At 42.2% G+C, this 49,640-nt stretch carries 40 protein-coding genes, 2 pseudogenes and 1 riboswitch; of the genes and pseudogenes, 15 read left to right on the forward strand and 27 right to left on the reverse strand.

Annotation, left to right across the window (positions count from 1 at the left end; all coding sequences use genetic code 11):
- The first annotated feature begins 49 nt into the window (after window positions 1-49).
- Window positions 50-973 carry an SGNH/GDSL hydrolase family protein gene (locus A3775_RS03180; RefSeq protein WP_066423854.1) on the forward strand — a complete coding sequence of 308 codons (924 nt, stop codon included), beginning with the start codon at window positions 50-52 and terminating at the stop codon, window positions 971-973.
- On the opposite strand, the gene A3775_RS03185 is transcribed toward A3775_RS03180, so the two are convergent.
- The gene (locus tag A3775_RS03185) at window positions 940-1,590 is read right to left on the reverse strand and encodes a hypothetical protein (RefSeq protein ID WP_066381682.1); all 651 of its coding nucleotides are present in this window, start codon (window positions 1,588-1,590) and stop codon (window positions 940-942) included. The two genes, A3775_RS03180 and A3775_RS03185, sit on opposite strands and share 34 nt — an antisense overlap.
- A 760-nt stretch (window positions 1,591-2,350) precedes the next feature.
- On the opposite strand from A3775_RS03185, the gene A3775_RS03190 reads away from it, so the two are divergent.
- Entirely contained in the window at window positions 2,351-2,899 is a 549-nt protein-coding gene (locus tag A3775_RS03190; protein ID WP_066381683.1) for a pentapeptide repeat-containing protein, read from the forward strand.
- Window positions 2,900-3,047: 148 nt separating this feature from the next.
- Here A3775_RS03190 and A3775_RS03195 read toward each other — a convergent pair whose 3' ends face one another.
- From A3775_RS03195 to cobG, 5 genes and pseudogenes are all read right to left on the reverse strand, one after another.
- Window positions 3,048-3,398 carry a hypothetical protein gene (locus A3775_RS03195; protein WP_066381685.1) on the reverse strand — a complete coding sequence of 117 codons (351 nt, stop codon included), beginning with the start codon at window positions 3,396-3,398 and terminating at the stop codon, window positions 3,048-3,050.
- 1,023 nt (window positions 3,399-4,421) lie between these two features.
- Entirely contained in the window at window positions 4,422-6,143 is a 1,722-nt protein-coding gene (cobJ, locus tag A3775_RS03200) for a precorrin-3B C(17)-methyltransferase (protein WP_066381687.1), read from the reverse strand.
- Window positions 6,144-6,288: 145 nt separating this feature from the next.
- On the reverse strand, window positions 6,289-6,993 hold the full coding sequence (locus tag A3775_RS03205) for a precorrin-2 C(20)-methyltransferase (protein ID WP_066423802.1): 705 nt from the start codon (window positions 6,991-6,993) through the stop codon (window positions 6,289-6,291).
- 2 nt (window positions 6,994-6,995) lie between these two features.
- A complete protein-coding gene (locus A3775_RS24885) occupies window positions 6,996-7,622 on the reverse strand; it encodes a precorrin-8X methylmutase (protein WP_231866932.1) in 627 nt (208 codons plus the stop codon).
- 87 nt (window positions 7,623-7,709) lie between these two features.
- Window positions 7,710-9,119 (reverse strand): annotated as a pseudogene (gene cobG / locus A3775_RS24890) (precorrin-3B synthase); the annotation flags it as partial.
- A gap of 33 nt (window positions 9,120-9,152) precedes the next feature.
- Window positions 9,153-9,292, reverse strand: a riboswitch (cobalamin riboswitch).
- Between the two features lie 63 nt (window positions 9,293-9,355).
- Here cobG and A3775_RS03215 point away from each other — a divergent pair.
- The 3 genes from A3775_RS03215 (at window position 9,356) to A3775_RS03225 (ending at window position 11,527) form a co-directional block, all read left to right on the forward strand.
- Window positions 9,356-10,567, forward strand: coding sequence for a bifunctional cobalt-precorrin-7 (C(5))-methyltransferase/cobalt-precorrin-6B (C(15))-methyltransferase (locus A3775_RS03215; protein WP_066423806.1), 1,212 nt, complete (start codon window positions 9,356-9,358; stop codon window positions 10,565-10,567).
- Between the two features lie 34 nt (window positions 10,568-10,601).
- On the forward strand, window positions 10,602-11,171 hold the full coding sequence (locus A3775_RS03220) for a Uma2 family endonuclease (RefSeq protein WP_066423810.1): 570 nt from the start codon (window positions 10,602-10,604) through the stop codon (window positions 11,169-11,171).
- A gap of 164 nt (window positions 11,172-11,335) precedes the next feature.
- Window positions 11,336-11,527, forward strand: a complete 192-nt coding sequence (locus A3775_RS03225) for a DUF2795 domain-containing protein (protein WP_066381696.1) — start codon at window positions 11,336-11,338, stop codon at window positions 11,525-11,527.
- 168 nt (window positions 11,528-11,695) lie between these two features.
- Here the strand turns inward: A3775_RS03225 and A3775_RS03230 are convergent, their stop codons facing one another.
- The 8 genes from A3775_RS03230 to ppsA all read right to left on the reverse strand — a co-directional run bounded on the left by A3775_RS03230 (window position 11,696) and on the right by ppsA (window position 20,447).
- Window positions 11,696-12,448 (reverse strand): cobalt-precorrin-6A reductase, encoded by a 753-nt coding sequence (locus A3775_RS03230; RefSeq protein ID WP_066423812.1) that lies wholly within the window; start codon window positions 12,446-12,448, stop codon window positions 11,696-11,698.
- A 118-nt stretch (window positions 12,449-12,566) separates the two neighbouring features.
- Window positions 12,567-12,980: a DUF1636 domain-containing protein gene (locus tag A3775_RS03235; protein WP_066381700.1), complete on the reverse strand. Its 414-nt coding sequence runs from the start codon at window positions 12,978-12,980 to the stop codon at window positions 12,567-12,569.
- A gap of 273 nt (window positions 12,981-13,253) precedes the next feature.
- Entirely contained in the window at window positions 13,254-13,520 is a 267-nt protein-coding gene (locus A3775_RS03240) for a hypothetical protein (RefSeq protein WP_066381701.1), read from the reverse strand.
- 224 nt (window positions 13,521-13,744) lie between these two features.
- Window positions 13,745-14,752, reverse strand: coding sequence for a porphobilinogen synthase (gene hemB, locus A3775_RS03245; protein WP_066423814.1), 1,008 nt, complete (start codon window positions 14,750-14,752; stop codon window positions 13,745-13,747).
- Between the two features lie 86 nt (window positions 14,753-14,838).
- On the reverse strand, window positions 14,839-15,333 hold the full coding sequence (locus A3775_RS03250; protein ID WP_066381709.1) for a hypothetical protein: 495 nt from the start codon (window positions 15,331-15,333) through the stop codon (window positions 14,839-14,841).
- A 463-nt stretch (window positions 15,334-15,796) separates the two neighbouring features.
- A complete protein-coding gene (locus A3775_RS03255) occupies window positions 15,797-17,311 on the reverse strand; it encodes a pyruvate kinase (RefSeq protein ID WP_066381710.1) in 1,515 nt (504 codons plus the stop codon).
- Window positions 17,312-17,339: 28 nt separating this feature from the next.
- Window positions 17,340-17,864: a universal stress protein gene (locus A3775_RS03260; RefSeq protein ID WP_066381711.1), complete on the reverse strand. Its 525-nt coding sequence runs from the start codon at window positions 17,862-17,864 to the stop codon at window positions 17,340-17,342.
- 129 nt (window positions 17,865-17,993) lie between these two features.
- Complete coding sequence (gene ppsA, locus A3775_RS03265; RefSeq protein ID WP_066423816.1) at window positions 17,994-20,447, reverse strand: phosphoenolpyruvate synthase; 2,454 nt, start codon at window positions 20,445-20,447, stop codon at window positions 17,994-17,996.
- A 409-nt stretch (window positions 20,448-20,856) separates the two neighbouring features.
- Here ppsA and A3775_RS03270 point away from each other — a divergent pair, with 409 nt between their 5' ends.
- Entirely contained in the window at window positions 20,857-21,087 is a 231-nt protein-coding gene (locus tag A3775_RS03270; protein WP_066381713.1) for a hypothetical protein, read from the forward strand.
- A 175-nt stretch (window positions 21,088-21,262) separates the two neighbouring features.
- On the opposite strand, the gene A3775_RS03275 is transcribed toward A3775_RS03270, so the two are convergent.
- From A3775_RS03275 to A3775_RS03295, 5 genes are all read right to left on the reverse strand, one after another.
- Window positions 21,263-21,484, reverse strand: coding sequence for a DUF4327 family protein (locus A3775_RS03275; RefSeq protein WP_066381715.1), 222 nt, complete (start codon window positions 21,482-21,484; stop codon window positions 21,263-21,265).
- 443 nt (window positions 21,485-21,927) lie between these two features.
- Window positions 21,928-22,797: a polyphosphate kinase 2 family protein gene (locus tag A3775_RS03280; RefSeq protein ID WP_066381717.1), complete on the reverse strand. Its 870-nt coding sequence runs from the start codon at window positions 22,795-22,797 to the stop codon at window positions 21,928-21,930.
- Between the two features lie 40 nt (window positions 22,798-22,837).
- Window positions 22,838-23,332 (reverse strand): hypothetical protein, encoded by a 495-nt coding sequence (locus A3775_RS03285; protein ID WP_066423818.1) that lies wholly within the window; start codon window positions 23,330-23,332, stop codon window positions 22,838-22,840.
- Window positions 23,333-23,504: 172 nt separating this feature from the next.
- The gene (locus A3775_RS03290) at window positions 23,505-24,668 is read right to left on the reverse strand and encodes a helix-turn-helix domain-containing protein (RefSeq protein WP_066381720.1); all 1,164 of its coding nucleotides are present in this window, start codon (window positions 24,666-24,668) and stop codon (window positions 23,505-23,507) included.
- A 1,077-nt stretch (window positions 24,669-25,745) separates the two neighbouring features.
- Entirely contained in the window at window positions 25,746-26,075 is a 330-nt protein-coding gene (locus tag A3775_RS03295) for a putative quinol monooxygenase (protein WP_066381721.1), read from the reverse strand.
- Window positions 26,076-26,985: 910 nt separating this feature from the next.
- On the opposite strand from A3775_RS03295, the gene A3775_RS03300 reads away from it, so the two are divergent.
- Window positions 26,986-30,300: a PAS domain S-box protein gene (locus tag A3775_RS03300; protein ID WP_231866930.1), complete on the forward strand. Its 3,315-nt coding sequence runs from the start codon at window positions 26,986-26,988 to the stop codon at window positions 30,298-30,300.
- A 93-nt stretch (window positions 30,301-30,393) separates the two neighbouring features.
- Window positions 30,394-30,624 carry an AbrB/MazE/SpoVT family DNA-binding domain-containing protein gene (locus A3775_RS03305; RefSeq protein WP_066381724.1) on the forward strand — a complete coding sequence of 77 codons (231 nt, stop codon included), beginning with the start codon at window positions 30,394-30,396 and terminating at the stop codon, window positions 30,622-30,624.
- Here the strand turns inward: A3775_RS03305 and A3775_RS03310 are convergent.
- The 3 genes from A3775_RS03310 to nifJ all read right to left on the reverse strand — a co-directional run bounded on the left by A3775_RS03310 (window position 30,621) and on the right by nifJ (window position 36,575).
- Window positions 30,621-31,721, reverse strand: coding sequence for an ATP-dependent 6-phosphofructokinase (locus tag A3775_RS03310; RefSeq protein ID WP_066381726.1), 1,101 nt, complete (start codon window positions 31,719-31,721; stop codon window positions 30,621-30,623). The genes A3775_RS03305 and A3775_RS03310 overlap by 4 nt on opposite strands.
- Window positions 31,722-31,831: 110 nt before the next feature.
- Window positions 31,832-32,863 (reverse strand): dihydroorotate dehydrogenase-like protein, encoded by a 1,032-nt coding sequence (locus tag A3775_RS03315; protein WP_066381773.1) that lies wholly within the window; start codon window positions 32,861-32,863, stop codon window positions 31,832-31,834.
- 94 nt (window positions 32,864-32,957) lie between these two features.
- On the reverse strand, window positions 32,958-36,575 hold the full coding sequence (nifJ, locus tag A3775_RS03320; RefSeq protein WP_066423855.1) for a pyruvate:ferredoxin (flavodoxin) oxidoreductase: 3,618 nt from the start codon (window positions 36,573-36,575) through the stop codon (window positions 32,958-32,960).
- Window positions 36,576-37,265: 690 nt separating this feature from the next.
- Between nifJ and A3775_RS03325 the strand changes: the two genes are divergently transcribed.
- From A3775_RS03325 to A3775_RS03335, 3 genes are all read left to right on the forward strand, one after another.
- Window positions 37,266-37,517, forward strand: a complete 252-nt coding sequence (locus A3775_RS03325; protein ID WP_066423822.1) for a hypothetical protein — start codon at window positions 37,266-37,268, stop codon at window positions 37,515-37,517.
- A 25-nt stretch (window positions 37,518-37,542) separates the two neighbouring features.
- Window positions 37,543-37,719 carry a hypothetical protein gene (locus tag A3775_RS24555; RefSeq protein ID WP_197480084.1) on the forward strand — a complete coding sequence of 59 codons (177 nt, stop codon included), beginning with the start codon at window positions 37,543-37,545 and terminating at the stop codon, window positions 37,717-37,719.
- 182 nt (window positions 37,720-37,901) lie between these two features.
- On the forward strand, window positions 37,902-38,285 hold the full coding sequence (locus A3775_RS03335; protein ID WP_066381732.1) for a beta-lactamase hydrolase domain-containing protein: 384 nt from the start codon (window positions 37,902-37,904) through the stop codon (window positions 38,283-38,285).
- Window positions 38,286-38,344: 59 nt separating this feature from the next.
- Here the strand turns inward: A3775_RS03335 and coaE are convergent, their stop codons facing one another.
- Window positions 38,345-38,929, reverse strand: coding sequence for a dephospho-CoA kinase (gene coaE, locus A3775_RS03340; RefSeq protein ID WP_066381734.1), 585 nt, complete (start codon window positions 38,927-38,929; stop codon window positions 38,345-38,347).
- On the reverse strand, window positions 38,929-41,493 hold the full coding sequence (locus tag A3775_RS03345; protein WP_066381736.1) for a PAS domain S-box protein: 2,565 nt from the start codon (window positions 41,491-41,493) through the stop codon (window positions 38,929-38,931). The genes coaE and A3775_RS03345 overlap by 1 nt, the downstream gene beginning before the upstream one ends.
- A gap of 305 nt (window positions 41,494-41,798) precedes the next feature.
- Here A3775_RS03345 and A3775_RS03350 point away from each other — a divergent pair, with 305 nt between their 5' ends.
- Both A3775_RS03350 and A3775_RS03355 read left to right on the forward strand, forming a co-directional pair.
- The gene (locus tag A3775_RS03350) at window positions 41,799-42,398 is read left to right on the forward strand and encodes a Coq4 family protein (protein ID WP_066423826.1); all 600 of its coding nucleotides are present in this window, start codon (window positions 41,799-41,801) and stop codon (window positions 42,396-42,398) included.
- A gap of 78 nt (window positions 42,399-42,476) precedes the next feature.
- Window positions 42,477-43,859 carry a cytochrome P450 gene (locus A3775_RS03355; protein WP_066423828.1) on the forward strand — a complete coding sequence of 461 codons (1,383 nt, stop codon included), beginning with the start codon at window positions 42,477-42,479 and terminating at the stop codon, window positions 43,857-43,859.
- Window positions 43,860-43,991: 132 nt separating this feature from the next.
- Here the strand turns inward: A3775_RS03355 and A3775_RS03360 are convergent, their stop codons facing one another.
- The gene (locus A3775_RS03360; protein WP_231866931.1) at window positions 43,992-44,594 is read right to left on the reverse strand and encodes a hypothetical protein; all 603 of its coding nucleotides are present in this window, start codon (window positions 44,592-44,594) and stop codon (window positions 43,992-43,994) included.
- A 312-nt stretch (window positions 44,595-44,906) separates the two neighbouring features.
- Here A3775_RS03360 and A3775_RS03365 point away from each other — a divergent pair, with 312 nt between their 5' ends.
- Window positions 44,907-46,085 (forward strand): phosphoserine transaminase, encoded by a 1,179-nt coding sequence (locus A3775_RS03365; RefSeq protein WP_066423831.1) that lies wholly within the window; start codon window positions 44,907-44,909, stop codon window positions 46,083-46,085.
- Window positions 46,086-46,192: 107 nt separating this feature from the next.
- Here A3775_RS03365 and A3775_RS03370 read toward each other — a convergent pair whose 3' ends face one another.
- Window positions 46,193-47,581 carry a rhodanese-like domain-containing protein gene (locus A3775_RS03370; protein WP_066423836.1) on the reverse strand — a complete coding sequence of 463 codons (1,389 nt, stop codon included), beginning with the start codon at window positions 47,579-47,581 and terminating at the stop codon, window positions 46,193-46,195.
- 431 nt (window positions 47,582-48,012) lie between these two features.
- Entirely contained in the window at window positions 48,013-49,272 is a 1,260-nt protein-coding gene (locus A3775_RS03375; RefSeq protein WP_066423837.1) for an FAD-dependent hydroxylase, read from the reverse strand.
- A gap of 110 nt (window positions 49,273-49,382) precedes the next feature.
- Here A3775_RS03375 and A3775_RS23375 point away from each other — a divergent pair.
- Window positions 49,383-49,595, forward strand: a pseudogene (locus A3775_RS23375) (DUF2887 domain-containing protein); the annotation flags it as partial.
- Between the last annotated feature and the right edge of the window lie 45 nt (window positions 49,596-49,640).

Here is a 49,640-nt window from a genome sequence, read left to right on the forward strand (position 1 = left end):
GGGAGAGAATGACTAATGACTAATGACTAATCACGGAGGTTGTTTACAAGTGAAGTTAGTATTGGTGATCAATTTGGTGCTGGTGGTGGTGTTGGTGGCATTGGAGATAGGATTGCGATCGCTGTTTGGTTTTGGTAATCCTCTGACTTATGTTGCTGATTCCCAAGTCGGTTATTTGTTAGCACCTAATCAACGCACTCGTCGTTTTGGTAAGCGCATTGAGATTAATCAATATTCTATGCGGAGTGCTTCTATATCTCCGACTGTTGCACCCTCGACACGGCGCATTCTACTATTGGGCGACTCAATTGTGAATGGTGGTTGGTGGACTGATCAGACTAATACTATTTCTAGCTTGATGATGGCTAGCTTGTCTCAACATCAGCCTACCGAGGTGCTAAATGCTTCTGCTAATTCTTGGGGGCCAAGAAATGAATTGGCTTATCTCCAGAAATTTGGCACGTTTCAGGCTGAGGTTGTGGTATTGGTGATTAATACCGATGATTTATTTGCTACTGCACCTACTTCTTTACCAGTGGGACGCGATCGCAATTACCCAGATAAAAAACCACCCCTAGCTTTAGTGGAAGTATGGCAGCGTTACGGCAAAAAACAGCCACCGATTCCTGAATTAAAAGCAGTACAGAAAGAATCAGGCGATCGCGTGGGTGTTAACCTAGAGGCAATTGCTCAAATTCAAGCGTTAACTCGGCAAAATAATTGTAAATTCTTGTTGGTGATGACTCCCTTATTGCGAGAAATCGGTGAACCTGGTTCTCGTGATTATGAGATTAAAGCCCGTCAACGTCTCAAGGATTTTACCCAAGCGCAGCAAATTACTTATATCGATTTTCTGCCGATATTTAACGCTAATCCTCAACCACCAGCCTTATACCAAGACCATATTCACCTGAATTTACAAGGTAACAAGTTAGTCAGTCAAGAAATTGAGCGGGCGATCGCTTCACTCTGATTCAGTCTATCATCGTCACGTATCCATAACGCCAAACCTCCCCCACGTCCACGGGCGGCAATCATGTCTTCTGTAATTAAGAAGAAGGCGAAAAAGGGTAATTTACCGATAGATTGGCTGTAAAAATCTTCAGCTTCCACCTTACCCGCCCGAATAGGTTTGTTGTAAATAGTGCGTTCAAATACACTCAGGCACATTTGGTTAAAGTCAAAAGCCAGTATATTTTTCTTCCCTAAATATTTGGTTGGCCCTGTCAGCTTTAATAATATTGCTCCCAATTGTACCTGATTAGCAATTCCCCCTCTATTAAAATCTGCCTCTGGAGTTACACTAAATGAAATATGAATTGTTACCAGTTGCGGCACATACCAACCATTACCTAAAATAATCCCTCCGCGTTGTCTGGCTTTTTTAGTACCCGTGGCAAAACATAACCGCCATTTACCCACCAAAGACTCAAAATTATAAGTTAATCGTTGCTGTTTGGCGGTTTTTTCTGCTGCTAATAAGGCGTTTACTACTTCCTTGGCTGTGGGATTTGTCGCATTTTTTCCGCGATATGCAGCAGCCGCTTGGCATAAAGTGCTAAGAAAATTCTCAGTATTGGTAGCTGTCATGATAATTTAATCTTTTCTTTATTGTTAAATCTTGAAAATAGCAATTATTTGGTAATATTATATGATAATTTGACACTGAGTTGACACCGATGAAATGGTGTCATCGCCTGAGTTTACAGGTGGAAATAAAAAGCGATCGCTTAGATGGTGACTGAGGCGATCGCTTGCAGCTTGATAGAGGAAAATATCAAGTTGACATATTTATCATCAAACCATTTTTTGCTACCGAAAGTTATAAAAAATTTACTAAATATTAAAAGACTTGAAAATTCATGCAATATTATTAACTGACTCGTTTCAAGGATTTTATACAGTATTTTCATATAAATTGTTTTAATAAAACATATTTTGAATGCAAAACATTCAATTAAATAGGTGATTTTTCTTATATCTAAAGAGATAGAGCAACAGATTCATGACTTAGGGACTTCCAGATAAAAAATATCCCAAGTTTAGGGTGCGTCAGAACGCGAAACCCTAGCTATACCAAGAAAATATTCAGACTGACGCACCCTACTAACAGTCGATTTGGATAATTTATTTTTTGCTGTTCCCTTATGCTCTCTAGCTTTTAGCTGTAAAATTAAGTATATTTCTATGAAGTAATTGCGCCGAAGACGAAAAAATTTAGCACAATATAGTTACCATTTTTCACTAAAAATCAAGTCTGGGAAGACTTAACAAATAGTCTTGGGTGTGGTTTGGGTAGTGTGAATTCACAACTAAACACAGATATTTGTCAAAATTGGGAGGTGAAAACATGGATGCTCACAAGCTCCTAGATTCATATACAGCAGGAGAACGAAAATTTGAGCGCGCAAATTTGCATCAAGTCAATCTTTCCGGCACTAATTTAAGTGGTGCCAACTTTGTTGAGGCTGACTTAAGTGGTGCTAACCTGAGTCAAGCTAATTTAGATGGATGTGATTTCAGTCGAGCCAATTTAACTGATGCTGACTTAACTGGCGCGAGCTTAATTGGTGCAAATTTACATGAGGTAAACTTAATTGGAGCCTATTTATGTAGAGCCAACCTTCAAGAAAGTAACCTCAGCCGGGCTGATTTGCGTAGTGCTAACCTAACGATGTCTAACCTACTGGGTGCAAATCTCAGTGAAGCAGAAATGAGTGGTGCTGACTTGAGTAATGCTAATCTCAAGCAAACCACTTTGATTGGTAGTAATATGATTGAGGCAGAACTGAGAGGTGCAGATATCGCCGAGGCAATGGTGACAGAAAAAGAAATGACTGGCACATCTGTACGCATCAGCGTATCCCATAAATGGATAACTTGGGCTGGTTGTCGCTAAATCAATCTCAAACCGGAATATACCAGTAACTATGACTCTAAAAATGCTGAGGCAGTCGCCATAACAGAGTTAACCTTGATTATGGCGACTGCCTTTGATAGTTTTGGCTATCGATGTTGTGAGCCGTGAAGCGATCGCCCATGGAATACTAATACACCAAAGGTGTCACACCTCGCATTTTACGCAAAGAATTGATACAAGCAGGACAATCACAGCCAAATAAATCAACTGCCATATTGCTTTCTTCTACGTTGAAAGCTAACATCGGAGCATCATCACGAGAAAACTCTACTTCTTGTTGATATTGAGGCACTTGAGCTAATACAGAAGACCTAGTACATACTAAACCCACTTTATGTTTATTTCTAATACAAGATAGTTTATCTGTGGTTCTCGCTTGTGCCTCCACAGCTTGCGCTTGATTTACCATAACAGTCATAGACAGTACAGATGCAATCAAGACAGGGCTAGAGAGTAAGCTAAGTATAAATTTGTTCATGGGTGTTTTGGAAAAGTAATCCTGACTCTTCAGAATAATCCGATTAAATTTTACAAAGCATTTTAATGTCTATCAGGAATATTAACAGAAGCAGGTGAGAAATGGGAAATGGAGCCTCAATTTTTCTCCCTTGTCTCAGGGAAGCACTGAGATGATAATCATCTTCATCATCATCAAACTATGGTTTGGATAGAAAAACTGTATTATTTGTGATTGAGGGCTATTTAGCAAGTAAATATTAAGTAGTGGACTGACACGACTAAAATGATGCACAAAGATAATTCAAGATTTCTTGTGGTGCAGGCAAGATGACCATCCCACAAGAGTTTCCTAATGTACTAAATTAGCTGTGTCAGTCCACTACAATCTCAGGTTTACTTTATAAATAATTTCTGAGCGATCGCCATCTTTCATACATCATTTAAGAACTATTTAGTAATCAATCACGTCATCACCTATATCGTCACCGCTATCAACTACTTCGGTTTACACTTTTCAGCAATAAAAAATGTCTGCCTAAGCAGACATTTATGAGGTTTTCTGTCACTTTGATTGGCTACAATCATGTGTTACACATGATATTTTTATTTTTGAACAATTCCAGTAATAAGACAATATATAAAACTGACACAATTAGACATAAACTATGGAATTATATCTGGATTATTTGGTAATTCTATTATAGAAATATACCGAAAATATGTAATTTTTCAGTGTGATTATAGCTAGGGTAAGGAGTTTATTGAAAATTATCTCAACTATAGTTTGAAAACCGTGAATAATTTCGGACAAAAAACACATTTTTACGTCTGAAGTAAATGATAAACTCCTATCAATTTTGATTTATAAAAGTAGAGGTGGTCAGGTTATCAACCCCAGAAACTCCCAGTTCTGGGGTTTTACTTTATTTACTTAAAAACGTCAAATAAAATTGATATTTATCCGCGATGGATTACCATTTTGTGCATTTTACCTTTCATAACTTGTTGAAAAAAATTTCTTTTGCTAGCATGATAATTGGTCTTAATGATATCGACGGGGCGTATAAACAGAGATACTGCCATCACTGCGTTTAATAGTTTGAGTTTGAGACGAACCAACAAGAATTACAGTCCGCATATCGGCGGTATCTGGTGCTAATTCCTCAAGTGTAATTACCCTCACCCTTTGCCCTGGTCTGCCAACATTCCGCGCCAACACCACGGGCGTAGAAGGTTGTCTGTACTGCAATAAAATATTTTTCGCTGCTGCTAATTGCCAAGTGCGCTCTTTTGATATAGGATTATAAAAAGCCATAATAAAATCTGCTTGGGCTGCTGCGGCAATTCGTTGCTCGATAATTGGCCAAGGCTTTAAGATATCAGACAGAGAGATAGCACAAAAATCATGTCCTAAAGGCGCGCCAACGGTAGCGGCGGCGGCTTGCATGGCGGAAATTCCTGGCGCAACGTGAATGTCTATGCTATCCCATTCGGGTTTATGGTGGTGGTGCAGAACTTCAAACACCGCCGCCGCCATTGCATAAATACCAGGATCACCGGAAGAAACCACCGCTACATAGCGTCCGGTAGCTGCTAAATCGAGTGCCATTGTTGCCCGTGCGATTTCTTCGCGGTTGTCTGACTCATGGCGTTGTTTTCCCACCGCCAGAGAACCGACTAAATCTAGATAAGTTTTGTAACCGACTAAATCAGTTGCCGATTTGAGGATGTCTTTAACTTCTGGTGACATCCATTGTAAACCACCGGGGCCAGTACCAATAATTGCTAATCTTCCCTGTGGTTGACCGATGGTGTTCGAGTCGATGGGTTGGGGAGAAATAGCGATCGCCATCTGAGAAGATGAAGCAGTAAGCAGTTTACCAGATGAATTAGTGGCGGCGAGTGCGACAGCTGCGGCGAGGTGATAACCTTGAGATAACAAACTTTCTAGTTGACTGGTGGTGAAAAAGCGAGTCGGTACACCAAAAGCATCAGCTATCTGGTGAATTGCTGGCTGTGCGGCGATGGTGAGGGGTGCAAATATCCCAGCTATAGATGCAGGTGCAAGTTGAGCCTCGGTGAGTAACTGTTGGATAGAGTCTAGAGTAACAGAATTGTCAGAGATGGCGATCGCCAGATTTTTGGGATGATAAACTAAACAGTTAGCTGTCGTAGTCACACAGCGTTCTGTGACAGTAATAGTTAAATTACCATGAGAGTCAAAAGGTAACTGACTATGACTTAACCAAGGTGCAATTCCTTCTAGTTTTACCTGTTCCCCTGCTAACAAGTCAGAAATAAATTTTTTCGCATCATCTGGGTTAGCTAAATGATATTCAGGCGGAGGAGATAACAAAGCAGTACGAAACCGAATATCACCTGTAGTAGTAATAGCTGCTTGAGTATCCAACACCTCAGCAATACGCCGTGCTAAATCATTTACCCCATTTAGTCCCCCCAACAGAGGCACAACCGCGCTACCATCTTCAGCCACAGCTAACAGAGGCGGTTCTTGACGTTTATCAGAAATCAGAGGTGCTAAAGTTCTGATGAGAATACCCGCCGCACAAATACCAATTAACGGCGTACCCTCCGCGAACAATTCCCGCAGTGTGTCACCGAAATTAGTAAAGCTAACATCAACCTGTGAGGTGCGCCCTGCTAACCCGTATAGCGTCGCCCCTGGTAAGACGGTGATAATTTTCCGGGCTAGTGCTACACTATTTTGACTTAATACAACAACGGCAGGTGCAACCTTCTTCATGGGAGTTCTTGAACTTTAGAATAGATATCTTAATACAAAACCAAAACTCCGCGTACCTCTGCGCTTACCTCTGCGTGACTCTGCGTTTAAAATACAGGAAAATAATTGAACGCAGATAAACGCAGATAAACGCGGATGAAAAATTTTACAGTCGATTTTTAGTAGGTATGACAATCATCGCAAAATAAGGGACTTCCGCCGGGTTAACCTCATCTAAGGGTATAATTCTCTGCTGTCCCATTGTTGCCCGTTCAATATATAATGCCCGTGAAGCTAACCCTAATTGATGCAGGATATCTCGCACTTTGGTAAAATGACGGCCGAGTTTCATAATGGCGGCGGCATCGGTGGTTAGTAGTTGTGAAATTAGTTCTTCGGCTGGCAGTGGCGCAGGTAACACAGTCAGGATATCATTGTAATAGGTGAACGGTACACCCAAAGCCACTGGACAAGCCATTAATGATGATACTCCGGGAACTACTTCTGTTTGGTACTGTTCTGATAAACGTGTGAATACATACATGAATGAACCGTAAAAAAACGGGTCGCCTTCACACAATACTACTACATCCCGTCCGGCTGCTAAATGTTCGGCGATGGGTGCAATTTCTTGGTCGTATATTTCCTTGGCTTTCTCTGGTTCTAAGGCGCGGGGGAGGTGAAAACCTACTTCGATTTGTTCGCCTGTGAGATACTGGGCAACAATTCCCCTGGCTATACTCTCTTTATCGGTGGCTGATTGATACGCCACTACAGGCGCACTACGTAATAACCGCAGGGCTTTTAGTGTCAATAATTCTGGATCTCCTGGCCCTACACCAATACCGTAAAGGCGACCTTTGGCTGTCATGATTATTCTTCCTCCGTTGCCAGGGCGTTAACTGCGGCGGCTGCGATCGCACTCCCTCCCCGCCGTCCATGTAAAGTGATAAATGGCACATTGCGGCTATCTGCTGCCAATGCGGCTTTTGATTCGGCTGCACCCACAAACCCCACGGGAAAACCTAAAATTACCGCCGGTTTAGGCACACCTGCATCTAACATTTCCAGTAATCTAAATAATGCTGTCGGTGCATTGCCAATGGCGACAACTGCGCCTTCTAGATGCGGTTTCCATAATTCTAAAGCTGCCGCCGACCTCGTATTACCCAACTTTTGCGCTAGTTGTGGCACTTCTGGCTCATTCAGGGTGCAGATAACTTGATTGTTCGCAGGTAAACGTTTTCTGGTCACGCCGTCCGCTACCATGCGACAATCACATAAAATCGGTGCGCCAGCTGCTAATGCTTTTCTCCCCGACTCTACCGCCGTTGGTGAATATCCTAAGTCGGTGACAATATCCGTCATTCCACAGGCATGAATTAGCCTTACAGCAACTTTTGCTACATCTGCTGGGAGTATATCTAGATTGGCTTCGGAGCGAATAATGGCAAAGGAATTACGATAAATTTCATTAGCATCACGGATGTAGTCAGTCATGGAGTTCGGGCGTGAGAATAACTGTTGTAGTTGCACTGGTGCGTAGCGGTTGGTAAATTCTCCGAAAGTTTCCGATGAATTTAAACGTTCATTTTTATACACGTTTAACATCTGCTCGATGAGGGCGGGTAAGTCGGTAAACAGCACATCATGATAAAGTTCACGACCAAATTTTTGATCACTGTCTCCGTCTCCTACATAAACTTGATAGTGTTCCTCACTCACACCTAGTAAAGCAATATCACTTTTACTATGCTGGGCGCAGGATTTTTCACAGCCGCTCAAGTGAATATTTACCGGATGTTCTAGGTTAACATGAGATTGCAGATACTCTGCTAATGTCAGCGCATGAGTTTTGGTGTCTGTCGCCGCAGATGCACACCCATGTTTACCAGAACAAGCTACTAAGCCACTTTTGATGTTAGTTGCTGAGAAATCTAATTTTAATTCAGTAATTTGTCTTTGAACATCCGTGAGTTTGTCTTGGGGAATGTCTGTTAATAGTACATTCTGCCACGGGCTAAGTCGCAGTGTTCCACTACCGTATTTTTCGGCTAGGTGGGCTAAACCTCTGAGTTGTTCGGTTTCTAAGCGTCCCAGGGGTAAGACTACGCCGATGTAATATAGTCCTGGTTGGCGTTGGGGATGTATCCCTATGTGGTGATATCGGTTGTTTGATTTCTCTGTGGGGGGGATGGGGTGTTTTCTGGTTAATTTAAATGGTAGTTGTTGCTGGGCTTGTTTTAGGTAATTATCTAAGCCTAGATGGTTGATTATTTGTTTTAGTCTGGGTTTGCGTTGAAAATTTGGTTTAATTGTTTCACGCAGAGGCGCAGAGGAGGACACTTGCGTGGGCGGCTTTGCCGACTTGAGCAAAGTGTCCGTCGCGCAAAGGGGATAAGAGTTGGTTAGATAGGTGTTGGTTAAGGCGGTGAGAGTTGGTAGGGTTTGTTCTGGTAAGATGATGATTTCTGTTTCGGTGGTTAGGTGGAGGCGGAAGTATGTTGTAGAATTTATGGTGATGGCTTTTAGTGTGATGTCGTTTAGGCGATCGCTCACTGAAACTATGCCGCCTCCATCAAAACAGATGCTAAATTTGGGCGAGAGTTGCGCTAATTCGCTATGTTCGGTGATGTATTTGTCCCAGACTTGCACTAAGGGGCGGGTATCGATGATTTCTTGGGGATCAATACCTGCTGTGGGACTTGTCATTATATTCCGAATTTGGTCTACTTCTGGGTTGGTAGAGCCTATTCCTAAGTTTTGCAGGTGTTTTAGGTCTTCTGCTGTTATATCTTGGCGAATTTCTCGGATTTGCAGGTTGGCACGGTTGGTTATGTCTACATACCCACCGCCATATCTATCGGCAATATCTGCGATCGCTTGACTTTGTTTACTATTGATGATTCCACCTGCTATCCTAATACGTGATAGAATTCCATCTTGGGCAGGTGTGGCATAAAATAAACCAGGACAAGGTGTAGTTCCAGATTGCAAGGCTCAAGCTCCTTCCCCGTGCGACGCAGGGAGTAGATGGTAAACTCTTGAGGTTGGCATTCTGACTCAAAAACTTTTTGTGTTTTTATTACAGCTGCGGCACAGTCCCGGAATCTCACCAGAGTTTCCCAATCTCAAGCTTTGCTAGTTTAGCATGAGTCGTGGGGTTTTGAGGGGGAGTTTTTGAAACGCAAAGGGGCGCGGAGGTAAACGCGGAGGGGCGCGGAGAATTAGTTATGGTTGGGAAGTGGCTTTCTGTTGTGGGTGTGGGTGAGGATGGGTTGCAGGGGTTGGGGGCGATCGCTTGTTCTTTGGTGGCTGAGGCTGAGATTATTGTGGGGGGGGAGCGTCATCTGGCTATGTTAGGAAAGGATGACGCACGGGAGAAGTTAGTTTGGTGTTCTCCTATTAGTGGTTCGGTTGAAGCTATTTTGAAGCTTCGCGGTCGGTCGGTTTGTGTGTTGGCTAGTGGTGATCCTTTGTGTTATGGTATTGGTGTTACTCTGTTACGTCGTGTTCCTATCTCGGAAATGACGATTATTCCTGCACCGTCGGCTTTTAGTCTGGCTTGTGCTAGGTTGGGATGGTCTTTGACTGAGGTGGAAACTTTAAGTTTATGCGGTCGTCCTCCGGCTTTGCTTCAGTGTTATATTTATCCGGGGGCGCGGTTGTTGATTTTGAGTGCAGGGAAAAGTACGCCGGGTGTGGTGGCGGAAATTTTGACAACGCGCGGTTTTGGTAGTAGTCACATCTCTGTTTTGGAACGGATGGGCGGTGTTCATGAGAGAATGGTGACGGGCATAGCTGCAAGTTGGCAGGAAACGGATATTGCAGATTTAAATGCGATCGCTGTCCATTGTATTGCTGATGCTGGGGTTTTACCTTTATCTAGATTACCAGGTTTACCAGATGAAGCTTATCATCATGATGGACAGCTAACTAAACGGGAAGTGAGGGCGGTGACTCTCTCTAGTTTAGCACCGACACCAGGACAATTACTTTGGGATGTGGGGGCTGGTTGTGGTTCGATATCTATAGAATGGATGCGAACTCATCCCCGATGTCAGGCGATCGCTATTGAACAAAATTCCACTAGGCTACAATATATTGCTGATAATGCCACAGCTTTGGGTACTCCCAACTTAAAAATTATCGCTGGAAAGTCACCCTCAGCCCTGAAAGATTTACCCACACCAGACGCTATCTTCATTGGTGGTGGAGTCACAGCCGATGGTTTATTTGATATTTGTTGGCAAGCATTACGCCCAGGTGGACGTTTAGTTGCTAACGTTGTCACTATCGAAGGTGAGCAGACATTATTTCAATGGTATCAGAAAGTGGGCGGCAGTTTCACCCGTATTGCTATTCAACGGGCTGAACCCATTGGGAAATTTTTAGGTTGGCGGGCAATGGCTCCTGTTACACAATGGATAGTAGTCAAAGATTAATTCAAGTGCTTTCATTTTGAATTTTAACTTAACTATGATTGCTTCCCCCCAAGAAAACTACCTGACTCCTGAAGAATACCTCCAAATGGAGGAGGAAAGCTCTATCAAACACGAATACATCAATGGCTACATCTACGCAATGGCGGGAGCTAGTGACCCTCATGTTACCATTGCTCTCAACCTTGCTATACTTCTCCGTAGCCATGTACGCGGTTCTGGTTGTCGTGTTTACATCTCTGACATGAAAGCCCGAATTGAGTCGCTAAATCGATACTACTATCCTGATGTTATGGTAACTTGTGACCAAAGAGATGAGGAAACATCTGTTTATAAGAGATTTCCCTGTTTAATTGTGGAAGTTTTATCTGATTCTACTGAAGCTTTTGATAGAGGTGATAAATTCGCTGATTATCAAGAAATTGTTACCCTACAAGAATACGTTTTAATCAATACTAAACGTCAGCGAGTTGAATGTTTTAGACGCAATGAACAAGGCTTGTGGGTTTTGCAAACTTATACATTGCAAAACAATTTTTTCCAACTCAACAGTATTAATTTTGAGGGGAAAATGGCTGAGATTTACGAGGATGTAGTTTTTCAATAATGCTGAGATTGCTATTAATTATTAGTTGATAATTTACCAAAATGAATATATAGAAAAGCACAAATATTTAGAAGTTAAAGTTATATCTCTCGGTAGATAATAATAGAGAGTAATTGCCAATAGCCTAGATGTATAAAACAAGCAAATTACATAGAGGTTAAGTCATGGCTGTATCTGCGGTAGATATTTCTAGAAATCTCAGTGGCATGGATTTTCCAGGAAATAAACAAGATTTAATCAATCATGCCAGACAGAAAAATGCTAGTCAGGAGATAATCGAAACCCTGCAAAAAATGCCAGAACGGGAATATAACAATATGGCAGACGTAGAACAAGCGTTTGGAGAAGTTAGATAATTTTTGCATGAGTTAGTGTCTTGCTTGGTTAATTCATTCAGCAATTTTCTGACTGTGGCACAATCTTAGACACAATTTATCAGACAGTCCCGTTCTGAAACATCATCATGTTCTTCCTGATTATTTAATTTCCACCTAGGAAGAACATGGACTATTTAATCTGATTATTTATTTTTGACTGTGTAGTTGTTCAAGTAGCCAAGCCACCGCAGTATCAACATCTGCTACTTGTTCACCGGGTGGTGTGACAGGACGTTGAATTATTACTACTGGGATATTCAACTCTCGCGCCGCAATAATCTTGGCGTAGGTGGCATTTCCACCGCTATTTTTACTGACGATAATATCAATATTATGTTGAATTAAAATTTCCCGTTCATTATCCAATGCAAAGGGGCCGCGATCGCACAATATCATTCCTGGTGGTACTAAAGCATCAGCCCCAGGCGGGTCAATCATCCGCATCAAAAACCAAATATCTTTAAGATGGGCAAAAGCGGCTAATTCTTGCCTACCAACCGTTAAAAATACCCGTTTGGCTTGGTTTTCTAAAACAGATGCGGCTGAGACATGACTATCAACATCAATCCAGCGATCGCCAGCTACCTGTTCCCAAGCCGGACGAATTAACATTAATCTGGGTATCCCTACTTCCTGTGCAGCCGTCGCCGCATTCCAGGTAATCTGATTAGCAAAGGGATGAGTCGCATCTATGAGGACATCAACTTGCATCTGACGTAAATACTCAGCCAGTCCAGACGCACCACCAAACCCACCAACCCGCACATTACCAGCCGGGAGAGTAGGATCACGAGTGCGACCGGCTAAAGATGCTATAACTTCCATACCTGGAATAGTAGCAACTCTAGCAACCAGTTCCGCCGCATCTCCAGTACCACCCAGAATTAAAACACGCAACATTAGTTATTAGTCATTAGTCATTAGTTATTAGTCATTAGTTATTAGTCATTAGTTATTAGTCATTAGTTATTAGTCATTAGTTATTCTCCCTCATCTCCCTCATCTTCCTCATCTCCCTCTACTCCCCTTTTCCCATACCTAAAGCCGGAATTCTCGCCAAAATGCCTTTCTTTAAAGGTTCAGGACGTTCTGACCAAGGTAGTAACCCATCAGACTTAGCATAATATTTACTAGCACATTCCAAAACCGCAGAGGCACAGTCATCTACAGTCAAATCACCAAACATATAAGTCAACTTACCAGCACCAGCAAAAGCCACCACACAGGAACGGTTGCAAGCACTCATACATTCAACAGCTTCGATAGGAAACTCATCTCGTAATTCCCAACTTTGCGCCAACTCCTGCAACTGACGTAAAAGTTTTTCGCCACCACTTTCACCGACACGCTTACCATCTTGCCAAACACTAGCACAGGTTTTACAAACAAATAACCGATGAGAAACAGTATCCAGAGAATCGCCAGTAATCATCCATACCTCGCAGATGTATAGAAAAATTAATTATACCTTCACCCACACACTCAAAAAAACTCCGCGTTCCTCCGCGTTTACCTCCGCGCCCCTCCGCGTTTAAAAAAATACCAAGGGTAGAAAACCTCTACCCTGAAAATTCCATAAATCACAGAACGACCGCACATAACCTAGCTGTGTGCGGTCGTATTGTCAAGAATACTTGTCAGGCAAGAATTTTATTCACTGGTAAAGTTAAGTGCCGTTACTATCCCATCTCTTGACTGAGGTGACTTAATATCCCCCTGTACCACCGCCAGTTCTTCCAGTATATGGGTAGTAGTAGTAGCCACCGCAATAATAGTACGGTGGGCATTGACTGCCTCCTGAAGGTTGTCCGGTTGGGGGTTGTCCTCCGGGGAATTGTCCGGTTGGGGGTTGTCCTCCGGGGAATTGTCCGGTTGGGGGTTGTCCTCCGGGGAATTGTCCGGCTGATAGCAACTGTTGTTGCTCATTAGATAATTCTATCAGTAGCTCAGGTTGGTTGATTTTAACTGACATAATTGTTTACCTCACTTACGTAATTAGGTAAAAGTTACCTAATGTTTTAAATGCTAAGAATCCTTTGTCAGAAATTCATAAATCTAAAGGTAGAATCAGATTATGCCTTGACGGCCACAAGAAGTAATTTTTCGGTGATTAGCCCTATATCATCAGACTTACATAGATTATTTTTGACAAGTAAAATTCTTCGTGGGTAGAAAACCTCTACCCTGAAAACTACCTCAAACCAACATCAAAGCCACATCCTTAGCAAAATACGTCAAAATCAAATCAGCACCAGCACGTTTCATACTGGTTAAACTTTCCAGAATAACTTTTTTCTCATCAATCCAACCATGCTGTGCGGCCGCCTTAATCATGGCATACTCCCCACTCACATTATAAGCTGCTACAGGCAGATGCGTATATTCACGTAGTTGATGGATAATATCAAGATAAGCTAAAGCAGGTTTCACCATCACAATATCTGCACCTTCAGCAATATCTAATTCCACTTCTTTGATAGCTTCTCTAGCGTTAGCTGCATCCATTTGATAAGTCTTTTTATCCCCAAATTTGGGGGCAGAATCTAAAGCATCACGGAAGGGGCCATAATAAGCCGAAGCGTACTTAGCAGAATATGCGAGAATCCCTACATCATAATAGCCGGCAGCATCCAAAGCGCGACGAATTGCCCCGACTCTACCATCCATCATATCGGAAGGTGCAACCAAATCAGCCCCGGCTGCTGCTTGGGAAAGTGCCATTTTTACCAACACTTCTACAGTCGGGTCATTTAAAATAATACCCTTGTCATCGACTAAACCATCATGACCGTGAGTGGTGAAGGGATCAAGGGCAACATCTGTAATAACGACGATTTCGGGAACTGTTTGTTTAATAGCTTTGACAGTACGCTGTACCAGTCCGTCTGGGTTATGGCTTTCTGTGCCTGTGTCATCTTTGAGATGTTCTGAGATGACAGGGAAAAGTGCGATCGCATTAATTCCCAAATCAAAAGCTTGTTGTACTTCTGACAGTAATAAATCCAGGGAATAGCGATAACACCCAGGCATCGAAGCAATTTCAACTTTTTGCTGTTCTCCCTCCATGACGAATAGTGGATAAATCAAGTCATTCACAGTCAGCGTTGTTTCTTGCACCATACGCCGTAAAGCAGTTGTACGGCGCAAACGACGGGGACGATAAATTAATCTGTCGGTTTTAACTTGAGAATCTTCAACTGTCATCGTGCAAATCTTTATGAGATTGATAATGATTATCATCTCATAAAAGCCCAGTCAGTATGATGTCGTGATCAGCCTGTCAAAGTTTGTTAAAATCGCAAGCCTACACCACCTTGAACAGAAACAGCCGTACCACCGCCATTACGGTAAGCATCAAAAGCGATAATGGCGTTACCAAAAAACACGGTATTACTGTTAGGCACAGCGTAATCAATACCTGGCTGTAAGGCAAAACTCATTTTGTTACCTACAGGAGAAGCACTTTCACCACCAGTTAATACTAAACCTGCGCCTAAGTAAGCATCAGTTTGCCAATTCAGAGGAATGTCATAGGATACTGTGGGGACAACTGCTGTATTCTGACCGATTAAAGCTTGAGCGCGAAAAGAAATTGGTGCTTCTAAAAGTTTGTAGCGAAAAGCCAACACCCCACCTACTTGAATACCATCAGTCATACCGACAGTAGGGCCAATACCTACATAACTACCATAGGCTACTTGAGCTTGGGCTGGGCGAGTGTTAATAGCTAAACTCAAGATTGAACTTGTTGCCACAGCAGCAACTAAATGAGGTATAAACTTCATCACCTGACTGACTCCTCACTCCGTCTTTAATGAAACAAGTTTAGCATTCGGTGTGGGAAGTCCCTCAGTAAACTGGTGAGCTTCTACCAACAGACTGAGGAATTTAAAAAATCTGCCAAAATGGCAACTACAATCAAATTTTCTCAGTTAAGTTATATAGAAGATAAACGACTTCCAAGATGTGGTTGTCAGGGGCTACCAAGTTATCCACATCTTTTTATCAAACATGATTTAGTAAATACAATTATGTAGAATTCATTGGCAATTTAAACAATTAAACTTGGCATTTGCCACAACAGGGATGACTTTGTATTGGTTTTGTCATTAACCTCCTATTAGCCCCCCAAAATAAATGACAAAAACTATACAAGTGCCTAACCGCTACAGTGGCAAATGGCAGAGTGGGAGATGAAAGCGATTGATATGCTTTCTCCCACTCTTTTTTTATCTTTAGGCTAAATATTCACCAGGAATGCAAGGCGCGTAATTGTGGAGTTTTCTTAACTTGATGTGCTTGCATTCTCGTCAGCACATCGTCTAAAATTTCGACGGCATCAACGATATAAGCTCCTTTATTTAACATCACACATTCTGCCCGTTCTGCCATTGCTGCATCTGTCATTTCTGCTCGTGATGGCATACCATTTTTCACGAGGTTTTCTAAGACTTGGGTAGCCCAAATTACGGGGACATGAGCAGCTTCACATAGCCATAGAATTTCTTCTTGAATTTCTGCTAGACGTTGGTAGCCAATTTCAACGGCTAAGTCTCCTCTAGCAATCATAATTCCAAAGGGTTGTTTACCTGCGGCTTGCACTATTAATTCTGGGAGGTTGGTGACAGCTAGGGGTGTTTCTATTTTGGCAACAATCGCCGGTATAGGTGCATTTTTTGGTAATCTAGCCTCTAACTCTCCTTGCAAAATCTCAATATCCTCTGGTTTCTGCACAAAAGAATAGCCGATAATATCAATATTATCGGCGTTAGCAGTTATAAAATCTAAATCTTGTCGATCTTTATCAGTTAATGGACTAAGATTTAAATCTGTGTAAGGAAAGTTAATACCTTTATCGGGACGGAGTTTTTCACCTTTGGGGCGTGTATGGGTAATTTTTAACCATACTCCTTCCGGTGCGATCGCCTCTACAACTGCACCAATATGACCATCGTCAATCCATACTGTAGCACCAACTTCTAGCCGTTCTAATACTTCCGGTAATGTACAGTTTGCCTGGAAACAAACCGAGTCAATGGTAGTTGGTAAATCACGGGTAAGTAACAAAGACTCACCTCGGTAAATACGTTGTTTAGCTTGGGGTGCAATGGCGTATTGCAGGCGAATTTTAGGCCCGCTTAAATCCATGAAGATTTTGCAAGGACGACCCATTTCTGATTGTGCTAAACGTACATGATCAATCATCGCTGACCATTCTTTCGATGTATCATGGGCGCAGTTAATTCTGACACAATCTGTACCGCAATGGATGAGATTTCTGACAAAATCATAATTGCTGGCGGCTTGTGTGGGCAATGTCACCATGATTCTTACCCGGCGATGACTTAAGGTTTTGCCGAATAACTCCTCAGTGTTCTGCTTGAGTAAGCGATCGCCTTCAAAAAATGCTTCTACAGGTGGATGACTATCCGATTGCTCATGACAAACGGCGGCTAAAGTTGCAATCACCGCATCTAAATTAGCCATGACTCTGGCTTCAATTCTTCCCAAAGAAGATACACCCCAAGGCATTAAAGCAGCTTGTAAAGGTCTTAAATCATGTCGTCGCAATGCTAAGTAGTAAGCTAAGTTCAGACTGCTATCAATAAAAGCTGGGCGTTGAATATGCGATCGCCATTCTTGAAAAAGTGCCTGACCTTCTTGATACACTGATTGACGCAGTTCTCGCAAATGAGCCAGTAAAGTTTGAGGATGTGATAACTCTGTGGCTAAATATGGAGGTTGTAAGTTAGTGGATGACATAACAATTCAAAATTAAGACATCAATTGTTTAATTAACTGTGGGTGTGTCCACAGAAGTTGGTGTATTTTCCGGAATTTTGCCTTGAACTGTTAACACAGAACAGGGTGCATGATGTAAGACATAATTACTCACACTACCCAGGAAAAATTCACTTAATCCACTGAGTCCCCGACGACCTAAAACAATTAATTCCGCATTCCAACTGCGAGCAATTTGACAGATAATCCGGCTAGGTTCGCCTAATTCTTGGGTGAAATCAGATGTTATCCCTTTAGCGATCGCCTGATTATTTAATAATGTTAAAAACTCAATTCCTGCCAGCTTTAAAGTTTCCCATTGATTGACATAATATTCCACCTTATCAGCCTGATAATCGTCATAGACACTGTATGTTTCCATTGCGGAAGAGTTAAGATAATCTTCCTCAAAAGGAGAAATAACGTGTAACAACAACAATTCTGCATGAGTTGCTGTGGCTAAAGTCAGAGCGTGGTCAAAAACCTGTTGACCAACTTCATTGTTGTTCAGAGCAACTAAAATTCTGTTAAACATAGTGTAGTCATTAGTTATTAGTCGTTAGTCATTAGTCAGTAGGGGCGGGTTTACCAGATAATCTGTAGAGCCATCATAATTCTGAGTAAACCCGCCCGTACATTAGTCATCAGAAAAATGGGTCTGATGTTAATTACCCTGTTCGGCGGCGGCGATTTCTAACATGGTTTTGAGGACAGAATCAGGGTTAAGACTAATAGAATCAATCCCTAGTTCGACTAAGAAACGGGCAAATTCTGGGTAATCACTAGGTGCTTGACCGCAAATACCAATTTTACGTCCATATTCTTTGACAGTGGCGATCGCTTTCCCTATCATCCTCTTAACAGCTTCATCTCGTTCATCAAATAAATGGGCGACTAATTCCGAATCTCGGTCTAGTCCGAGTGTCAACTGTGTCAGGTCATTAGAACCAATCGAGAACCCATCAAAGACTTGACAAAATTCGTCGGCTAACTGCACGTTACTGGGTAACTCACACATAACGTAGACTTGTAAGCCATTTTTTCCCCGCACTAAACCATGTTGTTCCATCTCAGCTAACACCCGTCGTCCTTCGTTGGGGGTGCGACAGAAAGGAATCATTAAAATTACATTGGTTAAACCCATCTCATCCCGTACCCGCTTCATGGCTTGACACTCTAGGGCGAAACCTTCACGGTAACGAGGATCATAATAGCGAGAAGCACCACGCCAGCCAATCATCGGGTTTTCTTCTTGGGGTTCAAATTGCTTACCACCCAATAAATTCGCGTATTCGTTACTCTTGAAGTCAGAGAGGCGCACAATTACAGGTTTGGGATAGAAAGCTGCGGCGATAGTAGCAATACCTTGGGCGAGTTTATCTACAAAGAATTGGGCTTTATCTGCGTATTGGGCGGTTAACTCGGCGATTTTGTATTTCGCCAATTCGTCATCTAACTCATCAAAATGAATCAATGCTAGAGGGTGGGCTTTGATGTGGTTATTAATGATAAATTCCATCCGTGCCAAACCCACACCATCATTAGGAATATTAGTCAAACCAAAAGCTTCTTCAGGGTTGCCCAAATTCATCATAATTTGGGTGTGGGTGCGGGGCAATTTCTCTAGGGGAACTTCATTAATTTCGTAAGGTAATAAACCCGGATAAACTTTACCTGTTTCCCCTTCCGCACAGCTAACTGTAATTTCTTGACCAGTTTTTAAAACTGTCGTGGCGTTACCGCATCCCACTATCGCCGGAATTCCTAACTCTCTGGCAATAATCGCCGCGTGACAAGTTCTACCGCCGGAGTTAGTGACAATTGCACTGGCACGTTTCATAATGGGTTCCCAGTCTGGGTCTGTGCGGTTGGTGACTAACACTTCACCGGGTTGAAACTGACCAATTTGATGCACATCAAGAATAACTCTGGCTTTACCTTGTCCGATCATTTCCCCAACGCTACGACCAATTACCACAGGTTTGGGTTGTTCTTCAAGTTTCCCTTGTAATCGATAGTTACGCAGTACGTTTTTAGTTTTCTGAGATTGCACTGTTTCAGGACGGGCTTGTACTATAAATAATTCATTAGTCAAGCCGTCTTTAGCCCATTCAATATCCATTGGTGTGTAGACACCACGGACTTGAGAATAATGTTCTTCAATTATGCAAGCCCAGTTACCCAATTGTAAAATTTCGTCGTCGTTGAGGGCGAAAACATGACGTTCTGAAGGTGCAACAGCAACATTTTTCGTCAATTTTGAGCCACCTAGGTCATAAACCATTTTAATTTCTTTGCTGCCGAGGCGTTTTTCAATAATTGAACGGTATCCTTGTTGCAGTGTGGGTTTAAAAACTAAATATTCGTCGGGGTTAACTGCGCCTTGAACCACGTTCTCACCTAAGCCATAGGCGGCGGTAATCAAAGCCGCATCTTTAAAACCTGTTTCGGTGTCGATGGAGAACATCACGCCAGAGGTAGCTAAGTCAGAACGTACCATTTTCTGCACGCCGACGGATAGGGCTATGTTAAAATGGTCAAAGCCTTTGATTTGGCGGTAGGAAATAGCGCGGTCAGTAAAGATAGACGCAAAGCATTTATGGCAGGATTCCAGAACAGCTTGCAAGCCGTGGACGTTTAAGTAGGTTTCTTGTTGTCCGGCAAAGCTAGCATCGGGTAAGTCTTCGGCGGTAGCACTAGAACGTACAGCCACATCGGTATCTGCACCATACTCTTGACACAGCTTTTCATAAGCAGCTGCGATCGCATCCTGTAAGTCTTGCGGAAATGGCGTTTGCAGCATTAACAATCTTGCTTGCTTACCACACTGGCGCAGATTGTTCACATCTTCGACATCTAAATTTGCAAAAATATCTCTTAGTTGTTTTTCTATACCTGCGGCTGAAATGAAATATCTATAAGCATAAGCAGTTGTAGCGAATCCAGTCGGAACTTTTACGCCTTTGCGTCGTAGTTGCTGAATCATTTCCCCCAAAGAAGCATTTTTCCCCCCAACTAAGGGTATGTCTGCAATCCCGACGTGGTTGAAATGTAATACTAAAGCTTGTTCTCTGGAAAATGAATTGTCCGTTGGTCGATTTAGCAGGATGTTAACCATGTTTGATATCCCCAATAACATTAAGAGATACTTAAGAAAATGTAGTCAAATGAACTACTCCTAAGCCTCACACCTATGTTTATAGGAAGATATTTTGAGGATCTTGTGAGGATATTAGTCATTAGTTATTAGTTATTAGTCATTAGTGATTGGGCATTGGGGATCGATGCACTAGATTTTCCCCCCTGCTTCCTCCGCTCCCTCCGCTTCTCCTGAGTCCCCTTTTGTGAGTGAACACTTCTAATTTAATGTACAAAAATTACGAACTATTGCGTATGATGTTTTTCCTCACAGAATCCTCATAATTTATTACTATTCTGAAAGTAGAAATAAGTTTTTTATAGTTCTATTTTTTCAATTCACTTTTTTATTTTTCGATAAATACTGTTTTCAAAGAGGATATACGGTGATGATTAGCTGCCCATGTTGTTCTGGTTTACTGTTACCACATATCCGTGGTTCTGAAGTTCATTGGTTTTGTCGCCACTGTTGGCAAGATATGCCAGTCTACAGTATGGAAACTCCTGGTTCCTTAGTTGAGATCATTGTTGCAAAACTCTCTCGTGGTTTTGAGCCGCGAGAACCGGCTGCGACTGTTGAATATATCGAATCGCATGAACTCCAAGATGTGCCACTATAGAGCGATCGCCTGTAAACATGACAATATCCCCCTCCATAAACTAGCGCATTTGTCAACTACTTTTACCTCTGATCTCAAACCCTCGAATTAGTTCGAGGGTTGTTGTTTTTGTGAGAATTTTAGATTGTGATTGTTCAAGAATGGCATTTATGGGGATCAAGGTTAAATGAGAGATTTAGTCTTCTTCCCATCTTTCATGGCTCAACAAGTCAATAATTCTATCTCTGAGCAAAAATTCATTTTTTTCCAATTCCAACTCAAACAATGGCCATTCACGCTCAGAAATGTATTTACATAGAGTATAAATTGGCTGTTGACGGTTAACTAGCCCTTTGGAGACGAGTTGACGTGCTTCATCCTTGATAACCTCAATATCGTATTTGACAGCAGTATCCATAGCTCGTTCCTTCTTATTTCATCAAGGAATAAAGAGTTAAAACAACAAATGTTTTGACTCCACTTTAAACTTATCAAAAAAATTGGTCGAAATTGTGAAGACTCTAAAGATTAAAGCCTATTTATCTAAGTTTGTTTTCAGCCTTTAGATAGACTCATTATTGACGAATTTGTGCATTATGTATATATGAGTTTGACTTAAATTATACCATTTATTTAACTACTGAATATGAGTGATAAATATTCCTGTAGAGTATATTAATCTCTCTTGTGGTTGAATCAGCTTTGATGTAGGAAATACAGTTAAGGTGGGCTATACTTGACATCGTGTCAGATTAAAGAACTTGATATAAGTAGGGGAAGAAAAATTCATGACTAATGACTAATGACTAATGACTAATGACTAATGACTAATGACTAATGACTAATGACTAATGACTACAGCTATTCTTCCTGCTCTAAAATATACTTAGCTTGCAAAAGTTCTTGCTTATATGCTTCACTAACTGTAGGGTATTGCAGATTTAGTTCTTTGAGCTTTGAGCAGATAATATCAGCCACAACTAAACGTGTATACCATTTGTGATCAGCAGGGATAATATACCAAGGAGCGTGTTCAGTGCTGGTGTGATGAAAAACTTCTTCATAAGCTTTCATGTACTCATCCCAGAAAGCTCTTTCGCGGACATCATTTACAGAAAATTTCCAATGTTTTTCCGGGGATTCAATTCTTTGTAAAAACCGCTTTTTTTGTTCCGACTTGGAAACATTCAGAAAAAATTTTAAGACGATAATTCCATTATGGACTAGATATTTTTCAAAATTATTGATTTCGTGGAAACGTTGTTTCCATATCTGATTACCTTTGGGATGATGGGGTAATTGTTGGTTAAGTAAAATTTCTGGATGCACCCGAACTACTAAAACTTCTTCATAGTAGGAACGGTTGAAGATGCCAATACGTCCCCTTTCTGGCAAGGATTTCATGGTTCGCCAGAGATAATCATGATCTAATTCTTCTGCACTGGGGGATTTAAAACTAAATACCTGAAAACCTTGGGGATTCACACCAGACATAACGTGTTTAATGGTGCTATCTTTGCCAGCCGCATCCATTGCTTGAAAGATAATCAGCAAGGCGTAGGTATTTTGAGCATAAAGAACATCTTGATATTCTGCTAGTTTTTCAATATTGGCTTGTAATTTTTTCACCGCCTCAGCTTTATCATGATAAGCATCATGGTAAGCTGGGTCATAATGTTTTAATAGAGAAACTTTTGACCCGGCTGGAAAAATAAAATCATCATGTTTCATTAAAATTAAAAACCTGTAAATTACGATGAATGGCTGAATATTAAAGTTTTGATTTTCTCACTTTTTGTGATTTAGGAGTAGGGCGCATAGCTTCCCGCCCTAAGAGAAACATTCCCGCCACTCCCAAACTGACACACCAGACATATTCATACCAGTATTGACGAATCTGCTCAATGGTATTGAGGTTTGGGTGCAATGTGTGAACATACAGCAGCAACATCAGAAGCATTAACGCCCCAAAACCAACAAAGCTTAAACCTATAAGAATCCTTGCGGGTTTGAGTTCCCAGTCGCTAATTTGCTCTAAGTCAATATTTGAGAGTTCTTGCAAGGAGTTATCAGCCAAATTTGAGGCTACTTGCAAGCGATCGCTCAACTTTGGCGGTAAAATTGGTGTCAATGTCGCAACAGTGGGGCGACGGATGAAAGCTTCTGTATCACGCAACAATTCCAATGGTTTGCGTACTGTCACAGGTTGCATAAATTCCGTCTGATTTGGAGCATTTGAGACATTGGCTTGGCTTTCAACATCCATAGCACGCCTGAGAAGAAACGGGTTTATCAATAGCCTAGCGAATCACTCCCAACCTTGCAATCCGTAGTCATAGAATTGACTTTCCCCACATCATCAGATAGGGTACTGGGGATGAGGAACTCTTGACTGAGAAATAATTTCTTCCTCCGTTTTCTCCCCTTCCTCCCCTTCCCTACTCCCTCAAGATTATGTGTTTCTTCGAGTCAAAACTAATTAACCCTTGTTGTTGTAATTTGCCCATCAATCGTGTAATCGTGACTCTCGTAGTACCACAAGCACTAGCAATATCTTCATGAGTAAAGCGAACAGGTAAGCGAATTCCTTCAGCTACAGGTTCACCTACTTCTTGTTTCAAGAGTTGCAATAAATGATGTAGGCGTTCTTCTACTCGTCGTCTACCACAAATCACTAACAAAGATTCAGTTTGCCTTAACCTCTGATTGATTTTAGGTAATAAAATATGGCTGAGTATGGGAGTTACTGCCATCTCATTAGCATTAATTGATACGAGTTCTACATCTGATAGGGCTGTAGCTTGGTAGAGAGGTAAAGATGTCATACTAGAGCCAAACACCATTTGTGATGTTGCTAACCCGATGAGAACTTCTTCCCCAGCCTCACAAAAGGTACTAAGTTTGACTAAACCTTGGCGAACATACCAAATTACTAACGGGTGTAGGGGAATGTTTTCACCCTTAGTATATGTACAAATTGGGCGTTCTTGACTGAGGAATTGATCATTATTGACTAATCCTAAGTCTTGTTGCTGATGTTGATTAATATGACGCAGTAACCAACGTAAAGAGGTAGCCTTACCATGTTGATTACGAACTACCGTCACCTTCAAAGCTGCATCAAAAGATTCTCCATGATGTTGCTGTAGGCGCAACACTAACTCTCTAACTCTGTCAGACTCAAATAACTCGTTTAGTTCACTCCTAAAGCTTTCTCTTTCTTCCAGTCGGATAAAGTTCATTATCGATTTACCGACTAAGTTATACTTGGCAGCATTCAGCAACTTAGCGGCGGCTAGGTTAGTTTCTTGGATAATCCCTTCTAAATCAGTTACTAAATAGCCATCTGGTGCATACTCAAATAAATCATAGTAATGTAAACGTTCCGCTTCTAACAGATTCCTGGTTTTTAACAGTTGCTCGTTTTGTTGATATAGTTCTTCTGCGGCTAACTGCACCATTTTGGAGTTGCTATAGAGTTCTTTAAAAGCTTGGGGTAGCAAATCTGGTGGAATCCAAGGTAAAACGCTAGCAGTTTGGTATAAATCTGCTAGTTGTTTGTGTAATGCTTCTGCTCGTTGGATAAATTGTTCTATGTTCACTTTAGATTCTCACGAATTGCTTGCAGAGGTTACGGCAAAACTAACTCCATCAATCTTGAGAGGAAGTGCAACGAGCCTGAAGTTATCAATGGTAAAATGTGTATGCAATAAACTACAATTACCGCAACAATAAAGGCTCACAATATCTATCTCTACTGGGATTTAGCTGATTTTTCTATCTCAAACCAAACCACTAGCACAACCATTGGGATACTAAAAATGGACACACTAAAATTTGCAATTCCAGGGATATTCTTATATGTAGATATCAGCGTGGCATGGCATAAACCTAATTTATGATATTGACTGAAAAAAACAGGGAAAAGATATCATAAGGCTTATTGCTTGACATGACATCTATCTTTGGTAGTAAATTCACAAATTTGTGCAATTGCAGCAGTAAAAAGACAATGGTTCAGTAGATGATGCCAAGTTCCTGTTAAAATGGTCAATTAATTAAATTTTTGATTGCTCAAGAACCTAAACAGTTAATCGGGTGCGTCAGTAGGAAGACTTGGTTGGTATTTCCAGGTGTTCTCAGGCTGAAGCAGCCTCGACATGAAACTACACTCCATCACTGCGGTTAAGTATCACCATACTTTCACCAGAATAACTACCAGTAACTAGCCAGACTTCCACCACTGGCATCAAGTCACTATGACTTTATATATAGACTTTAATATAAGCTGTGATGTAGTGAGCAATACAATTGTTTGTTACTTAATCTATTTTCATTTTTGGCTGGATCATCCTTAGCCAAAAAGCCGAGTAATTGTCTTGTATTTTCGGCAAATTGTCCATACTTTTCCGCAGTAGTAATACTAGGGTTATAACTAAGTAGCTCAACTTAAAAAAAGGTAATAATCAGATACCCGACTTCTTTAAAAAGTCGGGTATCTATCCCATCATGATTTTATCTTTAATTATTTTGACCTATTTAAAAAGTCATTTATTATACATAGATTTGTTACATTTTTTATTGTCTACCTGAGAAACTCTAAACTATGACTGTCAAGTTCGCAATTCTGAGGTTTAGAGTTATCTCATCACTATCTGACTATATTCGCAGCTACTTGCTTACTCTTGTGTTGGTGCTGGCTGAATTTCACAAACCAGTTCGTATATAGTCGTTTGTGGTGGATGGGCAAATAAGGGCATCATCTGTTTTAAGATATTTTGGTAAGCCTCACTTTGATTGGCTGCCATATCTTCTACACTTTCCCAGAAAATAATCGATACGCCTTTATCTGTTCCTGGTTCTTGTAATAGGTATGCTTTCTTAAACCCTGTCTTATAGGTTGAAACAGCTTCTTCATAGAGTTGTTTGGCAACTTCAAATTGCCCTGGCTTGAATTCTCCAACCACTACATGAGCAAACTGATGTCTGAGAAAATCTTGAAAGTCCATATAAAATTTTACTCCGTATTTGCTTGTTGAGCATCTGTAATGCTAGCGGCAATATTGACAGATAAGTTCGGTGGTAAATACGTTTTCCCAGTTAGACTTCAGGCGTATTTACTGTATCTACCATACGACAAGCGGCAATAAATATGACACGTATCTGCGAAAAAATAATCAAAAATTAAGATTTAGTTGATTTAATTTGATATTTGTGTGGAAAAACTGGGAAATCAGATGATGAAGCTATTTGTTATCTGATTCATCTTCCTGAAGAAATATAAATTTACAGGCCAAATTATCAACTATTATCAATGCTATCTATAAGTATTTTTTTTCTTTGGGCAATTGGCAGATAAAATAGTTAATGGTAGAAAATTATCAATTGACAATCAAAATTTTGTCACCATTCTATATTTTCTGGGTTAAGTAATAAAAGTTAAATTTTTGTAAAAATCGTCACTTAAGCCTGCAAGAAAAACTCAAAATAATTAAATTTGGGAATGTTGTGACTGCTTGTCTGAGACCATGTTAGTGTCAGTTAGTTGACAGAATTTTAAAATACATCAATGATTCAGGCGATCGCTAGCTCAAAAAAAATAATCTGATAAATTTCAACTCAAGTAGATCCGTAAAAGCATCAAATACGATAATCTCTTTAAAGTAGGAGGTTATCTATTTCTAGATTGACAAGAGAATAATTAGCAACAGTGCCTAAATAGTAATAGCATCCCCGACTGTATCTATGTGGCGCATCAACTAGGCTATCGGCCTAATGATAGCGATATCACAATGTATCTCAAAACTGTTATGAAATGTAATCATCTGACAGCAAGCTGATTAAAGTACCATTAGCTTACTGCCTGTTTCGCTTACTCGTCATGTTGTCAATAGGATAATGAAAATTGACGAATTAACTATGCAATTCAACGAGCGGCTCATCGACTTACCTCTTCCGCATCATGTAATCAACCGTTGTCCATTGACGATTAGCTCTGATAGCTATGTAGTCGATGCCATCAGCTTAATGAATCCACAAACAAGTACAAGTTGGCCTTTGACTCACCTCAACTCGCGCCATTGGCATTTACAAAACACCAATTATGTTTTAGTTGTAGACGCAGGACAGTTAGTAGGCATCTTCACAGCGCAGGATATAGTGAAACTGGCGGCATCAAAAATCAATTTCTGTGAAGTGACAATGACGCAAGTGATGACACAGCCAGTAATCACGAGGAAACTGTCACAGTGCCATAATTTTTTCAGCATCTTGTCGTTATTTCAGGATTATCAGCTTGAGCATTTGCCAATTTTGGACGATGACGGGGAACTGCTAGGAGTGATCACCACAACCGGCTTGTTACAAGCATTGAATCAGTCACAGATGGTGAGCATGATTGAAGGCAGAGAACAAGAGCAACAACAACTCAATCAGCAAAGCTACAAATCGGGACACTGCTCCAGTCAAAAGAATTTTCCACTAGAAGAACAAACGGCAGCATTAGAATTATCCTATCAGCGTTTGCAACAAGAAATCAACGAGCGTCAAAGAGCCGAGGAAGCATTACTAGAGAGCGAGACAAAATTTCGCCATTTTGCCGAAAACCACCAAGCAGTAATTTGGATAGAACGCAATCACTCTAGAGAATTATTATATGTAAACCCAGCTTACGAAAAAATTTGGGGACGCTCTTGTGAAAGTCTACACAGTCATCCTGAGTCTTGGTTGGAAGCTGTACACCCAGAGGATCGCGATCGCCTTCTGGCAGTGATCGCAACTCACGCCCAAGCTACCAATATAGAATACCGCATTTTCCGCCCTGATGGCTCAATGCGTTGGATTTGGGAGCGCAATTTTCCCATCCGTAACGAGTCAGGCACGATTTACTGTTATGCGGGCATGGCTGAAGATATCACAGGGCGCAAGCAAGCAGAAGAAGCCCTACGCCAAAGCGAGGAAAGATTGAGTTTAGCTCTGAAATCCGCCTGTATGGGTCTATTTGACTGGAATCTCTTGACTAATGATGCTATTTGGTCTGCCAATATGGGGCCACTCTATGGTTTACCGGCAGCAACTCTGTGTCCGAGTCAGGAAGACTTTATTAATCTATTACATCCTGAAGACAGACAATCTTTCATTCGGGCTGTGCAGCAGAGTATTGAGCAACAGCAAGAATTTGCGCTTGAATATCGCGTTGTTTGTCCTGATGGTAGCATCCACTGGTTAAGCAGCAAAGCTGTAACTTACTGTGACCAACTCGGTAAGCCGATGAGAATGGTAGGGACAACTAGAGATATCAGCGAACGCAAACAAGCAGAAATTGCCTTACAAGAAAGTGAAGAACGTTATCGTTCTGTAGTTACAGCCATGCAAGAGGGCGTAGTGCTACATGATCATCATGGGAGAATCATCGCTTGTAATGCCAGTGCGGAGAGGATTTTGGGATTATCTCAAGATCAGATATTAGGGCGTGCGTGTTGTGATGCTGCTTGGCATACCACTTATGAAGACGGTTCTGCCTTTCCTGGTGAACAGCATCCCGCAATGGTGACATTACGTACAGGCAAACCCTGCACAAATGTAGTGATGGGAGTCTGCAAACCCAACGGGCAACTTAGCTGGATTTCAATTAATTCTCAGCCGCTATTGCGGGAACAGGAAACCAGTCCTTATGCAGTGGTGGCTTCCTTTTCTGATATTACCGAGCGTAAACAAGCTGAACAAAAAATCCACGAACAAGCTGCCCTACTCGACATTGCTACCGATGGGATTTTTGTCAAAGACTTACAACATCAGATTTCATTCTGGAATCAAGGAGCCGAGCGTCTCTATGGTTGGTTAGCCGAGGAGGTGATAGGCAAAAAATCCCAGGATTTATTATCTTCAGAACCAATGTCTCCCATCCATCAAGAAGCGATGAAGATTGTCATTGCGACTGGGGTGTGGCATGGTGAATTGCAGAAAGTGACTAAATCCGGCAAAGATATGATTGTGGAAAGCCGTTGGACATTGATGCGCGACGCAGCCGGCAAACCTAAATCAATTTTGATTGTAGATACCGACATCACCCAAAAAAAACAACTCGAAGAGCAGTTTTTCCGGGCGCAACGGTTAGAAAGTTTAGGCACACTAGCTGGTGGAATTGCCCATGATTTAAATAATATTTTGACTCCGATTGTGGCATCGGCTCAACTACTCAAAACTAGAATTCAGAAAAATCCAGAGCGATCGCAACAACTGATCGAGATTGTGGAAAACAACGCCAAACGCGGAGCCGCCTTAGTCAAGCAAGTGTTATCCTTTGCGCGGGGATTCAAAGGAGAACGCACCATCGTACAACTCAAACACCTGATTGCTGACATTATCTTAATTGGTAAACAGACTTTCCCTAAATCTATTGAATTTACCACTAATTTATCATCAGACCTCTGGGCTGTTTCTGGAGATATCACCCAATTACATCAAGTTTTAATGAACTTGGTAGTTAATGCCCGTGATGCCATGCCACAGGGCGGTAGAATTACCATCACGGCGGAAAATGTGTTTATTGATGAGGCTTATGCCAGCATGAATCTGAATGCCAAAGTCGGGCATTACATTTTAGTAAAAGTTATAGATACAGGTGTGGGGATGCCGCCCCAAGTATTAGATCGAATTTTTGAACCATTCTTTACGACTAAAGAAGTAGGTACTGGTACTGGATTAGGTTTGGCGACTGTATTAGGGATTACCAAAAGCCACGGCGGTTTTATGACTGTATTGAGCAAAGTGAGTCAAGGTAGTCAATTTCAGCTGTTCTTGCCAGCAGTACAAGCAATGCCAGATTTAACCACAGACGAGTTAGAAATACCGCAAGGCAACAGAGAATTGATTTTAGTTGTGGATGATGAACCCCAAATCTGTGAAATTGTTCAGATGATCCTAGAGAGTCACAACTATAGAATTATCACAGCTTGTAATGGCATTGAGGCGATCGCACTTTATGCCCAACACAAGCATCAAATTAGTGTCGTCCTCATGGATTTAATGATGCCAGAAATGGATGGAACTACTGCCATTCGCACTATGCAAAGAATGAACTGTAACGTGCAGATTATTGCTTCTAGCGGCATCAGTTCCACGGAAGGCTTAACAAAAGCATCTGAGATGGGTGTGCAGCAAGTTCTGCCCAAACCTTTCACGGCTAAAGAGTTGTTATATACCTTGCACAATACACTCGGAGGCAGGAAGTAGGAAACAGGGCATTAGGCATCGATGCACTGAGGCTGCTGCCCGAATTAGCTAAAATACTAGCAATATCAATATTTTTTCTGCTTGGTAACAGAGATGGAAATTACTAAATTGTCTGATGAAGGACGAGTCATGATTCCTGAAGAATTACGCAAATCTCACGGTTGGGAAGTTGGCCAGGAACTAATAGTAATTGCAATTGGTGATGGGATTCTTTTAAAACCCAGAAAAACTTTTCCTGAAACCACTTTGGATGATGTTGCAGGTTGTTTGCAGTATCAAGGCAGTCCCAAGACTCTTGAAGATATGAATAATGCTATTTTTTAACTTTTCTCGCCTACATAAATCCCCAAAGAACGCGCACTCTGTACTAAATAGCCATGCGGATCTACGTGTAAGGGACTTTGGGCTACAGCTTCTTGAATGGGAACAGAGACAACTTGGCCATTTTGCCAAGCTAGCATTTGACCATACTTATCTTGAGCGATTAAATCAACGGCTGCTTTCCCAAAAACTGTGGCTGTCAAACGGTCTAATGCTGATGGTATCCCACCACGCTGAATATGTCCTAAAACAGAAACTCTGGTATCAATCATATCACGACTGCAAAAAGCAATTTGTTCGGCGATATATTGACCTTTGCCGCATTTGGGGGTGGGGAGAGAAGCGGTAGCACTATCTGTTTTGATTTCCTTGTTGCCTAAATTGCACATATCGTCTACGCACAATTTTGCACCTTCGGCAACTACAATTATCCCAAATTTGCGCCGCCAGCGATCGCGCAATTCTGCTAGATGTTGACATAATCCCTTGATTGTGTATTCTAGTTCTGGGATTAAAATTACATCTGCACCCCCAGCGATTCCGGCGTGGAGTGCTAAATGCCCGGCGGAGCGTCCCATGACTTCCACAACCATGACGCGATCGTGACTAGCGGCGGTAAAGGTGAGACGATTTAAAGCATCAACAATCGTATTCACAGCTGTATCAAAGCCAATGGCTCGTTCCGTCAGGGCGACATCATTATCTATAGTTTTGGGAATAGCAACTAAATTCCAATTACCTTTTTGCGCCAGTTGATTGATAATGCCTAAACTCCCATCACCACCAATGGCAATCAACCCATCCAAACCTAACGCCTCATAACTGGCGAGCATTTCATCTACACGACTTAAGGTATCGCCCTTATTAATCGTGCCGAGAATTGTGCCGCCCATATTCAGCAGGGGATCGATACCGCGCAAATCCCAACCGTGACAATTGAGAGCGATCGTTTGACGCTCCAATAAACCTTGAGTAGCGTAGGGAATACCTAATACTTCCCAATCATAAGTAAGTGTAGCATGGCTGACAACGGCTCGAATCACACAATTGAGTCCCGGACAGTCGCCGCCACTGGTAAGAATGCCAATTCGTTTACGCATAAAAATTAGGGAGTAGGGAGTGGGGAGGCAGGGGAGGCAGGGGAGGCAGGGGAGGCAGGGGAGGCGGAGGGGAAAAATCCAGTCCCTTCCAATCCCCAGTCCCCAATCCCTCATCCGTGATAATGAGAAGGTTCGTAAACTCGCCCCCATTCTGGTTTATATGTTTGCAATGCTCGCATATATTGAGCGCGTTCAAAGGCTGTGGGGTTAGGACAGTTTTTCTGGCTCATGCTGCCTTGCATCTGTTGTACAGATTCATATTCGTGTTTTTCCATCCATTGAAGCATTTCTTTTTCTATACATCGCAGATGATTGATTCCATGTCGTAATAACACAGAACACAGCATGGTGATATTTGCGCCAGCCATCAGCATCTTTAACACATCATGGGCGTTGTGAATGCCACTGGTAGCGGCTAAGTTAGCATTGATCTGACCGTATAAAATCGCAATCCAGCGTAACGGTAAACGCATGGCTTGGGGTGTACTTAACAATACATGGGGTTCTACTTCTAGGTGTTCTAAGTTAATATCTGGCTGGTAAAAGCGGTTAAATAGCACTAAGGCATCAGCACCAGCATGATCTAAACGCTGCGCCATGTTGGCCATGTTGGTAAAATAAGGACTGAGCTTGATTGATACAGGAATAGAAACCGAGGCTTTCACTGTCCTCACCATATTGATATAGCTCTGCTCTATCTGCTCACCTGTGATGTCTGGGTTGGTTTGCACAGAGTAAATATTTAATTCTAAGGCAGCTGCTCCAGCTTGTTCGGTCATTCTGGCGTAGTCAGTCCAGCCATCTAGTGACACACCGTTAAGACTGGCAATAATGGGAATTTTAACCTTTTGTTTGGCTTTGTAAATCAAATCTAGATATTCGTCGGGGCCAAGGCGGAAATTTTCCGGTTCGGGGAAGTAGCTCAAAGACTCAGGAAAGCTTTCGGTTCCATAGGTAAGATGATGATGCAGTTCGTAACTTTCCATGCTCAACTGTTCTTCAAACAGGGAAGGCAGGACAATCGCACCCGCACCGGCATCTTCCATCCACACAATGTTATCAATGTCTCCCGTCAGGGGCGATGCTGAAGGCACCAGTGGCGATCGCAATTTCATCCCCATATAATTTGTGCTTAAATCCATATTGCTATAATCCTTTGTATCTAAATAGACATACATATTAGGCAGTTTAGGAGTGTAGGATTGAGGTCTTGACAACCCGGACACTCCTGAATCCTCATACCCCTAAACCTGGAGAATGCGAGATATCTTTCCCGTTCTTCTCTGATTTATTGCTAGTACCATTTGCTACTTGTCGCGCCGCTAAATATTGGTACATTTGCCAGCGCAAATGCACATCATTTTGCGCTTCTTGCAGCAATTCTTGAGCAACTTCTGGGTTAATTTTTGTTAACATCTTGAAGCGGTTTTCTCGATACATTGACTCTTCTACAGGTAATCTGGGTGTACGTGAGTCAAGTTGTAGGGGATTTTTACCTTGCTTCACTAGGTCGGGATGATAGCGATACAATAACCATCTACCAGAATCAACGGCGGCTTTTTGATTCTGCATGGCTGTACTGATGTTGATGCCGTGGGCTATACAATGGCTGTAAGCAATAATAATGGAAGGGCCATCATAAGCTTCAGCTTCTAAAAAGGCTTTGAGGGTATGTTCATCTTTTGCACCCATCGCCACACTCGCCACGTAAACATTACCGTAAGTCATGGCGATTAAACCCAAGTCTTTTTTCGTCGCCGGTTTACCGCCAGCCGCGAATTTAGCTACCGCCCCCTTGGGTGTAGATTTGGACATTTGTCCGCCTGTGTTAGAATACACTTCTGTGTCTAACACGAGAATATTCACGTTGCGACCACTGGCTATGACATGATCTAATCCGCCAAAACCGATATCATAAGCCCAACCGTCACCGCCGATAATCCAGACGCTCTTTTTCACGAGATAATCAGCCAGACTTAAGAGTTGTTGGGCTTTGGGGTGTTCGTTGGCGATGGCTGCTAACCGTTGTTTGAGTAGCTGCACGCGATCGCGCTGTTCCCAAATCTCCGCCTCTCCTGTTTGCTGATTATTCAGGATATCTGCAACTAATTCTGTACCTACCTGATTCGCCAACTTTTGTAATAATTGAACAGCGAACTCGGTTTGTTTATCAATAGAAATACGGAAGCCCAAACCAAACTCGGCGTTATCTTCAAACAAGCTATTAGACCAAGCAGGGCCGCGTCCTTCGGCGTTGTGTGTCCAGGGGGTGGTGGGTAAATTGCCGCCGTAGATGGAAGAACAACCTGTGGCATTGGCAACAATCATGCGATCGCCAAACAATTGTGTGGCTAACTTAATATAGGGTGTCTCACCACAACCCGCACAAGCCCCAGAGAATTCAAACAACGGTTCTTGCATCTGCTGCTGATTAATATGATTCAGCTTCAAGTCGCGTCTGTCAGGGTTAGGCATACTCAAGAAGAAATCCCAATTTTCCCTCTCGGCTTCCCTTAACGGCAATTGGGCTGCCATATTAATCGCCTTATTGCGTGGTTGAGCCTTATTCTTCGCCGGACAGACATCAACGCAGATACCGCAACCAGTACAGTCTTCGGCTGCTACTTGGATAGTGAATTTCAAATCATGCCAATCATGATCTTTAGCATTCGCACTCTTAAAAGTCGGTGGTGCATTTTCTAATAATTCTGGTTCGTAAACCTTACTGCGAATCACACTGTGCGGACACACCATCACACACTTACCGCATTGAATGCAGACATCAGGATCCCAAACCGGAATTTCTTGGGCAATATTGCGTTTTTCCCATTTCGCCGTACCTGTGGGATATGTGCCATCAACGGGTAAAGCACTCACAGGTAACTCATCCCCCGCACGGGCGATAATTTTACCCAGAACATCGCGGACGAATGGAGGGGCAGTTTCGGGAATTGGGGATTGGGGACTCTTGGCTCTTGACTGGGAATATTCGGCTGTGATTTCTAGTTGGTATAAGTTTTCCAAGGTGGTATCAACCGCTTGGATATTCATTTGGACGATTTGTTCGCCTTTTTTGCCGTAGGTTTTGCGGATAGATTTCTTAATTTCTGCAATCGCTTCTTCCCTGGGCAGTACACCAGACAAAGCAAAGAAACAGACTTGCATGACTGTGTTAATTCTGTTTGCCATCCCCGCTTCACGGGCTACTTTGTAGGCGTTAATGGCATAAACTTTTAGCTGTTTCTCCTGAATTTGGGCTTTGATGGCATCCGGTAGTTGTTGCCAGACTTGTTCTCTGTCGTAGGGAGCATTGATTAAGAATGTCCCTCCTGGTACAATGTCTTTCAAGATGGGGAACTTTTCTAAAAATTCCCACTGATGGCAAGCGACAAAGTTGGCTTTGGTGATTAAGTATGTAGAACGGATGGGTTGAGAACCAAAGCGCAGATGTGAAACAGTTACAGAACCAGATTTTTTCGAGTCGTAAACAAAGTAGCCTTGGGCGTAATTGTTGGTTTCTTCGCCAATAATTTTAATTGAATTTTTATTCGCGCCGACTGTCCCATCAGAACCTAAGCCGTAAAATATAGCTCTGACTATATTATCCGGTTCGATGCTGAAATTAGGGTCATAATCTAAGCTGGTGTGGGTGACATCATCATTGATGCCGATGGTGAAATGATTTTTGGGTGTCGTTTGGGCTAAGTTATCAAAAATGCCCTTCACCATTGCCGGTGTAAATTCTTTCGATGACAAACCATAACGCCCACCAACTACTTTGGGTAAGGTGTCACCCATTTCCTCATGTAAGGCTGTCACCACATCCAAATACAACGGTTCACCCGATGCGCCTGGTTCTTTAGTCCGATCTAAAACGGCGATGCTGCGAGTCGTGGGGGGTAAGGCGGCGAGAAATCTTTGGTTATCAAAGGGGCGATATAAACGCACTTTCACTACACCCACTTTTGCGCCTTGGGCGTTGAGATAGTCTACTGTTTCATGGACTGTCTCGCAACCAGAACTCATGAGGACAATCACCTTTTCGGCGGCGGGGTGTCCGTGATATTCAAATAATTGATATTGTCTGCCTGTGAGTTGGGCGAATTCGTCCATCACTTTTTGGGTGATGTCTGGACAAGCTAGATAATAAGGGTTGACGGTTTCTCTGGCTTGGAAATAGACATCAGGGTTTTGGGCTGTACCACGTAACACGGGCTTATCTGGAGTGAGGGCGCGTGAACGATGGGCAATGACTAATTCATCAGGAATGAATGCTTGTAAGTCTGCGTCTGTTAAGATTTCAACTTTATTAACTTCGTGGGAGGTACGAAAACCGTCAAAAAAGTGTAGGAAAGGTATACGTGATTCTAAGGAGGCTTTTGTGGAAATTAAGCCGAAATCATGGGCTTCTTGCACAGAAGCGGCGCATAACATCCCAAAACCAGTACCACGGCAAGCCATGACATCACTATGATCTCCGAAAATTGACAGGGCTTGAGCCGCGAGCGATCGCGCCGCAATATGAAATACTGTAGGTGTGAGTTCACCAGCAATTTTATACATATTCGGGATCATCAACAATAATCCCTGAGATGCGGTGAAAGTGGTGGTTAGTGAGCCAGTTTGCAAAGCCCCATGTACTGCACCAGCAACTCCGCCTTCACTCTGCATCTGTACTACTGTCGGTACAGTACCCCAAATGTTGGGTTTGTCTTCACTAGCCCAAGCATCCGCCCATTCTGCCATCGGGGAAGAAGGCGTAATTGGATAAATGGCAATGACTTCATTGAGTCGATACACAACTTTAGCCACAGCCTCATTACCGTCTATCGTGGCAAAGTTTCTCTTGTTCATCTTGTTGTCGTTTAAGAGTTGCTGAACTCTGTCGGGAAATTGGGGAATGGGGTGTGGGGAATAGGGAATAGGGTTTTTCATCTTCTGCTTGTGTAATTTTTTCAGATAGAAACGTGATTAATCTTGTGTGTACACAATTCGGATGTATGAGATATTCCATTTAGAAGTTAAAAGGAAAATTTGAGGAACTTGTGAGGAGAATATCCCAGATGTCTAGAAAATGACTGTAAGTAGTCGGTAGAGAAAATTTTTTTTAGCTGCTGTGCTAGCTGGCAACACTCCTCACTCTTGAGTAAAAAATCCTAGCTTTTAACCTCAGCTTCCTTAACCTGACATCTTCCGAAAGGAAAAAATTTTGTCCTGTAGACCATTTCCTCACAACTTCCTCAAATTCTTCTTATAAGTTTAAAAGTGTAGAAAGTGCCAGCATGAGTTGGACAATCTCAATAGCTGGCTTCACGCTAACAACGGCTACAACTATCTCTGGTACAACATCTGTCTGGGTATTGCCGTACTTGTGAGCAGATGTGTTTACAGGGAGATATTTTTGTAGTTAAAAAGTTGTAGAAGTCAGCTATGAACATCCAACACCGCTACTGGGTTCATCAACAAGCGATGCTGGCTTTATCTTACTATTATTTTTGACCTATCAATATCTATACCTTTTAGCATTTTCTACCCATATATTCTATGTCATATCAACAATCTGCAAAAAAAATCATAGTAGCAATCAGCCATTTTTTTAATCAACCGCTTTTTGCTAGGGAAATAGTGTTAAATCCGGTAAAATTTTGGCATATTTACCAAAATCAACAAATGTTAGAGGAGTGCTGGCAATATGACATCATTCAATCTCTAGAAGAATGTTGGCATCTGCCAGAAAATCAGTTATTAAATAACTGCTTGCCATCAGAAAACGATTCGCAATCAATCATTGTTTAAAATCATTTTCCCTGGAGCCAAATTTATGAATACTACCCATAGCTTCCGCCAAAAAATGCAGCAATTCCAAAACTCAGGTATGCAAGTAATTAACTATATTTCAGGTGCAGTTGCCAGAATTTTTGGTGTGCGAGATGATGACTATCCGGCAACCGGATTTCAACCTTATGAGGGTGAACCTGCAAAAAAACAAGATTTTTGAATATCTATCAGCAACCACTTTGGTTACTGACAGGAAAACTTGGTGGTGAGAGTTCAGGAGATAGAAAAATTAAAATTTCTGCAATCATTATGACTAGCCTTGTGTGCGTGCTAATTCCTCCTGAGTTCTTACTATTTGAGTTATCTGTAAACCTGTTGACTCAATATTAGCAAGGTGGTGATATGGATATCATCCGCAAAATTAACAATGAATTAGCCATTACCGGGCAAATTACGCCAGAGCAATTTTCACAAATTATTGCTGATGGTTATAAGTCTGTACTTAACCTGCGATCGCCTGATGAATCCAATTTATTAGATGATGAAAAAGACAAGCTAGAATTATTAGGATTTTTCTATATCAATTTTCCTACCAAGGTTGAAGATATTAACCATCAAACTACACTGGAAGTGTTAAAGATTATCCATGAATTACCTAAACCTGCCTTGATTCATTGTGATAATGCTATTCGTTCAGCAGTTATCGCTATGTTATACATTGCCACTAAACAAGGTATTACCTTTGACAAAGCAATTGAACTAACTGCTAATTTAGGTTTAATATAATTTAATATTTGGATTTGCAGGTTTTTTCATTAAATAAAATTTGATAAATGCTTTAGTAATCAATTTTTTATGGCGATGTCTATCTGTTTTAATAGTGCTTCTAAGGTGCTGGAGTTGTCTAATACAACATCGGCGCGGGCGGCTTTTTCTGCGAGGGATAATTGGCTATTGATGCGGGATGCGGCTTGTGCTGTGGTTAGATGATTGCGCTTGATTAATCTTTGCAATTGTTGGGATTCTGAACAAGTCACTACCCAAATTTCTGTAACTAAGTTAGTCATCTGTGCTTCAAATAGTAAAGGGATGACTAAGACTAGAGTTGGTGCCGACGATTCAGACATGGCCTTGAGCAAGCGATCGCGCACATAGGGATGTATGATATTCTCTAACCACAGGCGTTCTGCTGGTTGATTAAAGATAATTTCCCCTAGTTGTTGGCGGTTGAGGCTACCATCGGGGAGTAATATTTCTTCACCATAACGACGAGCGATCGCATCTAAAATAGGAGAACCTAAAGATACTGCATCCCTAGCATAAATATCAGCATCTAAAATCGGTAAATCATAAGCACTAGCTAAATAATTAGCTACAGTAGTTTTGCCTGTAGCAATTCCCCCAGTTAAGCCGATGATGCGTTGAGTCATTAGTTATGAGTGATTTTTCTCTGTGCTAACTTAGTAATCAAGGATAGCAGCAGATGAGAATTGATTGGTTTGGCAAGATGAAATTGAAAACCAGCCGCAAGGGCTTGGTGTTTATCCTTGTCACTAGCGTAGGCAGTCAGGGCGATCGCTGGCATTTCTCGCTTAAATGGAGATGATAGGGAACGAATCTTTTTAATTAAGCTATAACCATTCATTTGTGGCATGCCAATATCGCTCACCAAAACATCAAAATGCGACTGAGAAAGAGCCTCAAGGGCAGCCGTCGCCGAAGATACCGCCGTCACTAAACCACCTTCTTCTTCTAAGAGAAAAGTAATCAACTCTAGATTATCAATCTCATCGTCCACCACCAACACACGCACATTCTCTAAATCAAAACCTGGATTTTCTCCCAAAGAAGAAGACACCGGAGTAGCAGCAGCAACCAAAGGCAACCCAACAGTAAAAGTTGCCCCCTTTCCCTCTCCCAGACTGTCAACGGTGACTGTACCACCATGCGCTTCTACAACTTGCCGCACGATAGCTAATCCTAAGCCTAACCCACCAAATCGGCGAGTGGTGGAGCTATCTTGTTGTTTGAACAACTCAAACACATGAGGCAGGAACTCAGGCTGGATGCCTTTACCAGTATCACTCACTTGGATGTGAGCATGACAACCAACTGGAGTTAATTGCACAGTCACCTGTCCGCCTTCTGGTGTAAACTTAATCGCATTTGACAGCAGATTCCATACTACCTGTTGCAGTCTGCCAGCATCACCCATCACCTGCCCCACATTGGGAGCAAGTGACACCATTAGCTGAATTGATTTTGCTTCTAACGCTAACTGTACCGTTTCTATAGCCGCCTTGATGGGAGTTTCTAAGGCAACTAAAGCAAAATTCATAGACAGTTTACCGCGCATGATTCGAGAAATATCCAGCAAATCATCAATTAGTTGTACCTGTTGTTGAGCATTGCGCTCAATAGTAGCTAGTCCTTGCTGAAACTTTTCGGGATGAAGTCGAGTAGTTTGCAGCAGTTTTGCCCAGCCCAAAATCGGATTTAGGGGTGTTCGCAATTCATGGGAGAGAACCGCTAAAAACTCATCTTTCATCCGGTTAGCGGTTTCGGCTGCTTCCCTGGCAGCTTGTTCACGTTCTAGCAACAGTTCTCGCTCGGTTTCGGCTGCTTTTTGGGCGGTAATGTCAGTATTTGTACCAAACCAACGCAACACCTTACCCTGCTCATCACGCACAGGAATAGCTCGTGACAAAAACCAGCGATATTGTCCATCATGACTTCGTAGGGGAAATGTATCTTCCCAAGTTTCGCCAGTAGCAAAGCAATGGCGAATTTTCTCCACCACTCGCTCCACGTGTTCAGGGTGATGTACTTTTTGCCAGCCCCAGCCTTCCATTGCCGCCAATGTTGTACCAGTGTAATCAAACCAGCGTCGGCTGTACCAAAAAATCCAACCGTTCTCATCTGCCATCCAGGCGAGTTGGGGGATATTATCAGCTAAAGTCCGAAACCGTTCCTCACTTTCTCGCAGGGCTGCCTCTGTCTGTTTGCGTTTAGTCAAATCAATCACAAAGCTTACTCCTTGGCTTTGAGAATCAACAAACATCGCACCGCCCAAGAGAACAGGGATACGAGTACCATCCTTGCGAATATATTCTTTTTCCAAAACGTCACAGGTGGATTGTTGCATTTTCTGCAACGAATCATTACTCCAAGTGATTTGTTCTACAGGAGTGAGCGATCGCCAGTTTAATCTACCCGCTTGTAAATCTTCGCGCGTATAGCCCACCATATTCAAAAAAGCATCATTGGCATCTAAAACTGATCCGTCTAAATCCCAAAACATCACACCGATTAAATTCAGTTTGACTAACTGTCTGAGCCGAGCATTACTTTGATCCAAAGCCTTTTCAGCTTGTTTGCTGTCAGTAATATCGAATGCAGTGCCAAAAAACCCGACTGCCCGCCTAGACGCTCCCTCACCGGTAAATTGGGCTTTTCCATTCGCCGACAGCCATCGCTCAGTTCCGTCAGACCACAGAATTCGGTAGTCTAGTTCGTAACTACCCGAAGACTGAGGATTAAGAGCCGCATTCATCGCTTGGGTTACGGATGCTCTGTCATCAGGATGTATGCGCGCCATCACCCTTGACAGGGGAATCATCACGGTGTCATCCGGCTCACCCCAAATCTCGCGCATCCGCCCATCGATTTCTACAATCTCTGTGCTGGGGTTGTAACGCCAAGTTCCCAACCGAGCCACCTGAATCGCCAATCTTGCCCGCTCCTCGCTTTCCTGTAATGCTTGCTCATGATGAGAAGCATCAACATTACTATCGCTTTTGCCAATATCAACGCTCACAGAATTAGGCTGTAAGCTGCGGGCGTAGCGTTCGATAACTTCAGAACAGGAAATACCATGTTCTGAAGCTTGCTGTTCTAGGATTTGCCAAGCAGTTTTAGTTAAAGATAGCCTAAATGCTTGCTTTGGTTCTGAGTCCCAAGCCTGAATAAATCTGCCTTTGTGATCACGTTTCATTAGATATTACCCGTATGGCCATACGGCTTGATCAATTAAACGTGATTAATGTGTTCGTAAAAACATCCCGAAGATAGATTCAGCTTTCTTCGGATATGATATGAGATTTAGCAGGAGCAATTAGCACCCAGAGCAAACTTCTCTGAATTTCACCACAAATGAGTGCATAACTAACCACGCCCAGAGAGATAACTATTCAAGCTCAATAAAAACCGATATCCATCAGCGTTATGTGCTGGCGTGGTTGAACAAGCAAGCAGCCGCCGCAGTTGAAGTCAAAGTAAAATTTGAGGTAGCAACTGATCATGCTCAAACAATTACAAAAAATCAAGGCTCTTGTGGCTGCTAAAAAATCCGGCAACCTTGGTGATTTCGCTATTCTTAAGTCTGATTTACTTGGTGCTAAAGTTGCACCGGAAACCGCCGCTAAATTACAACCGTTAGCAGGATATCATCCCCCGATTGATTTAGAACAATTAAGTCAATATCCTCCTGGTACATTCGGTCGAGAATATGCCAATTATATGCAAGCCAACCATCTCCAACCACTCAATGTTAGCCCAGAATTAGAGGATGTGGCGAGGCGCAACGTCTTTGCTTTACGCTACGTTGTCACCCATGATATTTTTCATATTTTACTTGGCTTTGATACTAGCTACGCTGGAGAAATTGGTGTATTAGCTTTTGCTGCGGAGCAGAACTATAGTAAGTCACTTAAAATTAGTGTCAAAATAGCTAAATGGCTTTATCCTTTACTTGCTCCCCAACAAACAAAATTGATTTTCGCTAACCTGAAAAAAGGTGAAAAAATCGGCAAAAGAGCCGGTTTTATGTTAAATTATCGCTTTGAAGAACACTGGCAAGAACCTCTAGAGAAATTAAAAAATAGTCTAGGATTGGTATAATTTCCGACTGTTATACTAATTCAAGATTGTGTTGTTTCCTAAAAAAATGTGTAAAAATAAAAATTAGGAGCATTACTGATGATTACCGTTGAAGAAAATCCCACTCATCAAAATATCCCTAAATTACCAGTTAAAGCAGCGATACCTCGATGGCTGCAAACTTGGAGAGGTATTATTAATCCGTTATATTACCTCGAAAAATTATACCAGGATTATGGGGATATATTTATCTCGGAGTTTAGTAGTTTTCCTGCACAAATAATTATTAGTAATCCCCAAGCAATTCAAGAACTATTTACTGCTGATGCTCAACTATTTGATTCAGGTACAGGTAATGATGTAATTCAACCGTTAGTAGGGGCTAACTCGTTGATTTTATTGGATGGCGATCGCCATCTCAAACAGCGTAAACTATTAATGCCCCCTTTCCACGGTGAACGGATGCGGGCTTATGGTGAATTAATCCGTGAAATTACTCAGCAAGTCACCAGCAAATGGCATCTTAAACAGCCATTTGTCGCCCGTTCCAGTATGCAGGATATTTCTCTGCAAGTGATTTTAAAGTCTGTGTTTGGGTTAAAGGAAGGTGAACGTTACCAGCAAATCAAGCACGTTTTAGTGGAGATGTTGGATACTTTTAACAACCCTTTGAGTGTGGTTTTCTTATTTTTCAAATCTTTGCAACGGGACTTAGGTTCTTGGACACCTTGGGGGAGATTTGTACGCCGCAGAAAGCAACTTGATCAATTACTTTATCAGGAAATTAATGAACGTCGTACTCAAGTTGAGACTCAAGGCGAAGATATTTTGAGTTTGTTATTGTCTGCGCGTGACGAAAATGGGCAACCCATGACAGATGTTGAGTTACGCGACGAGTTAATGACTATGCTATTTGCTGGTCATGAAACTACAGCGATCGCCTTATCTTGGGCATTATATTGGGTTCATTCTGTCCCAGAAGTCCGCGAAAAATTACTGCAAGAACTCAACTCTATTGATATAGCCAATGCAGAACCCACAACAATTACCCAATTACCTTATTTAAATGCTGTTTGCTCAGAAACCTTAAGAATTTATCCGGTAGCTTTCTTTACTTTTACCCGGATTCTCAAAGCACCGATGAAATTAATGGGTTATGATTTATCCCAAGGTATGAGAATTTCACCTTGTATTTATTTAACTCATCATCGCCCAGATATTTATCCTGAGCCAGAAAAGTTTAAACCAGAACGCTTTTTAGAACGTCAGTTTTCTCCCTATGAATTTTTACCCTTTGGTGGGGGAAATCGTCGCTGTTTAGGCATGGCGTTTGCTCTGTTTGAAATGAAGTTAGTCTTAGCAACCATTCTCTCAAATTACTCCTTGGAATTGCTAGATAAAGTTCCTCTTAAACCTGTGCGTCGTGGTATAGTTTTCGCGCCTAATGGTGGTGTAAATTTGATGGTGAACGATAAATATTGAATAATTGAGAAAAATTTCCCCCCTTAAAAAAGGGGGTAAGGGGGGATCAGATTAAAACTTGATACTTAAGAGACATCCTCTTAATTTTGAATTTTGAATTTTGAATTTTGAATTCGCAGCGCAGCGACGTGACTACCATGTTTCAGCCCAATAGACAACTTCCGAGGCTGAAGTGTCAATGGCTACGCCGTAACTATTTCCGTTATTCCAGTTAAAGCCAGGTTGACCTTGATCTTCGGCATTCAATACTAATATTTCATAGGAATTGGGAAAAGCTGCCGCATCTTCCGAGTTACTGGTATAGAAAAAAGTTGTCGGTACACCATTGGGTAAATTAGCATGGTCGTTAGTATCACCGCCTCGGTATTGGCGTTGTGCGACTTTTCTATATTGTGTCAGTAGTTTTTGAATTTGTTCTGGGGATTTTCTCACCCTAGCTTGAAAGAAACTACCTGCTTGCATTACCCCTGGAGAGTAAGCAATCCGCACTATCTCACTGTCAGTAGAAATACCAGAGGGAAAATGCTGAATTGTTTTCTGATTAGACCAGAGTTGATAACGAATGTCTTGATAGCGGGAGATGTCAGTAACTATTTGGGGCTGGCTGTTGATAACAGCTTTTTTGAGAAAGTAACTGCCGATAACAATACCAACGCTGCCTAGAGAGCAGAAAACTATCATGGTAAATTTGACTAATAAGTGCGATCGCTTCATAGGGTTGGGTAGCTCTAACATCTATAGCCACATACCCAACTACTAAACTAAAATCCTCATCTTGTGGACACGTAAGTAAATATATTGATAAAAACTTTGTGTAACTGCGGAAAATACGGGTTAATTATAAAATTATGATGAAGACGGGAAAGAGGCTAGGGGCTAGAGGCTGGAGTTGAGGAGACAAACGGGACAAGGTAGACAAGGGAGAGAAAAAATCTATTTGATTCCCAGTCCCCAGTCCCCAGTCCCCATTCTTGCAACTATGCCCCACATATCCTGTAATGTAGTATCTACACTACTATTTATTATTTAAGCCTACTAGCTGGAACAATGTCAGAGCATCTTACACCCCCAACTAATAAGCCTCACGTTCCTCATTTTTCTTCCGGCCCTTGTGCAAAACACCCAGGCTGGTCTGTTTCCAATTTGCAAAACGCCTGTTTAGGTCGTTCCCATCGTTCTGAAGATGGCAAAGCTAAACTATCAGAAGTTATTGAACGCTCTAAAAAAATTCTTGGTCTTCCTGATGACTATCGTTTAGGTATTGTTCCCGCTTCTGATACTGGTGCTGTAGAAATGGCATTATGGTCACTGCTGGGACAAAGACCCCTAGATATTTTAGCCTGGGAAAGTTTTGGTCAAGAATGGGTTAAAGATGTCGTAGATGAATTAAAATTGCCTGATGTGCGGTTGATGAAAGCACCTTATGGCAGTTTGCCTAACTTAGAAGAAGTTGATTTTAGCCATGATGTAGTGTTTTTGTGGAATGGTACTACATCCGGTGTGAGAGTCCCCAATGGTGACTGGATTAAAGACGATCGCCAAGGATTGACTATCTGTGATGCTACATCAGCCGTGTTTGCAATGGATATTCCTTGGGAAAAAATCGATGTCCTTACCTATTCTTGGCAAAAAGTTTTAGGTGGAGAAGCACAGCATGGTGTAATTGTTCTGTCACCCCGCGCTGTGGAACGTTTGGAAAGCTATAAACCAGCTTGGCCTATACCCAAAATCTTCCGCCTCACCCAAAAAGGTAAGCTGATTGAAGGCGTTTTTAAGGGAGATACCATCAACACCCCATCAATGTTGTGTGTAGAAGATGCCTTAGATGCGTTAATTTGGGCAGAAAGTATTGGTGGGCTTCCTGGCTTAATTAGCCGCAGTGAAGCTAACCTAGCGGCGATTACCAAATGGGTTGAGCAAAGCAGTTGGGCTGAATTTTTGGCAGAAAAACCAGAAACTCGCTCTTGTACTTCCATTTGCTTAAAAATTGTCGATGCTGATTTTACTAGCTTGAGTGCAGAAGACCAAGCGAAATTCGCCAAGAAGATAGCGAAACTGTTGGAAAAACAACAGGTAGCTTATGATATTGCTCCTTATCGGGCTGCACCTCCCGGACTGCGGATTTGGGGAGGCGCGACGGTAGAATCTACAGATACGGAAGCCTTACTTCCTTGGTTAGATTGGGCATACGCCACAGTTAAAGCTGAGTTTGCACCTGTGGCTTAAGAATTGGGCATGGGGCAACGAAGCGGAATGTGGGCAGGGGCAAGGGGCAAGGGGGAGAAGACTTTCCCTTTTTCTCTCGGCTTCCCTGCCCCCCTGCTTCAAGCACACTAACCTGCCACTGGTAGCCCGGCAGCTTTCCAAGCCATCCATGAGCCGGGAATGTTGATCACTTTCTCAAAACCGTGTTTTTGCAGGAGGCTGGCAGCAATTGAGGCACGGTAGCCACTACCGCAGTAGGTGGCGATCGCTTGATTTTTATCCAGTTCATCTAGATGTTCTTCTAGATGGGGTACATAGATATGTTTAGCACCAGGCACTTGACCATGTTGAAATTCATCATCGCTACGTACATCTAAAACGGTAACATTTGGGTCTTGTTTATGGGCGTTTAATTCCTGAACTGTCCACTCACCCACCTGCTGTAGTGGTAAGCCGGCATTCTGCCAACTGGTCATGCCATTATGTAGGTATCCTCCTAAGTTGTCGTAACCAAGGCGGAATAACTGCTCTGTGACTAATTTGACATCCCGTTGACTTTCTATTACCAGTAAAAGTTTCTTGTCTGACTCAATCATCCAACCTACCCAGTTAGGAAACTCAGGGCGTAAAGCAATGTTAATAGCCCCTGGAATATGTCCGCCACCAAAGGCGAGAATGGAACGGGTATCAATGATGATGGTGTTTTCATCCTGCATCATCTGCTGAAATTCTTGGGGTGATAGGGGTTGCAGAGTTGGTACGCATCCCATCACTTCTGCACCTTGAGCGTTAAGTTGTTTCAGACGAGAATAAAATTTGGGTGGTTCGGGCATTCCTTTCAATATCCACTCGACAAACTCGGTTTCGCTGCGTTGTTGTAATGCGGGGTTAAAAACTTTCTCGTTACCGATGGTACTTTGTCTGCGATCGCCTATGGATTTACCACAGGATGAACCAGCACCATGACAGGGATAAATTTCTAGGCGATCGCCTAATGGTACAAGTTTGTCGAAAATTGAATGATAAAGTTGTGTTGCCTGTTTTTTCTCAGTACCACCACCTACTAAATCTGGTCTACCAACATCTAAATTAAATAAAGTGTCGCCAGTAAATATCCCAAATGGTTGATCACCTTGCTTGCTATCAAAAATCAAGAAACAAAGGTGTTCCAACGTATGTCCGGGTGTGTGCAATGCCTGTAAAGTCACACTGCCAATTTTTAATTTGTCGCCTTCATTCAACTGTCGCAACTCGAATTGATAAGCATCACTCTTACCTCCGTAAATCGGCGCACCCGTCCGCGCCTGGAGTTCGTGAGTACCAGAGACAAAATCTGCATGAATGTGAGTTTCGATAATGTGGGTAATTCTCACGCCCAAATCCCGCGCTTTTTGCAGATAAATCTCTACGTCACGGCGCGGATCAATCACGGCTGCTAAACCTGCCTTATCATCTCCAACAAGGTAGGATAAGTGTGCTAACCCTTCGACGTTTATTTGCTCTAGAACTAAAGCCATAGTAATGTTACCTGTGACTGCAATTAACAAATCACTTTGAACCTACTCTGGCAGTCCTCAAATCTTCAACATCAAGAAGACATAATTTTGTTATTGACTCATACCGTTTCTTGATCAAGCACTGTAGAGACGTTGCATGCAACGTCTCTACATCATTTATTTGGTGCAACTTCATAGCTGACATCTTGCACCAGTTGCTTTATTGCGATTACAGGGCGGCGATGCACTCCTAAAAATTCGCTCAAAAGATAGATTTTTACGTTGTTGGCTGTGCATCGCCCTACGGTTATTGAGAATGGTGCAAGATATGAGATAGAGAATTGGTATCAGGCGTGTTGAGAAATATATCGTTAGGAAAATATGAGCGATCGCACTTCTACCAAGCGGTGAAATGCGATCGCTCTTAAATCTGCTACTAATTGCGAATTGCTTTAACGTTTTGCTAGTTCTGGTGTTCGTCCCTTTAACCCAATCATCAATTTGAGCATGAAGACTTTTAGCAGGGGTACACGCCCTAAAAACCATAAACCCAAGCGACGAACTACCACCACAGGCAAGAATTTATTAGAAAACATCCGATCTAACAAGTCTGTAAACCCTAAAATCGTCAGGTTTTCGCGCTTGCGCCAACGTTCATAACGTTTGAGTATCTGGAGTTTACCAATATCTTCACCTGCTTGATGGGCGGTTTGGATGATTTGCGCTAAGGCTGCTGCGTCTCGAATACCTAAATTTAAACCTTGTCCACCCACAGGATGACAATTATGTGCCGCATCTCCCAATAATGCCAAGCGGTGTAGGGCATAACGATCGCTCTGCATTAACTGTACCTGAAAAATAAAGCGATCGCCTAGCAATTCTAACTTACCCATTTGCTCACCATAGCGGCGAGTGAGTTCTTGTAAAAATTCCTCATCACTTAAAGCACACAAAGCTTTGGCTTCTTCATGGGGGGCTGTCCACACGATGCGGCAACGATTCCCCGGTAAAGGTAAAATCGCAAAGGGGCCACTTGGCCAAAATTTTTCGTATGCTGTGTCATTGTGGGGTTTTTCTGGTTTGACAAAAGCCACAATGCAAGACTGCCAATATTTCCAGCCATGAGTTTTAATTCCCGCCGCTTGCCGAATAGGCGATCGCGAACCATCAGCAGCTACAATTAATTTACTCCGAACTACGTTGATTTGCTCGGCAATCTTGACTTCTATGACTACTTGATCCTGCTGATACTGTGTACTTACCACTTGCGCCGGACAAAGATAAGTTACATTTGGGCAATTCTGCACAAATTCCTGTAAAGGTTGCAACAAAGCTTGGTGTTCCGCCACATAACCCAACTCTGCTGTCCCTAAATCGTTGGTTTTAAACTCCACCACATCAGGATAATCTGCATCAGACAACCGGACTTGGCGGTATTTAGCAATCTGAGGTAAAATTTTGTCCCAGATGCCAATACCTTGGTAAATTAGGGCTGAGAGGATATGGACTGCGTAGGCTTGTCCTTTAGCAACTGCGGCTGATGTAACTTTCGCCTCAATTAATAGTATACTCAAGCCCGAATCTTTTAAAGCTGCGGCGAGAGTTAAACCGACAATTCCACCACCGACAATTACTAAATCATAATCATATTTCCGCAATTGTGGCGGTGATGCTTGCGGGGAAATAGTTTGATTAAGCTGCGTTATCGCCATTGTTAAGAGAAATTAAGCCATGATAATTCTTATTTTGACGCGATCGCCCCTTCTAGGGCAAGGTAAAAGGGAACAGGGAACAGGGAACGGGGAACAGGGACTGTGTATATTTAAATGAATTAACTGAAACCGAAAATACTTCAATAGGAGTTGGGATTGTACAGCTGATTGTCGAAAGCGAAAATAGAACAACCACAAAAGCTAGACAGTTAATTGAGCAAACCCAACAGCAGTTAACCGACTCACTCACCCAACAACAAGTTATAGAATTTATTGAGACTGTAGTAATCTACAAGTTTCGTGAACTACCTACATCGCCCTAGCGGGTCGATGTAGGCTTCTGGCACATTTTTAATGTTTCCAGAACT

The sequence above is a fragment of the Anabaena sp. 4-3 genome, from assembly GCF_001597745.1.
In the GTDB taxonomy this organism is placed as follows: Bacteria; Cyanobacteriota; Cyanobacteriia; order Cyanobacteriales; family Nostocaceae; genus Trichormus.

Excerpts from the sequence above, each read along its gene's own strand:
- A3775_RS03370 (WP_066423836.1), bottom strand. The coding sequence starts at position 47,581 with ATGGCTTTAGTTCTAGAGCAAATAAACGTCGAAGGGTTAGCACACTTA.
- A3775_RS03190 (WP_066381683.1), top strand. The coding sequence starts at position 2,351 with ATGGATGCTCACAAGCTCCTAGATTCATATACAGCAGGAGAACGAAAA.
- A3775_RS03300 (WP_231866930.1), top strand. The coding sequence starts at position 26,986 with ATGCAATTCAACGAGCGGCTCATCGACTTACCTCTTCCGCATCATGTA.
- A3775_RS03295 (WP_066381721.1), bottom strand. The coding sequence starts at position 26,075 with ATGGACTTTCAAGATTTTCTCAGACATCAGTTTGCTCATGTAGTGGTT.
- A3775_RS03310 (WP_066381726.1), bottom strand. The coding sequence starts at position 31,721 with ATGCGTAAACGAATTGGCATTCTTACCAGTGGCGGCGACTGTCCGGGA.
- A3775_RS03270 (WP_066381713.1), top strand. The coding sequence starts at position 20,857 with ATGATTAGCTGCCCATGTTGTTCTGGTTTACTGTTACCACATATCCGT.
- A3775_RS03335 (WP_066381732.1), top strand. The coding sequence starts at position 37,902 with ATGGATATCATCCGCAAAATTAACAATGAATTAGCCATTACCGGGCAA.
- hemB (WP_066423814.1), bottom strand. The coding sequence starts at position 14,752 with ATGACAGTTGAAGATTCTCAAGTTAAAACCGACAGATTAATTTATCGT.
- A3775_RS03280 (WP_066381717.1), bottom strand. The coding sequence starts at position 22,797 with ATGAAACATGATGATTTTATTTTTCCAGCCGGGTCAAAAGTTTCTCTA.
- A3775_RS03275 (WP_066381715.1), bottom strand. The coding sequence starts at position 21,484 with ATGGATACTGCTGTCAAATACGATATTGAGGTTATCAAGGATGAAGCA.
- A3775_RS03315 (WP_066381773.1), bottom strand. The coding sequence starts at position 32,863 with ATGGATTTAAGCACAAATTATATGGGGATGAAATTGCGATCGCCACTG.
- A3775_RS03185 (WP_066381682.1), bottom strand. The coding sequence starts at position 1,590 with ATGACAGCTACCAATACTGAGAATTTTCTTAGCACTTTATGCCAAGCG.
- cobJ (WP_066381687.1), bottom strand. The coding sequence starts at position 6,143 with ATGAAGAAGGTTGCACCTGCCGTTGTTGTATTAAGTCAAAATAGTGTA.
- A3775_RS03195 (WP_066381685.1), bottom strand. The coding sequence starts at position 3,398 with ATGAACAAATTTATACTTAGCTTACTCTCTAGCCCTGTCTTGATTGCA.
- A3775_RS03325 (WP_066423822.1), top strand. The coding sequence starts at position 37,266 with ATGTCATATCAACAATCTGCAAAAAAAATCATAGTAGCAATCAGCCAT.
- ppsA (WP_066423816.1), bottom strand. The coding sequence starts at position 20,447 with ATGGTTAACATCCTGCTAAATCGACCAACGGACAATTCATTTTCCAGA.
- A3775_RS03375 (WP_066423837.1), bottom strand. The coding sequence starts at position 49,272 with ATGGCGATAACGCAGCTTAATCAAACTATTTCCCCGCAAGCATCACCG.
- A3775_RS03205 (WP_066423802.1), bottom strand. The coding sequence starts at position 6,993 with ATGACAGCCAAAGGTCGCCTTTACGGTATTGGTGTAGGGCCAGGAGAT.
- A3775_RS03255 (WP_066381710.1), bottom strand. The coding sequence starts at position 17,311 with ATGTCATCCACTAACTTACAACCTCCATATTTAGCCACAGAGTTATCA.
- A3775_RS03225 (WP_066381696.1), top strand. The coding sequence starts at position 11,336 with ATGGCTGTATCTGCGGTAGATATTTCTAGAAATCTCAGTGGCATGGAT.
- A3775_RS03350 (WP_066423826.1), top strand. The coding sequence starts at position 41,799 with ATGCTCAAACAATTACAAAAAATCAAGGCTCTTGTGGCTGCTAAAAAA.
- A3775_RS03365 (WP_066423831.1), top strand. The coding sequence starts at position 44,907 with ATGTCAGAGCATCTTACACCCCCAACTAATAAGCCTCACGTTCCTCAT.
- A3775_RS03235 (WP_066381700.1), bottom strand. The coding sequence starts at position 12,980 with ATGATTACTGGCGATTCTCTGGATACTGTTTCTCATCGGTTATTTGTT.
- A3775_RS03305 (WP_066381724.1), top strand. The coding sequence starts at position 30,394 with ATGGAAATTACTAAATTGTCTGATGAAGGACGAGTCATGATTCCTGAA.
- A3775_RS03345 (WP_066381736.1), bottom strand. The coding sequence starts at position 41,493 with ATGAAACGTGATCACAAAGGCAGATTTATTCAGGCTTGGGACTCAGAA.
- A3775_RS24555 (WP_197480084.1), top strand. The coding sequence starts at position 37,543 with ATGAATACTACCCATAGCTTCCGCCAAAAAATGCAGCAATTCCAAAAC.
- A3775_RS03260 (WP_066381711.1), bottom strand. The coding sequence starts at position 17,864 with ATGTTTAACAGAATTTTAGTTGCTCTGAACAACAATGAAGTTGGTCAA.
- A3775_RS03355 (WP_066423828.1), top strand. The coding sequence starts at position 42,477 with ATGATTACCGTTGAAGAAAATCCCACTCATCAAAATATCCCTAAATTA.
- A3775_RS24885 (WP_231866932.1), bottom strand. The coding sequence starts at position 7,622 with ATGACTGACTACATCCGTGATGCTAATGAAATTTATCGTAATTCCTTT.
- nifJ (WP_066423855.1), bottom strand. The coding sequence starts at position 36,575 with ATGAACAAGAGAAACTTTGCCACGATAGACGGTAATGAGGCTGTGGCT.
- A3775_RS03230 (WP_066423812.1), bottom strand. The coding sequence starts at position 12,448 with ATGTTGCGTGTTTTAATTCTGGGTGGTACTGGAGATGCGGCGGAACTG.
- coaE (WP_066381734.1), bottom strand. The coding sequence starts at position 38,929 with ATGACTCAACGCATCATCGGCTTAACTGGGGGAATTGCTACAGGCAAA.
- A3775_RS03285 (WP_066423818.1), bottom strand. The coding sequence starts at position 23,332 with ATGGATGTTGAAAGCCAAGCCAATGTCTCAAATGCTCCAAATCAGACG.
- A3775_RS03360 (WP_231866931.1), bottom strand. The coding sequence starts at position 44,594 with ATGTTAGAGCTACCCAACCCTATGAAGCGATCGCACTTATTAGTCAAA.
- A3775_RS03250 (WP_066381709.1), bottom strand. The coding sequence starts at position 15,333 with ATGAAGTTTATACCTCATTTAGTTGCTGCTGTGGCAACAAGTTCAATC.
- A3775_RS03220 (WP_066423810.1), top strand. The coding sequence starts at position 10,602 with ATGATTGCTTCCCCCCAAGAAAACTACCTGACTCCTGAAGAATACCTC.
- A3775_RS03215 (WP_066423806.1), top strand. The coding sequence starts at position 9,356 with ATGGTTGGGAAGTGGCTTTCTGTTGTGGGTGTGGGTGAGGATGGGTTG.
- A3775_RS03240 (WP_066381701.1), bottom strand. The coding sequence starts at position 13,520 with ATGTCAGTTAAAATCAACCAACCTGAGCTACTGATAGAATTATCTAAT.